Origin of the sequence: Pyxidicoccus sp. MSG2 (assembly GCF_026626705.1) — a bacterium.
In the GTDB taxonomy this organism is placed as follows: Bacteria; Myxococcota; Myxococcia; order Myxococcales; family Myxococcaceae; genus Myxococcus.
In genome coordinates, this window is sequence record NZ_JAPNKC010000001.1 from 4,477,285 (window position 1) to 4,534,081 (window position 56,797).

The 56,797-nt window shown below is 71.0% G+C and carries 50 protein-coding genes (2 of these 50 running past the window's edge); 24 read left to right on the top strand and 26 right to left on the bottom strand.

The genetic code is table 11. The annotated features are described in order from the left end of the window. The 3 genes from OV427_RS17095 to OV427_RS17105 form a co-directional block, all read right to left on the bottom strand. Positions 1–155: the start of an SDR family oxidoreductase gene (locus tag OV427_RS17095; protein WP_267857191.1), read on the bottom strand. Its footprint begins 1,027 nt before the window's first position; 155 of the gene's 1,182 nt are visible here — the first part of the coding sequence; its start codon is at positions 153–155; its stop codon lies beyond the left edge, outside the window. Positions 156–213: 58 nt separating this feature from the next. Beyond that, the gene (locus OV427_RS17100) at positions 214–1,506 is read right to left on the bottom strand and encodes an NTP/NDP exchange transporter (protein WP_267857192.1); all 1,293 of its coding nucleotides are present in this window, start codon (positions 1,504–1,506) and stop codon (positions 214–216) included. 293 nt (positions 1,507–1,799) lie between these two features. Then, positions 1,800–3,101 (bottom strand): pyridoxal phosphate-dependent aminotransferase, encoded by a 1,302-nt coding sequence (locus OV427_RS17105; RefSeq protein WP_267857193.1) that lies wholly within the window; start codon positions 3,099–3,101, stop codon positions 1,800–1,802. Positions 3,102–3,536: 435 nt separating this feature from the next. Here OV427_RS17105 and OV427_RS17110 point away from each other — a divergent pair, with 435 nt between their 5' ends. Together OV427_RS17110 and OV427_RS17115 are read left to right on the top strand one after the other, a co-directional pair. Beyond that, positions 3,537–4,544, top strand: coding sequence for a DUF1028 domain-containing protein (locus tag OV427_RS17110; protein ID WP_267857194.1), 1,008 nt, complete (start codon positions 3,537–3,539; stop codon positions 4,542–4,544). Between the two features lie 87 nt (positions 4,545–4,631). After that, positions 4,632–5,423 carry an AMIN-like domain-containing (lipo)protein gene (locus tag OV427_RS17115; RefSeq protein WP_267857195.1) on the top strand — a complete coding sequence of 264 codons (792 nt, stop codon included), beginning with the start codon at positions 4,632–4,634 and terminating at the stop codon, positions 5,421–5,423. Positions 5,424–5,444: 21 nt separating this feature from the next. On the opposite strand, the gene OV427_RS17120 is transcribed toward OV427_RS17115, so the two are convergent. The 5 genes from OV427_RS17120 to OV427_RS17140 all read right to left on the bottom strand — a co-directional run bounded on the left by OV427_RS17120 (position 5,445) and on the right by OV427_RS17140 (position 17,217). After that, positions 5,445–7,412, bottom strand: a complete 1,968-nt coding sequence (locus OV427_RS17120; RefSeq protein ID WP_267857196.1) for a 4-alpha-glucanotransferase — start codon at positions 7,410–7,412, stop codon at positions 5,445–5,447. 96 nt (positions 7,413–7,508) lie between these two features. After that, on the bottom strand, positions 7,509–10,697 hold the full coding sequence (locus OV427_RS17125; RefSeq protein ID WP_267857197.1) for an efflux RND transporter permease subunit: 3,189 nt from the start codon (positions 10,695–10,697) through the stop codon (positions 7,509–7,511). A 39-nt stretch (positions 10,698–10,736) separates the two neighbouring features. After that, positions 10,737–12,005 carry an efflux RND transporter periplasmic adaptor subunit gene (locus OV427_RS17130; RefSeq protein ID WP_267857198.1) on the bottom strand — a complete coding sequence of 423 codons (1,269 nt, stop codon included), beginning with the start codon at positions 12,003–12,005 and terminating at the stop codon, positions 10,737–10,739. A gap of 208 nt (positions 12,006–12,213) precedes the next feature. Continuing rightward, positions 12,214–13,182, bottom strand: coding sequence for an ADYC domain-containing protein (locus OV427_RS17135; protein ID WP_267857199.1), 969 nt, complete (start codon positions 13,180–13,182; stop codon positions 12,214–12,216). Positions 13,183–13,392: 210 nt separating this feature from the next. Further along, complete coding sequence (locus tag OV427_RS17140) at positions 13,393–17,217, bottom strand: bifunctional serine/threonine-protein kinase/formylglycine-generating enzyme family protein (RefSeq protein WP_267857200.1); 3,825 nt, start codon at positions 17,215–17,217, stop codon at positions 13,393–13,395. 316 nt (positions 17,218–17,533) lie between these two features. Here OV427_RS17140 and OV427_RS17145 point away from each other — a divergent pair, with 316 nt between their 5' ends. Next, positions 17,534–18,916: an Ig-like domain-containing protein gene (locus OV427_RS17145; RefSeq protein ID WP_267857201.1), complete on the top strand. Its 1,383-nt coding sequence runs from the start codon at positions 17,534–17,536 to the stop codon at positions 18,914–18,916. A 17-nt stretch (positions 18,917–18,933) separates the two neighbouring features. Here the strand turns inward: OV427_RS17145 and OV427_RS17150 are convergent, their stop codons facing one another. Together OV427_RS17150 and OV427_RS17155 are read right to left on the bottom strand one after the other, a co-directional pair. Next, positions 18,934–19,392 (bottom strand): response regulator, encoded by a 459-nt coding sequence (locus tag OV427_RS17150; RefSeq protein WP_267857202.1) that lies wholly within the window; start codon positions 19,390–19,392, stop codon positions 18,934–18,936. Between the two features lie 231 nt (positions 19,393–19,623). Continuing rightward, positions 19,624–21,309 (bottom strand): carboxypeptidase-like regulatory domain-containing protein, encoded by a 1,686-nt coding sequence (locus OV427_RS17155; RefSeq protein WP_267857203.1) that lies wholly within the window; start codon positions 21,307–21,309, stop codon positions 19,624–19,626. A 251-nt stretch (positions 21,310–21,560) separates the two neighbouring features. On the opposite strand from OV427_RS17155, the gene OV427_RS17160 reads away from it, so the two are divergent. From OV427_RS17160 to gloA, 8 genes are all read left to right on the top strand, one after another. Further along, entirely contained in the window at positions 21,561–22,004 is a 444-nt protein-coding gene (locus OV427_RS17160) for an HIT family protein (RefSeq protein ID WP_267857204.1), read from the top strand. Positions 22,005–22,099: 95 nt separating this feature from the next. After that, positions 22,100–26,452 (top strand): AAA domain-containing protein, encoded by a 4,353-nt coding sequence (locus tag OV427_RS17165; RefSeq protein WP_267857205.1) that lies wholly within the window; start codon positions 22,100–22,102, stop codon positions 26,450–26,452. 91 nt (positions 26,453–26,543) lie between these two features. Next, entirely contained in the window at positions 26,544–29,378 is a 2,835-nt protein-coding gene (locus OV427_RS17170; RefSeq protein ID WP_267857206.1) for a TonB-dependent receptor domain-containing protein, read from the top strand. Positions 29,379–29,386: 8 nt separating this feature from the next. Further along, positions 29,387–29,836 (top strand): GNAT family N-acetyltransferase, encoded by a 450-nt coding sequence (locus tag OV427_RS17175; RefSeq protein WP_267857207.1) that lies wholly within the window; start codon positions 29,387–29,389, stop codon positions 29,834–29,836. 120 nt (positions 29,837–29,956) lie between these two features. Then, positions 29,957–31,129 (top strand): NAD(P)H-dependent flavin oxidoreductase, encoded by a 1,173-nt coding sequence (locus OV427_RS17180; protein ID WP_267857208.1) that lies wholly within the window; start codon positions 29,957–29,959, stop codon positions 31,127–31,129. Between the two features lie 20 nt (positions 31,130–31,149). After that, positions 31,150–31,542 carry a hypothetical protein gene (locus tag OV427_RS17185; RefSeq protein ID WP_267857209.1) on the top strand — a complete coding sequence of 131 codons (393 nt, stop codon included), beginning with the start codon at positions 31,150–31,152 and terminating at the stop codon, positions 31,540–31,542. A 13-nt stretch (positions 31,543–31,555) separates the two neighbouring features. Beyond that, complete coding sequence (locus tag OV427_RS17190) at positions 31,556–33,868, top strand: hypothetical protein (protein ID WP_267857210.1); 2,313 nt, start codon at positions 31,556–31,558, stop codon at positions 33,866–33,868. 86 nt (positions 33,869–33,954) lie between these two features. Then, complete coding sequence (gene gloA, locus OV427_RS17195) at positions 33,955–34,341, top strand: lactoylglutathione lyase (RefSeq protein WP_240360553.1); 387 nt, start codon at positions 33,955–33,957, stop codon at positions 34,339–34,341. Positions 34,342–34,375: 34 nt separating this feature from the next. Here gloA and OV427_RS17200 read toward each other — a convergent pair whose 3' ends face one another. From OV427_RS17200 to OV427_RS17210, 3 genes are read right to left on the bottom strand one after another with little or no spacing between them, the layout of a single operon-like run. Further along, entirely contained in the window at positions 34,376–34,726 is a 351-nt protein-coding gene (locus OV427_RS17200) for a DUF2019 domain-containing protein (protein ID WP_267857211.1), read from the bottom strand. Continuing rightward, entirely contained in the window at positions 34,723–34,869 is a 147-nt protein-coding gene (locus OV427_RS17205; RefSeq protein ID WP_267857212.1) for a hypothetical protein, read from the bottom strand. The genes OV427_RS17200 and OV427_RS17205 overlap by 4 nt, the downstream gene beginning before the upstream one ends. A 13-nt stretch (positions 34,870–34,882) precedes the next feature. Further along, positions 34,883–35,803 (bottom strand): LysR family transcriptional regulator, encoded by a 921-nt coding sequence (locus OV427_RS17210; RefSeq protein ID WP_267857213.1) that lies wholly within the window; start codon positions 35,801–35,803, stop codon positions 34,883–34,885. Between the two features lie 142 nt (positions 35,804–35,945). On the opposite strand from OV427_RS17210, the gene OV427_RS17215 reads away from it, so the two are divergent. The 4 genes from OV427_RS17215 to OV427_RS17230 all read left to right on the top strand — a co-directional run bounded on the left by OV427_RS17215 (position 35,946) and on the right by OV427_RS17230 (position 39,141). Continuing rightward, positions 35,946–36,401, top strand: coding sequence for a DoxX family membrane protein (locus OV427_RS17215; protein WP_267857214.1), 456 nt, complete (start codon positions 35,946–35,948; stop codon positions 36,399–36,401). A 29-nt stretch (positions 36,402–36,430) separates the two neighbouring features. After that, on the top strand, positions 36,431–37,396 hold the full coding sequence (locus tag OV427_RS17220; protein WP_267857215.1) for a polysaccharide deacetylase family protein: 966 nt from the start codon (positions 36,431–36,433) through the stop codon (positions 37,394–37,396). A 47-nt stretch (positions 37,397–37,443) separates the two neighbouring features. After that, positions 37,444–38,280, top strand: a complete 837-nt coding sequence (nudC, locus tag OV427_RS17225) for an NAD(+) diphosphatase (protein WP_267857216.1) — start codon at positions 37,444–37,446, stop codon at positions 38,278–38,280. Positions 38,281–38,448: 168 nt separating this feature from the next. Continuing rightward, the gene (locus tag OV427_RS17230; RefSeq protein ID WP_267857217.1) at positions 38,449–39,141 is read left to right on the top strand and encodes a radical SAM protein; all 693 of its coding nucleotides are present in this window, start codon (positions 38,449–38,451) and stop codon (positions 39,139–39,141) included. Positions 39,142–39,147: 6 nt separating this feature from the next. On the opposite strand, the gene OV427_RS17235 is transcribed toward OV427_RS17230, so the two are convergent. Next, on the bottom strand, positions 39,148–39,573 hold the full coding sequence (locus OV427_RS17235; protein WP_267863434.1) for a DUF4190 domain-containing protein: 426 nt from the start codon (positions 39,571–39,573) through the stop codon (positions 39,148–39,150). Positions 39,574–39,589: 16 nt separating this feature from the next. Beyond that, positions 39,590–39,871, bottom strand: coding sequence for a hypothetical protein (locus tag OV427_RS17240; protein WP_267857218.1), 282 nt, complete (start codon positions 39,869–39,871; stop codon positions 39,590–39,592). Between the two features lie 91 nt (positions 39,872–39,962). On the opposite strand from OV427_RS17240, the gene OV427_RS17245 reads away from it, so the two are divergent. Further along, positions 39,963–40,277, top strand: coding sequence for a hypothetical protein (locus OV427_RS17245; protein ID WP_267857219.1), 315 nt, complete (start codon positions 39,963–39,965; stop codon positions 40,275–40,277). 3 nt (positions 40,278–40,280) lie between these two features. Here OV427_RS17245 and OV427_RS17250 read toward each other — a convergent pair whose 3' ends face one another. From OV427_RS17250 to OV427_RS17260, 3 genes are all read right to left on the bottom strand, one after another. Beyond that, complete coding sequence (locus OV427_RS17250; RefSeq protein ID WP_267857220.1) at positions 40,281–40,649, bottom strand: hypothetical protein; 369 nt, start codon at positions 40,647–40,649, stop codon at positions 40,281–40,283. A gap of 173 nt (positions 40,650–40,822) precedes the next feature. Continuing rightward, complete coding sequence (locus OV427_RS17255; RefSeq protein ID WP_267863435.1) at positions 40,823–41,077, bottom strand: GIY-YIG nuclease family protein; 255 nt, start codon at positions 41,075–41,077, stop codon at positions 40,823–40,825. A 70-nt stretch (positions 41,078–41,147) separates the two neighbouring features. Then, the gene (locus OV427_RS17260; RefSeq protein WP_324289966.1) at positions 41,148–41,507 is read right to left on the bottom strand and encodes a CBS domain-containing protein; all 360 of its coding nucleotides are present in this window, start codon (positions 41,505–41,507) and stop codon (positions 41,148–41,150) included. A 127-nt stretch (positions 41,508–41,634) separates the two neighbouring features. Between OV427_RS17260 and OV427_RS17265 the strand changes: the two genes are divergently transcribed. The 5 genes from OV427_RS17265 to pdxA all read left to right on the top strand — a co-directional run bounded on the left by OV427_RS17265 (position 41,635) and on the right by pdxA (position 46,888). Further along, positions 41,635–42,654, top strand: coding sequence for an alpha/beta fold hydrolase (locus OV427_RS17265; protein ID WP_267863436.1), 1,020 nt, complete (start codon positions 41,635–41,637; stop codon positions 42,652–42,654). A 71-nt stretch (positions 42,655–42,725) separates the two neighbouring features. Beyond that, positions 42,726–43,724, top strand: a complete 999-nt coding sequence (locus OV427_RS17270) for a peptidylprolyl isomerase (protein WP_267857222.1) — start codon at positions 42,726–42,728, stop codon at positions 43,722–43,724. 74 nt (positions 43,725–43,798) lie between these two features. Further along, positions 43,799–44,791, top strand: coding sequence for a peptidylprolyl isomerase (locus OV427_RS17275; RefSeq protein WP_267857223.1), 993 nt, complete (start codon positions 43,799–43,801; stop codon positions 44,789–44,791). A gap of 61 nt (positions 44,792–44,852) precedes the next feature. After that, positions 44,853–45,821: a peptidylprolyl isomerase gene (locus OV427_RS17280; protein ID WP_267863437.1), complete on the top strand. Its 969-nt coding sequence runs from the start codon at positions 44,853–44,855 to the stop codon at positions 45,819–45,821. 44 nt (positions 45,822–45,865) lie between these two features. Beyond that, positions 45,866–46,888: a 4-hydroxythreonine-4-phosphate dehydrogenase PdxA gene (pdxA, locus tag OV427_RS17285; RefSeq protein ID WP_267857224.1), complete on the top strand. Its 1,023-nt coding sequence runs from the start codon at positions 45,866–45,868 to the stop codon at positions 46,886–46,888. On the opposite strand, the gene OV427_RS17290 is transcribed toward pdxA, so the two are convergent. The 3 genes from OV427_RS17290 to OV427_RS17300 form a co-directional block, all read right to left on the bottom strand. Then, positions 46,812–47,123, bottom strand: coding sequence for a (2Fe-2S) ferredoxin domain-containing protein (locus OV427_RS17290; protein WP_267857225.1), 312 nt, complete (start codon positions 47,121–47,123; stop codon positions 46,812–46,814). The two genes, pdxA and OV427_RS17290, sit on opposite strands and share 77 nt — an antisense overlap. Positions 47,124–47,230: 107 nt before the next feature. Next, entirely contained in the window at positions 47,231–49,228 is a 1,998-nt protein-coding gene (locus OV427_RS17295) for an AgmX/PglI C-terminal domain-containing protein (RefSeq protein ID WP_267857226.1), read from the bottom strand. 601 nt (positions 49,229–49,829) lie between these two features. Continuing rightward, entirely contained in the window at positions 49,830–50,915 is a 1,086-nt protein-coding gene (locus tag OV427_RS17300; RefSeq protein WP_267857227.1) for an aldo/keto reductase, read from the bottom strand. A gap of 241 nt (positions 50,916–51,156) precedes the next feature. Here OV427_RS17300 and OV427_RS17305 point away from each other — a divergent pair, with 241 nt between their 5' ends. The 3 genes from OV427_RS17305 to OV427_RS17315 all read left to right on the top strand — a co-directional run bounded on the left by OV427_RS17305 (position 51,157) and on the right by OV427_RS17315 (position 52,875). Beyond that, the gene (locus OV427_RS17305) at positions 51,157–51,588 is read left to right on the top strand and encodes a nuclear transport factor 2 family protein (RefSeq protein WP_267857228.1); all 432 of its coding nucleotides are present in this window, start codon (positions 51,157–51,159) and stop codon (positions 51,586–51,588) included. A gap of 283 nt (positions 51,589–51,871) precedes the next feature. Then, the gene (locus OV427_RS17310) at positions 51,872–52,450 is read left to right on the top strand and encodes a carboxypeptidase-like regulatory domain-containing protein (protein ID WP_267857229.1); all 579 of its coding nucleotides are present in this window, start codon (positions 51,872–51,874) and stop codon (positions 52,448–52,450) included. Between the two features lie 23 nt (positions 52,451–52,473). After that, positions 52,474–52,875, top strand: coding sequence for a helix-turn-helix transcriptional regulator (locus OV427_RS17315; RefSeq protein ID WP_267857230.1), 402 nt, complete (start codon positions 52,474–52,476; stop codon positions 52,873–52,875). A 95-nt stretch (positions 52,876–52,970) separates the two neighbouring features. Here OV427_RS17315 and OV427_RS17320 read toward each other — a convergent pair whose 3' ends face one another. The 5 genes in view from OV427_RS17320 to OV427_RS17340 are tightly spaced (at most 18 nt apart) and all read right to left on the bottom strand, a layout consistent with a single transcriptional unit that may run on beyond the window. Further along, a complete protein-coding gene (locus tag OV427_RS17320; RefSeq protein WP_267857231.1) occupies positions 52,971–54,350 on the bottom strand; it encodes an aminopeptidase P family protein in 1,380 nt (459 codons plus the stop codon). Between the two features lie 18 nt (positions 54,351–54,368). Then, positions 54,369–54,749: a response regulator gene (locus tag OV427_RS17325; RefSeq protein WP_205519855.1), complete on the bottom strand. Its 381-nt coding sequence runs from the start codon at positions 54,747–54,749 to the stop codon at positions 54,369–54,371. Beyond that, on the bottom strand, positions 54,749–55,492 hold the full coding sequence (locus tag OV427_RS17330) for a sensor histidine kinase (RefSeq protein ID WP_267857232.1): 744 nt from the start codon (positions 55,490–55,492) through the stop codon (positions 54,749–54,751). The genes OV427_RS17325 and OV427_RS17330 overlap by 1 nt, the downstream gene beginning before the upstream one ends. A 4-nt stretch (positions 55,493–55,496) precedes the next feature. Then, the gene (locus tag OV427_RS17335) at positions 55,497–56,261 is read right to left on the bottom strand and encodes a response regulator (RefSeq protein ID WP_420718267.1); all 765 of its coding nucleotides are present in this window, start codon (positions 56,259–56,261) and stop codon (positions 55,497–55,499) included. Further along, a protein-coding gene (locus tag OV427_RS17340; protein WP_267857234.1) for a sensor histidine kinase crosses the window boundary here: on the bottom strand, positions 56,258–56,797 show its end. Its footprint extends 888 nt past the window's final position; 540 of the gene's 1,428 nt are visible here — the last part of the coding sequence; the start codon falls outside the window, past its right edge — the gene reads right to left on this strand; its stop codon occupies positions 56,258–56,260. The genes OV427_RS17335 and OV427_RS17340 overlap by 4 nt, the downstream gene beginning before the upstream one ends.

Here is a 56,797-nt window from a genome sequence, read left to right on the forward strand (position 1 = left end):
TGCGGCTTGCCGGGCGGCGGCACCTTCGCGGCCTGCCCCTGCGTGTCCGCGTCCGTACCGCCCGCGCCGGACTTGCTCGACGAGGCACAGCCCAGCGCCCAGAGCGAGCCCACCGCGGCCGCTCCCTGAATCACTCCTCTACGGGACAGCTTCATGCCGTGTTTCTCCTGTTGCCCTGTTGCTTCGAAGGACTGCGTGCGGAACGGGCCGCTTTCAGCGGGCCGGGACATTATCGGGAACCGCGGGCCCGAGCGTGGCCGGAGTTCCCGTCTGCTTCCGCTGATGTCGCGCGAGGTACAGCGACACCGCGAGCCACAGCCCCGCCAGCGGCACCGCCACCAGGGACAGGCCCGTCATGCTCATGCCCAGGGCCTTGAGCCCCTCCTGGAGCCACCCGCTCACCGTGTCGCTGCCCCGGTACACCACCGTGTCGATGAAGCTCTTGGACTTGTAGCGGGCCTCGCGGTCCACCGTGGTGAAGAGGATTTCCCGCGACGGGCGCTCCAGCGCGTAGTGGCTCGCCCCGCGCACCGACTTGAAGGCGATGAGCACCCCCAGCACCGGCACCGCCGCCAGCCCCAGGAAGCCCAGCGCGGTGAGCACCGGCGCCACCGCCATGGCCGCTCCCAGCCCCAGCCTGGAGATGAAGCGCCCCGTCACCAGCGCCTGCAACAGCAGCGTCGCCAGCTGCACGTAGAAGTCGATGTCGCCGTACAGCGCGGTGCGGTGGGCGGCGTCCTTGCCCACCTCGGAGACGAGCCGCACCTCCTGGAAGTTGATGAACGTGGACGTGGCCGCGTACAGCAGCACCTGGAGCCCGAGCGCCAGCAGGAACGGCGACGTCATGATGAGCCGCAGCCCGGCGAGCACGCCTCCGCCCACGGGGCCCTCCGCGGCCGGGGGCTGATGCTGGACGTCATGGGCCCAGTTCGCCAGCCGGCGCACGCACTGCGTGCTCACCTCCAGCAGCACCACGGTGATGAGGATGAGGTTGACGGGGCCCAGCGGCTTGGCGAGGCGCCCCACCAGGAAGGGCCCCACCAGCATGCCCGTGGTGCCTCCCGCGGCGATGAAGCCGAACAGACGCTTGCCCTGGCCGCTGGCGAACACGTCCGACATGAAGCTCCAGAAGATGGAGACGACGAACAGGTTGTAGACGCTCAGCCACACGAAGAAGACGCGCGACACCAGCACCGGCGCCACTTCCAGCTTCAGCAGCGCGAACAGCACCAGCAGGCACAGCAGGAAGAAGCGGTAGACGAGAGGAATCACGACGCGGCGCGGCCAGCGCGCCACCACCGCCGAGAAGGCCGGCACCACCGCCAGCATCACCAGGAACGTCGCCGTGTAGAGCTCGGGCAGGTCCTTCACGCTGCCCGCCGTGCCCAGCTCCGTGCGGATGGGCTTGAGGATGGCGTAGCCGCACATCAGCGTGAAGAAGTAGAGGAACGAGCCGAGGACCGCGCCCACCTCCTCGTCCCGGACATCCACGAATCGCTTGAGCATGGGGGGTGATGGTCGCGCGCGTTGAGGGAAGCCCGGAAGCCTGAGTCCCGGCCGGGCACGTGCCCGGACTCCTGAGGTCCAGCCGGGCACTGCCCGGCCAACGAAGGCCCGGGCAGTGTATTCCCGGGTTCCCCGTCCGGAGAACGTCCCAGGTCGGACCGAAAATGCCGTGCGACGCGGAGCCCCGGGGTCCGTTCTCCAGACTTCGTTCCCCGGGCCCGCGGCGTCCCGAATCCGGGAAGGGTGGGGACCTCACTTCGTACGGACAGGTCCCCACGGATGGCTGGGACGGACTACTTCCCGGCGGCGAGCGCCTCGCGGAGGGCGGCCTCCACGCGGGGCAGGGCCTCCTCGATTTCCTTCACCGAGGTGGCGCCGACGGACAGGCGGAACCAACCGGTGTCGGCGGGGAGGCCAAAGGCCTGGAAGGGCACCACCGCGAAGCTGGCCTTCTCCAGCAGCAGCTTGCGGATGTCGTCGTTCGTCTTCAGGCCGCCCTTGCCCACCAGGTCGAAGCGCACGGAGAGGTAGATGGCGCCCTGCGGGGCGATGTGCTGCACGGGCAGGCCCGCCTCGCGCATCCGCGTGAAGCCCTTGTGCAGCGCCTCCAGTCGCTCGTCCACGCGCTGGCGCATCACCGTGAGGAAGGACTCGGTGGCCTGCGTGTCGTCGAGGTAGCGCGCCACCGCCACCTGCTCGGCCTTGGGCGCCCAGGCGCCCACGTGGCCCAGCACGTCGCGCATGCGGGCGATGATGGTCGGCGGGCCCACGCCCCAGCCCACGCGCACGCCCGTGGCGGCGAAGGCCTTGGAGATGCCGTCCACGAAGACGGTGTACGGCGCGATTTCGGGCACCAGCTCCACCGGCGTCACGTGCTTCACCGCGCCGAAGCTCAGCACCCAGTAGATGTGGTCGTACATGAGGATGAGCGGCTTGTGGCCGCGCTTCTCACGCTCGCGGTTCTCCGCGACGACGCGCTCGCAGATGGCGGCCAGCGCGTCCGGCGAAATCATGGTGCCGGTGGGGTTGAGCGGGCTGCACAGGCACAGCAGGCGCGCGGAGGGCAGGTGCGGCGCGAGCTGCTCCACGGTGGGCATGAAGCCGTGCGCGGGGTCCGTCTCCACCACCACGCTCTTCGCACCCATGATGTACGCGTAGTGGTTGTTGTTCCACGAGGGCACCGGGTAGACGACCGTCTCTCCCTCGTCCAGCACCGCGCGGTAGGTGCCGTAGATGATGGGGCGGGCGCCGCCGGCGATGACGATGCCCTCCAGCGGATACTTCAGGCCGAGCGCGCGCTCGTAGAAGCGCTGCACCGACTGGCGCAGGTCGAGCACGCCGTCGGACGGCGGGTAGTTCGTCTCCCCGGCCTGGAGCGCGGTGGCGATGTTCTGCCGCAGCCCGTCGGGGATGGGGAACTCCTTCGGCGCGAAATCGCCCACCGTGAGGTTGCACACCTTCTGGCCTTTGGCGACGAGCTCCCGGATTTGCGCGGCGATTTTGAGGATTTCGCTGCCGACGAGGCCCCTCGCCATGGTGCCCACGGTGGAGTCATCCCGTGACGGGCGGGGAAGGGAGGTGAGGTCGATTGCCATGAGGTGTTGCTCTCCGGTTCGTTCGCGTTGAAGGGGGCCACGCGGACTGCGGCCGGGCGCGCACCATAACCGCGGCCCGGCCCCCCGTGTGTCATGCATTTGCATCCGGTGGCCGAAGTGCCGCTGTTTCCATTTTCCGGGGGGGGTGCCCTACCCCGGCCCACCGAGCCAGGGGCAGCCAGGACGCCGGGCCCTCTCCGGAAAGGTCGGAGCGACGCGTACGCCGAGCCTCCGCGCGAGGCCCCCGCGCGTATTCCCCGGACGTCCCGTGTCGCCCGATATGAGCAGGGAGCTGCGTCGTTTTCCGCTCCGACAGTGACCGGGGGCGAGCGGCATCGCGCCCCTGACTTCCACTCCACACCCCATCCGCGAGGGCTCCACCGCCGTGCCGTCTGGCGCGCGCGGAGCGGGCACCCTCGTCCCGAGGTTCCGACGATGAAGCTGTTCGAGCGCAGCCTGCTGGTCCTCTCGTCCCTGCTGCTGGCGTCCTCCACCGCTGCCGCGGCGGACCGTCCCGCGGTCAACCCCCGCCTGTTCGGCACGCGCGCCATCGTCGCGTGCGACCCGGTGGAGAAGTCGTGCGGCATGGCCGTCATCTCCTTCCCCAGCGGCGTCAGCGGGCTGGTGCCTTATGGGCGCTCGGACGTGGCGGTGGCCTCCATGTACATACCGTCGGTGGATGATGCGAACGCCATCATCGCCCGCATCGACTCGGGCGACGCGCCACAGGCCGCCGTCGACACCGTGATGGCGGCGGACCCGTATGGCGCGTACCGCCAGCTCGCCGCGGTGAAGCTGAACCCCGACGGCAGCGTGACGGTGGGCCAGCGCACGGGGGAGGAGAGCAGCGACTTCCGGTGCGCCGTGAAGGGCGCCACCTACGTGGTGCAGGCCAACAACCAGACCACCGCCGACATGTGCACCGTCATGGCCCAGGCCTTCGACCGGGCCCGGGGCAGCCTGCCGCAGCGTCTGTTCGCCTCGCTCAAGGCAGGCTCGCGCGTGGGCAGAGACCGCAATGGCGACCGCTCCGGCGTCGTGCGGGTGTGGAACAGCACGGACGACTCCGCCTTCTACACGCACATGATTGCCGAGGCCGTCACCCACGGCAGCACCACGGCGATGCGCGATTTGGAGGTGCAGCTGAACCGCTACCAGGCCGGCCTCGCCGTGACGTACGCGGCCGACCTGGTGCCGCTGGACCGGGAGAACGCCAAGGTGGTGAAGCGCGCGCTGCACAAGCTCGGGTACTACCGCGGACCCATGGATGCCAGCTGGCCCCAGAGCGCCGAGCAGGCCCTGGCCGACTTCGTGTGGAACAACCTCTTCTTCGAGAAGCCCACCGTGGTAGTGGGTGGCGTGCGGAAGATTGACGGTGTGCTGGTCAACTTCCTGCGCGACGCGGACCTGGGCGCGCTCCTCGGCCCGACGCCGGGGCAATGAGGCGCGCGGTAGGGCTGGCACCCGGGCGCCGCTCGTGAGAGAGGGAGGCCGCCGGCCCTCACCGAGCGGGCCGCCAGGAGAGGGACGATGCGCAGGCTGACGTCGCTGTGGCTCGCGGGGTGTATCGGAATCGCCGGGTGCTCGAAGAAGGAGGAGGGGCCTCCGCATCCCGCCGCGGAGCTGCCCGCTCCGGATGACTCGCCCGCCCAGCCCTCGGGCCCGCCGCCGGGCACCCTGCCCCGTGAAGGCGAGGCCGCCGCGAAGCCGCCCGTGCATGTCGTGCTCCCCGGTGACGGGGGCACCGTGCCGGTGGCCCAGGCGGGACAGCCGGACGATGTTCCCGAGGCGGAGCCCACGCCTCCCCAGGGCCAGGCCCCGGTGCCTCCGACTCCGGCGCCTGCTCCGGGAGCCGCGGCGGGTCAGCCTCCCGAAGACCTGAAGAACCGCGAGTGGACGGCGGGCAACGTGACGCTGAAGCGCGCCGCGGGCATGCCGGTGACGCTGCGCTCGGTGCGCGCGGGGCAGCACCCGGACTTCGACCGCGTGGTGTTCGAGTTCGACGGCGCCAGCCTCCCGGGCTACCGCCTGGAGTACGTGGACAAGCCCATCATCAAGTGCGGCTCGGGAGACCCGACGTCCGTGGCCGGCCAGGGCTGGCTCCAGGTGACGCTCACTCCCGCGCGAGGACACGACGACAAGGGCCAGGCCACCGTCGCGGAGCGGGAGCTGAAGCCCGGCCTGCCCGTCATCCTCGAGCTGGAGCGCACGTGTGATTTCGAAGGCGAGGTGACGTGGGTGCTCGGCAACAAGGGCCCCAACAAGTACCGCGTCATGGAGCTGCACGAGCCCACCCGCCTCGTGGTGGACGTGCAGCACTGACGTCACGACGTGGGGCGCGGCTCACGGCCCACGCCGCAGCCTGCTCGCGAGCCGGTCCAGGCCCGCGAGCAGTGCGTGGTGCCGCTTGTGGGTCTCCGCGCCTCTCGCTCGCAGGGCCATGGCCAGCGCCGCGGGCACATTCAGCGCCGCGTCGCACTGGAGCCGCTCGCGGTACTCGCGGGCCCAGTCCGGCGGCACGCGCAGGGACCAGTTCCGCGCGTCCACGGTGCCGGGCGTGTTGTACGTCTCCGTCATCCCCAGCAAGTCCGTGAAGAACACCATGACGTTGCGCGCACGGCTGGCGAACAGGTCCGCCAGCTTCGCCTGCGCCAGCAGCCCGGGGTCCGCCGCCAGCTTCCGCGCGAAGGCCTCTCGCTCCGCCTCCTCCGGACACAGTCGCCACGCGAGGTAGTCCGCCTGCGCCTTCAGACTGCCGCTCCACTGCCACTCGCCCACCAGTTGCCACAGGGACTTCGTGTCGTGGTTGCCCACCATCACCCAGTCCTCGGGCGCCACGTTCTCACTGCGGTACACGTCCGTCGGGTTGTTCAGGTCCGCCTTCTGCGTCACACGGAAGCGCCCCAGCCCGTACTGCGCCAGCACCCGTTCCAGCGGATACGGCAGCGTGCTGAGTACCTCGCCGAGCAAATCGCCGAGGTCCCGCCCGTTGCGCCGCGCCGCGCTCACGATGGTGTCGAAGAGGACGCTGTAGCGGCGCACCTGCTCCGGCGTGAGGGACTTCACCTCCCGGTCCGCGTACCGGGGCACCGTGCGGTCCAGTTGCTCCGGGTGCACCAGCGCGTAGCGCGCGAGCTCCGGGTGGTCCGGCAGGTCCGGTGACGAGAAGAGGCGCGCCCCGTGCTGCACGGCCCACAGCGCATCCATCGCGTCCGCGCGGTACACCCACGGGCACACGAGTCCGTGGGGATGGTCCAGCCGCAGCCCGTCGTACTCGCCGAGCATCTTGTCCATGCGCGCGTTCATGAAGCGCAGCACCGGCCCGGCCCGCTGCCCGGCGGCCACTCCCGCGTCGTCGTCCTCGAAGTACTGCTCCGGGTCCAGCACGGGGTAGTTCCACGGCTGGCCATCCGGGTTGGTGCGGCTGGGCGGCGCGCCCATGAGGTAGCTGCGCAGGAAGAGGCCCTGCCACGCCCACGTGTCGCGCGGCGAGAGGCCAATCTGCAAATCGCCATACAGCTTCAGACGCAACCCCGCCGTGCGCTCCCGCAGGGACTGGTGCTGCGCGTGCACGAGGAACTGGAAGAAGGCGTAGCGTTCCAGCGCGTCCGCGTACCGGGCCTCCAGCTCCACGAGGCGCGCGGCGGCCGCGCCTTCCTCCCCATGGCGCGGGCTCCACAACCGTCCGTCGAGCGAGTCGCCCCAGCGCCTCCAGTCCGGCTCGTGCTTCTCCTCGCACAGCACGTCGAAGAGGCCGTCGCGGAGGAGCCACGCGTGGTGCTGCTGGCGGAAGGTGGCGAAGCGCCCGGCCAGCGCGCGCAGGGCGGGAGACGCGTCCGGGGCCTCGCGCTGGTGGCGGAAGGACTCCCACGCCTCGTTCAGCGCGGCGAGCTGCGTGCGGAAGGCGTGGCGGTAGCGCGCTCCCGGGCTGGCGTCGCGGGGACGGCTCGCGGCGAGGGCGGCCACGCGCCCGCGCGGCAGCAGCGCGCCCCAGGGCTCGGGCTCCTCCAGCGGCGCGAGCGCCACGTTGAGGAGGTTGCGTGAGAAGAGCGTGCCGTCATACGGCGACGCGTTGTACTCGGTGGTCTGTCCCTGCGGCCCGAGCTGGATGCCGTTGAAGCCCAGCTCCCGCGCGAAGGCGAGGAAGCGCGCCGCCCCTTCCGAGTACGGCGAGCCCCAGCCCGTGTCCTCCTCGGGGAGGCTGGGAAAGCTCGGGTCGTGGATGCTCAACACGCAGTTGCGGACATCGAGCGCGGCGAGCGCCTCGGTGACGAGTCGGCGGTGGTCTTCGGGCAGCGGCGCTGGAGCCATATCGGGCAGCGAGCGACCCTAGGAGCCTCCGCGCGAGTCGCCAACCGTCCTGGTGGGCCAGACGTTCAACATCAACGCCCGGCGGTGCCAGGCCCCTCAGTCCTGACGGGCCTGGGGCACCGGACGGGGCTCGCCGCCGCCACCGTGAGGCCCGTGTTCCTGGGGAGGACGCATGTGGAAGACCTTGCGCAGCCTGCGGCTCATCCAGTTCCGGCCGTCCACCAGGATTTCGTACACCGTCGGAATCACCAGCAGCGTCAGCAGCGTGGACGTAATCGTGCCGCCAATCACCGCGCGGCCCAGCGGCGCGCGGAAGTCGCCGCCCTCGCCCGCGCCAATCGCCACCGGAATCATGCCGGCCACCAGCGCCAGCGTCGTCATGATGATGGGCCGCAGGCGGATGCGCCCCGCCTCGATGAGCGCCTCACGCAGCGGCATGCCCTTCGCGTGTGACCACTTCGCGAAGTCGATGAGCAGGATGGCGTTCTTCGCGACGATGCCCATCAGCAGGATGACGCCGATGAGGCTCATGATGTTGAGCGTGTCACGCGTGACAATCAGCGCCAGCACCACGCCGATGAGCGACAGCGGCAGCGACAGGAGGATGGCCAGCGGGTCCAGGAACGAGCCGAACTGGATGACCAGGATGAGGTACATCAGCAGCACCGCCACCCCGAGCGCGATGAACACGCGCGTGAAGACTTCCGCCTGGTCCGCGGACTCGCCGCCCGTCGTCAGCGTATAGCCCGACGGCAGCTGCACACTCTTCACCCGCTCCTGGATGTCCGTCATCACCTCCGTCAGCGAGCGCCCCTGCGTGTTCGCCTGGATGTTGATGACGCGCTCGCGGTCCAGGTGCGTAATCTGCGCCGGCCCCAGCGTCTGCCGGATGTCCGCCACCTGTCCCAGCGGCACCAGCTGAATCGGGCCGCCCTGCACTCCAGCCACGCGGATGGGAAGCTGCGCGAGGTCGTTCGGGTTGTCGCGGGCCTCGGGCGCCAGCCGAATCATCACATCGCGCGTCTCGCCAATGGGGTCCACCCAGTCCCCCACGTCCAGGCCCGCGAAGGCCGGGCGCAGCACCTGGGCCACCTGCCCCACCGTCACCCCGAGCTGCCCCGCCAGCCCGCGGTTCAATTCCACTTCGAGCTCCGGCTTCTGCCCTCGCGTGGACAGCCCCACGTCCACCGCGCCCGGCACCGCCTCCATCTCCTTCTGTACCTGCTGCGCGAGCTGCGCCAGCACCTTCTGGTCCGGCCCCCGCAGCTCCAATTGAATCTGCTTGAAGGCACCGCCGAAGCCCGAGGTGAACACCGAGACCTTCGCGCCACCCAGGGTCTTCAATTCGTCACGGAAGATGCGGCCGAGCGCGTCCTGACTCACGTCGCGGTCCGCCTTCGGCTTGAGGCGCACGTACACCAGCGCCTGGTCCACGCCCGGCGCGCTGAGCGGCAGCGGCACGCCGATGGTGCTGTACGTGTACGCCACCTCCGGGTGCGCGCGGGTGAGGCGCACCACCTCTTCCACCTTGCGCCGCGTGTAGTCCAGGCTGGAGCCCGGCGGCGTCTCCACCAGCACCTCCACCTCCGCGCGGTCACTCACCGGCACGAAGCCCGCGCCGCCCACGGTCCCCTGCAATACGAGCGCGCCCACCAGCGAGCCCACCGCCACCAGCACCATGGCCAGCCGGTGGTCCAGCGCCCAGGCGATGACGCTCTTGTAGCGGTCCGCCTGCCGGTCGAACCAGCCGTTGAAGCGCGTCAACTGCCGGGAGATGAAGCCACGCCGTGCGCCCTTCTCCACCTGCGGGTCCGGCCAGTACGCGCTCAGCATCGGGTCCAGCGAGAAGGAGACGAACAGCGACACCAGCACCGCGCACGCAATCGTCAGGGCGAACGGCTTGAACCACTGCCCCGCGACGCCGTACATGAAGGCCACCGGGACGAAGACGGCGACGATGGAGAAGGTGGTCGCCGACACCGCGAGCCCGATTTCGGAGGTACCCTCGCGCGACGCCGTGTAGTGGTCCTTCCCCATCTCCACGTGGCGGACGATGTTCTCTCGCACGACAATCGCATCGTCGATGAGGATGCCGATGGCCAGCGTCAGGCCGAGCAGCGACATGGTGTTGAGCGTGAAGCCGAACACCCAGACGCTGATGAAGGCCGCGAGCACGCTCACCGGAAGCGCCAGGCCGGTGATGACGGTGGAGCGCCACGAGTTGAGGAAGATGAACACCACCAGCACGGTGAGGAGCGCGCCCTCCAGCAGCGCGGACTGCACGTTCTCCACCGCGTTCTCCACGCGCACGCCCGCGTCGCGGACGATGGCCAGCTTCACTCCCGCGGGCAGCCGCGTCTGCAGGGCCTCCACACGCGCGCGCACCGCATCGGCGACCTCGGTGGTGCTGAAGCCCTTGGACTTCAGCACGTCGATGCCCACCGCCTCCGCGCCGTCGTAGAGCGCCAGCGTGCGCGGCTCCTCGGAGCCCACGAAGACGTCAGCCACCTGCGACAGGCGGATGGCCTGTCCGTTGCGCGTGGCCACCACCATGTCGCGGAAGTCCTCCACGCGCTCCAGACGGCCCCGGAGGCGGATGGACTGCTCGGACAGCTTGGAGTTGATGCGGCCCACCGGCGCCGCCAGGTTCTGCGCCTCCAGCGCGCCCACCACATCCGCCACCGACACGGCCGCCGCCTGCATCGCCCGCGGCTTGAGCTGCACCGTCATCTCCCGCTCGACGTCGCCCACCACGTTCGCCTGCGCGACGCCGGGCACCGAGCGCAATTCGCCCACCACCAACGGGTCCGCCACGCGCGACAGCGCCGCCACGTCGAGCTGGTCCGAGGTGAGCGTCAGCGAGACGATGGGTTGGTCCGCCGGGTCGAACCGCGTGAGGATGGGCTCCTCCATCTCCTGCGGCAGGTCCGCGCGCTTGCTGGAGATGGCGTCGCGGATGTCCTGGGACGCTTCCTGGATGTCCTTCTCGAAGTTGAAGAACACCGTGAAGGTGGCCAGGCCGTCGGTGGCCGTGGACGTCGTCTCCTTCGGGTCCACCCCGTTGATGGCGAAGATGGCGTCTTCAATCGGCTCGACGACTTCGCGCTCCACCGTGTCCGGCGAGGCTCCCGGGTAGGCGATGGTGACGTTGATGACGGGCTGCTGGACGTCGGGGAACTCGTCCGTCTCCAACTGCCAGAGGGCCACGAGGCCGAAGACGACCAGGGCCACCATCGCGGTGATGGTGACGATGGGACGCTTGATGGCGAAGTCCGAAATGAACACGGAGTGACTCCCGACGAGTGCGATGGGACGAGGGCGGCCTCAGCGCGCGGGCGACGTCGCGCCCTCGGCGGTGCCTTGCGTGCTCGGCTGCGTGGAAGGGGCCTGTCCCTGCTGCTTCGGAGCCGGGGGCGGGGCCTCCGAGCCGCCCACGCCAGGGCCGTCATCCGCCACCGGCTTCGACTCCGGACGCGGCGCCTCCACCTTCACGCGCGAGCCCTCTCGCACCTCGTCGCGAGCCGAGCCCAGCAGCACCAGGTCTCCCGCATGGAGCCCGGAGCGAACCTCCACCTGCTGCGCGACGTCGTCCCGCAACCCCAGCGTCACGGGGACGCGCTGCACGCGCGCGTCCTGGATGCGCATCACCGCGGGGCCGCCGTTGGACGCGTCGATGACATCCACCGGCACCGCCAGCGCGCGCCGCTCCTGAGAGACGACGCGGCCTTCCGCGAAGAGGCCCGCAAGCAACTCGAGGTCCGTGTTGGGAATGGCCACGTAGATGCGCACCTGACCGGTGGCCGGGTCCACCACGGGGTTGATGCGCTCCACCTTGCCGCTGAAGGAGCGCTCACCGTAGCCGGTGACCTGGAACTCCACCGACGTGCCTGGCTTCACCTGCTCCAGCCGCGCGGCGGGTACGGAGGCCTCCAGTCTCAGCGTGCGCGGGTCCACCACCGTGAAGAGCGGCGAACCGGGCTGCACCACGTCGCCCGCGCTCGCCTGACGCTCGCTCACCACGCCGTCGAAGGGCGCGATGATGCGCGAGCGGCCCACCTGCTCCTGTGCCAACGCCAGCCGGGAGCGCGCCTCCGCGAGCTGCCCCTCCGCCTGTGACACACCGAGCTGGGCGCGCTCGTAGTCCCGCTGGGTGATGACGCCGGCCTTGGCGAGTCCCGCGCTGCGCTCCTCCTCCGCGCGGGCCACCTGCAGCGCGCTGCTGGCGCTCCGCACGGTGGTGCGCATGGCGAGCAGTTGGTCCCTCAGGGTGGCCGCTTCGATGCGCGCCAGCTCTTCGCCCTTCTTCACCCGCTGGCCCTGCTCGGCCTTGATGTCGAGGATGGTGCCGCCGACCTCGGCGCGGACCGCGGCCGCCGTGCGCGCCTGCAGGGTGCCGGAGATGCCGGGGCCCGATTGCAGCGCTCGCGCCTCGGCGCGGGCCACGTTCTCCTGCCCGAGCGTCACCACCGGCTCCACGGGCTTCGCGTCCGCTCCGTCCGGGTCCTTCTTGCAACCGGCCACGACACAGACCACGCCCAGCAGCAGCCCGAGCCCCCAGCTTCGCGTCCTCCCGCTCACGTGCGCGCGTTTCACGGCGAGTCTCCCGTCCTCCGCCGGGCCGGCCTCCGGGCCCCGGCGAGCCGGCTAACCATGGTGCCGCCCCCCCGCCTCCGGTAGCCGCACCCGGTGTCGTTCCGCACCCGGAAGCCCCCGCGTGTCTACTGCCTGAAAGCGGGGCAGGCAGGCGGGCGAGCCGCTCAGGACGCGCTCCGTGGCGCCGCGTCGTCCGGGAGACGCCGCTTCACGGCGTCGCGGGCGGCACCTCGCTCATGATGAGGGTGCCGGTGCGGAAGTGGCCCGGCTGCCCGCAGCCCGACAGTTGCGGCTTGTTGGGGCAGCTCACCGGCTGGGTGGAGCGCGTGGACGACGTGGAGCACAGGGCGCCATCGGTGTTCCACTCGGCCTCCAGCTGCCACGACTCGGTGTCCTGCTGCACGCCGCGCGCGTCGTAGAGGTTCACCCAGTTGCCATCCTGCGTGTGCGAGGTGCCGTCGCCGCAGAAGTCCGCGCGCACCATGCGCGTGCAGGCCTGGTGGTGGTCCGCGAGGCTGCGGCCGTCCGCCGTCGTCGCCCACGGCCGGTAGCCGAAGTGGACGCACTTGGCGATGGCCGCGCCCTCGCAGGCGAAGGTGAAGAGGGTGGGGTCGTCCAGGTGCGCACCGCCACCGGGCACGCCCTCCCGGTGGTTCCAGGTGCCGGACACGGGAATGGCCTCCAGCGCGGAGCCATCCGCCGCGGGGCACGCGGGCTTCCAGGTGCCGTCCGTGTTGTCGAGGAAGGAGACGCGGTAGGACCAGATGTCGCCGCTCGCACCGGTGGCCGGATTGATTGCGTCCACACGCAGGTCCACGCGCTGGCCGCCGTCGAGGTTGCCGACGAAGCGCGCGCCGAGGAAGTCCAGGCCGGACACCTCGCGGCCCCCGTTGAAGCCGTGGAAGACGCTGCCCTGCAGCCACGCCGAGCTCATCGGGTCATCCACGCTGTCCGAGGCCATGACCCCGGACAGATTCACGGAGACGAGCGGCCCCATCGCGGTGCCGTTGAGATTGCGCCCATTGAGGTTGCGCCCGTTGAGGTTGCGCCCGTTGGGAGAAGCCAGCTCCGCCACGCTCGACTGCAGCGTGGACTCAGGCTCCGTCACCGAGCCGCCCGCACACCCCACCAACCCGCAGGCCAGAAACACCGCCCGCACCACCCGCCGCTCGCCCATGACCCGACCTCCCCGACCCGACCACCCGTCCTACGGCTTGCAAGATTTGCAGTCCCGCCGTGCGCCGCAAGACTCCCGCATGCGGACGTGCACTTGCAGCGTCCGCTCGCGAGCAGTGCATTGGCACGGCAGGGAGGACCAGGGGTTCCAGCGTCGGGTAACGCGGGGTGTACGGAGGTTGGCAGGATGCCCGGCGTGCAGGCAGGCGGCTCAGGGCCCCGCGCCCAGCGGGTCCGCGCACACGCGCAGGCCCATCGTCACGTCGCGCAGCTCGGGCTCCGGCAGCTCGCGGTTGGTGGCCCGCGCCGAGGTGGCCGCGAAGGCGAAGCTGCCGCCGCGCGCCACCGCCTTGCCCGGCTCCAGCCAGGAGCGCGTCCACTCCCAGACGTTGCCGGCCAGGTCGTCCACGCCGAAGGGGCTGCGCGAGCCGGGGTGGCTGCCCACCTCGTCCGGGCCGAATCCCCCGGGCTGCTTGCCATAGGTGGTGTCGATGTTGGCGTCGTCCGGGCCCAGCGTGTCGCCGTGCGGGTACTCGCGCCCGTCCACGCCGCGCGCGGCGCGCTCCCACTCCAGCTCCGAGCACAGCCGCGCACCGGGCACGCGGCCACTGGAGGCCAGCCAGGCCGCGTACGCCTCCGCGTCCGCGAAGGTGACGCCGCTGACGGGAAAGCGCAGCCAGTCCTGCTCCACGCGTCGCGTGCGGTTGGCGTAGCGCAGCTTCTCGCCGGCCCGCGCGACGTAGGGCTCGCTGCCGGGCTGGAAGCGCAGCCGCCAGGTGCCGTCCACGCGGTCCAGCGCGAGCAGTCCCGCGTAGCCACCGGTGCCCACACGGGGCAGGCGCTTCGCGCGCTCGTCGGGCGGCAGGGACTCGAGGAAGCGCAGCCAGTCCGCGTACGTCACCTCGTGACGGGCGATGAAGAAGGCCGGCACGTCCACCGGGTGCAGCGGCACCGCGTTGAAGAACTCGCGCACGCTGGCCTCGGCCGCGCTGCCGAAGCGCACCTCCCCTGGCGGGACGAAGACGAAGTCCTCGGGCACCGCGCCCGCGCGAGGCAGGGGCACGCCGAGCTTCCGCGCCTCCCCGCGCCGCAGCAGCACGGGCTGCACCACCGGCTCGTGGCCCAGCGCGCGCAGGGAGAGCTGGTAGCGCCCCGGCGGCACCGGCACGTCCAACCACGGGCCCGCGACGAGCGGCAACGGCTCACCGGGCTGCTCGTGTCCCTGCGCGTCCCGGCCCAGCGGCCGCAGCTCCACCTGGACGCCGGAAACGGGCGTCTCCAGCGTGAGGCGCGCGGGCGCGTTCCACTGCTGCCAGCGCGTGCCCGAGATGTCATAGAGCTTCAGCCGCTGGAGCAGCGTGGGCAGCGTCGCGGTGTCGCCGTCCTGCTCGGCCCACAGGGCGCGCTCGTAGAGGAAGTCCGCCAGCGCCTCGCGCACGTCGGGGCGGCCGGGCGCCAGGGCGAGCGCGCGCTCCAGCCGGCCGGCGACGGCGTCATAGCGGTGGCGCACCGCCACGGCCTGGGCGCCCGCCCTGCCCCAGAGCTTGTCGGCGTCCGCGCGGTGGCCGCTGCCATAGAGGCGGAAGGCCTCGGCGCGCTCGGAGCCCAGCGCCGCGCGCTCGTGAGCCACCGCGCGCAGGGCGAGCGCGGCCTCCTGGAGCTCGGCGCGCACCTGCGTGTCGAGGCCCCAGCGCTCGCGCAGCTTGAGGCCGCCGTAGACGAGCCCCAGCGACAGGATGAAGCCCGCCGCCAGCCCCTGCCGCATGCGCCGGCTGCGCACCATGGTGCGGCGCGAGGCCTTGAGGAAGTCCTGCTCGCGGCGCGTGAGCTCGCCAACGTCGAGCAGCTTCGTCTCGGCGAGCTGACGCGGGCCCCACAGCGCCTCGCGCGCGTGGCCCAGCTTCTCCCAGTGCGCGGCGGCGGCCTCCAGCCGGGCCTGCACCTCGCGGCGCTCGGCGGCCTCCGCCAGCCAGCGCGCCAGCGTGCTCCAGCCGGCCAGCAGCGCCTCATGGGCCAGCTCGTACGAGGTGCCATCCTGCGCCTCGCGCGCCACCAGCAGGCGCGCGTGGACGAGGGCCTCCAGCGCGGCCCGGTAGCGCACGTCGTCGCCCACCAGCTCGCGGTCCGTCTTGCGCGCGCGGGTGCCGTCCGCGGTGACGAGGCGCAGGAGCACGCCCCTGGCGGCGCTGCGCTGGTCCGGCAGCAGCCGTGCCACCGCGGCGTCCGCATGCCGGGCCAGCGCGCCGGCCACACCGCCCAGCGAGTCCAGTGCCGCCTGGGTAATCACGCGGCCTTCCGCGTCGCGGGCCTCCCAGAGCTCCGCGAGCGCGAACTGGAGCAGCGGCAGCCCGCCGTCGGCGGAGGTGGTGGAGGCGACGAGCGCGTCCACCAGCGCCTCGGACTCGAAGCGCACGCCCTTCACGCGGGCGGGGCCGGTGACGGCCTCTCGCGTCTCCTCGGGCGTCAGGGCGCACAGCAGGTACAGCGCGCGCGGCACCTCCGTGCCCAGGCCGGGGACGGAGGTGAGGCGGGTGAGGAAGTCGCTCCGGCCGGTGGCCAGGAGCCGCACCCCGCTGGCCCCTTCCGCGAGGGCGCCCAGCGCCTGGCCCGCGAGCGCCGCCTCCACGGGAGAGGCCAGCGTCACGAGCTCCTCGAGCTGGTCCATGTAGAGCAGGAGGCCGTCGCGCGCGCCCAGCCTCGCGCGCAGCCGGCGGACGAGGGACGCGGGCTCGCTGCGCAGCGCCTCGGCGAGCGGCTCCTCTTCGATTTCCAGCAACGGGGCGAGCGCGGCCGCCAGCGCCGCCATGGGCCTGCGGCCCGGCACCAGCCGCGCGGTGTGCCAGCGGCGACCGTCCTCCAGCCCGCCCTCCACCACCGCGGGGAGGATGCCGGCGAGGCACAGCGAGGACTTGCCCACGCCGGAGTCGCCGGTGATGAGGAGGAAGGACTCGGCGCGCAGCCGGTCCAGCACCGCGCGCTGCTCGCGCCGGCGGCCGAAGAAGACGGCCCGGTGCTCGGCTTCGAAGGCCTGGAGGCCGCGATAGGGATTGCCCTCGGGGACCTCGGTGGTCGCCTCGTCTCGGGACAGGGCCTCCAGCGCGTCGAGGAGGTGCGCGGCGGAGGTGTAGCGCTCGGCCGGCTCGCGGCGCAGGCACCGGTCGATGACGGCCGCGAAGGCGGCGTCCACGTCGGGCGCGGCCTGGACCAGGGGACGGGCGTCCTTCGTCTGCACCCGCTTGGGCAGATCCCGCCAGGGCACGTCGCGGAAGGGGCCGCGGCCCGCGCACAACTCGTAGAGGACCACGCCCAGCGAGTACACGTCGCTGCGGGCCGTGAGGTCCTCGCCCGCCCAGGCCTCCGGGGACATGTAGTAGGGCGTGCCCACCAGCGCGCCGCTCGGCAGCGAGGGGAGGAAGACGCCGTCCAGCGAGCGCGCGGAGAAGTTGGGGCTGGCCTCCGGGTCCAGGTCCTCCGGCAGCTTCGGCGTCACGGCAGAGCCCGCGCGGGAGGGGGCCTCGCCCGGCTCGGCGGCCTCGTCCAGCAGCTTGGCGAGGCCGAAGTCGAGCAGCTTCACCTCGCCGGCCTCGGTGAGCACCGCGTTGCCGGGCTTGATGTCCCGGTGGAGCACCCCGCGCCGGTGGGCGGCGCTCAGGCCGCGCGCCAGGTCCCTGCCGATGGACAGCACCCGCTCCCAGCGCTGGGGCTTGGAGAGCCGGTCCAGGCTGACGCCCCGGATGAACTCGGAGACGAGGTAGGGCTGCTCCTCCAGCTGCCCCACCCGGTAGAGGGTGACGACGTTGGGGTGCTGGATTCGGGCGGCGGCGCGGGCCTCCACGAGGAAGCGGGCCAGGGCGTTGGAGCCGAGCGCGGGGATGAACTTCACCGCCACCGGGCGCTCGAGGAGCGTGTCGTGGGCCAGGTACACCCGGCCCGTCCGTCCGCGGCCGATGGGGCGCACGAGCCTGTACTCGTCGAACTCCTGCGGGGGAGTCCACGCGTCGGGCGGCGACGGGGAGGCGGCGGGGGAAGAGCCCACAGGGGGTGCCTATGCATCCTCCCGCCAGGGGTCAACCGGACGGGGGCAGGGAACGATGCGCAGCGGAACAGCAGTGCCCCGAGTGTCCGATGCCGGGCAGTGGGGATGTCGTGTGGCTCAGCTCCCCTGCCCGCCCTTGCCCTTCGCCTTGCTGGGCTTGAGCACCTGAAGCCCGGGGCTCCGGTTCCAAAATCTGGATGGTGCATCCACCGCCTAGACGCTACGCCCGGCCTACGTCATTCGCCGCTGTGCTCCTGCTCTAGATGCGCGACACTCGGGCATCCCCCATGGAACGTTGCATGCAGAGCGTTCATTCATGCTTACACGCGCTTGGTTCACGTTCATCATCCTAGGCCTTGGAACTTTCGGCTGCATTGAGCTCCCCGAGGTCGTTACCGTCCCTCCAGTTGATGACGCGGATGCGGGCTCAGACGCAGGCACGGGCTCAGACGCGGGCACGACCTCGGACGCAGGCACGGGCTCAGACGCGGGCACGAACTCGGACGCAGGCACGAGCTCAGCACCCGACACGACGCCTCCTACCCTGACATCGACCCATCCTCACGACGGAGCCATCGATGTCTCGGACTCTTCGATTCTGGAGCTCGATTTCAGCGAGGAGATGCGGAGCGACTCGATTCGTGTTTCGGTCGATCCACCCATGGCTGTCACCCTGACGGGTTGGAACGCTGCTGGGACGCAGGCGTCCTTCGCGCCATCCAATGCATGGTCCAGAGAAACGAACTACACCGTCACCGTGGAAGGGCGAGACCTCGCAGGCAACCTGTTGATCGGCTCTCGTGCTTTCAGCTTCACGACGCGATCTCCGACTGCGCCCACGGATACAACCGCACCGTCCGTTACATCCATGTCTCCCAGCCATGACAGCAACGGGCATCCGCGAGACGCGTCCCTGCGACTGACGTTCTCCGAGCCCATGGACAGGGTGTCTGTAGAGGAGGCTTTCACGTTCACCAGCCCGGAGGAGCACGTTCCTGGCTCCATTGGCTTCACATGGAACGCTGAAGGCTCAGACGTAACCATCAACCCAGGCGACGACTTTCCCTATGCAGCCAATGTCGCCTGGACTCTTCGTGCCGGAGCGAAGGACCTCTCGGGCAACACGCTCTCCAGTGCCATTTCAGGGCAGTTCTCCGTCGTACAGCTCGTCTCCAAGACACTCATCAAGTCCGGGCATGGATCCATCATTGGACCCGCTCCATTCGAGACAAGCGGAAACTTCCGAATCGGAGAGATCAACAATCAGTCATTCAGTCGGGCTTTTGTCGCCTTCAGCCTTGCGGAAGTCCCCATGGAAGCCACCCGCATCATCTCAGCTGACCTCAGCTGGATGGGAGGATCGGCAGGGAATGCCTTCTACAGTCTAGGCGATCTCATCGTTGAGTCCGTCGACTACGGACAGTCCCTGGAGCCCGCCGCACGCGATTTCGACGCTCCAGCGAGAGGCGAGCCTATCGTTATCTTCAGGGAGAACTATCCTGGAGATGGCACCTTCATCCACCTCTCCGTGACGTCGCTGGTCTCCGCGGACCTCGCCAATCGCGGCTCACAGGCGAACCGTTCTCAGTTCCGCCTTCGGTTCACCGTGGATACCAATCACGACCAGCAAACGGACTCCTTCAACATCAATGCGGAGGCGTTCCCGCCCAAACTGGAACTGATGTACGAGCAGCCCTGACGGGCTCAGCCCACATCTCACCGGCTGCGCTTGCTCTTGCTGGGCTTGAGCATGTTGCGGATCTTGTTCTCCAGATCCTGCGGCAGGCACGGCTTGGCGACGAACTCGTCTGCGCCGGCTTCCCGGGCATGCTCCGCGTTGCCGGCGAGCACATGGCCGGTGAGCGCCATGACGGGGATGTCCCGCGTCCGGGCATCCTGCTTGATGAGACGCGTGGCCTCCCAGCCGTCCATGATGGGCAGGGACAGGTCCATCAGGATGATGTCCGGGTCTCCATCCTGCGCCTTCTCCACCGCCTCCTTGCCATTGGAGGCGGTGTCCACCTCGAAGCCGACGAACTCCAGGTACTCCGCGTACATCTCCCGAGCGTCATCGAAGTCGTCGACGACGAGGACCCGCTTCTTGTTGCCCGCGGGGGTGGGGAGGGCGTTGGCGAGCGCCTCGTCATCCGGGGCTGTCATGGCCGTTCGCTTCATGGAACCGACGCCTCACGTGTAGGGAAAGGGCGGTAGGCAATCTATACACGACTCTTCCAACGCGCCCGTCCCTGGAGCACCTACATGGGTGAGACCCAAGCCCCATGAAGCTGTCAGCAAGGGAACAATGACCGGTGGTGCAGGAACGACAACGCCCCCGTGGAGGTCTCCTCCACGGGGGCGCCGCGAACCATTCAGTACTGAAAACTCAAACCCGGTGCGGGTGAAGCATCAGGGCGTCGGGACGTTCTGGGTGGCGACCACGCCCACCGTCATGTCGTTGGTGACGGGCTGACCCCAGATGCTCTCGTAGGTGCCGTTGGTGCTTCCCGAGGCGCGATTCGGCAGCTTGGAGAAGGCCACCTGCACCGTCAGGTTGTTCGGGTTCAGGGGGAACGCGCCGCCGTAGAAGAAGGAGTAGCGGCTGCTGTACCTGGACAGCGTCAGTCCGAAGGCGGAGGTCTCCGCGGGGGTGCGGGTCTGGATGGGAGCGGTGGGCTCATCAATGATGAGGTCGAAGCCGTTCGCATTGCCCAACTCACCCTGGACATCGCCGATGATGTTCAGGGAGCTGGCGCTCGCGTCCGCGATGTTCGCGTTGAAGAACACCTGGACGAACGGGCCGACGGACGGGCTGTTGACGTTATAGGCCCGGGCGATAGGCGCGCTGAAGTTCACGTACACCTTCTCGCCGGGGTTGAGCTGCGAAGCCGTGGGAGCCGACGTCGAGGTCTCCTGATAGCGGACCTCGGCAATCGAGACAGTCCGCGGGCTCGTCTGATCACCCACGAAGAAGAAACCCGTGATGCTGTAGACGCTGCCGCCCTCGGCGGACACCGCGCGCATGTCCAGGTTGTACTCCTTGCCTTCCTGCAGGGAAACGGCCGGGGTGATGGTGGCGCTATAGCCGCTGTTATTGACGGCGGTGCTCACGTTCAGCAGCTCGCGCCCATACTCATCGGTCAGGCGCGCCAGCATCGAACCCGCCTGGACCGGCTGGTTGAAGAACAGATGGATGGGCTCGCCCGCGCGGACCATGTTCCGCAGCGGATCAAAGTCGGTGGCCCCCGTCAGGCTGGCCACGTTGCTGCTCTCGACATTCAGCGCGCCCGCCTGCGGCCGCGTGAAGGGCAGGTTGATGATGCGCAGGGTGCTGTTCGCGACGATGTCCGAACCCGCGTAGCTGTTCACATAGCCGCCGGTCTCCGGGACGCCGTTGTTGTCGGTGTCCATCGGGGAGACCCACAGCTTGTACTGCCCCGAGCCACTGCGCAGCCGCGCCATCTCCGGCGCGCTGGGGACGCCCGTGAACACCAGGGAGCCCTGCTCGTTGGAGGTCGCCTCGACCACCACCGTGCTCACCACCAGCGAGGTGTTCTCGTTGTTGGACAGGATGATGGAGCCCGCCGGCGTGGCCTCGAGCGTCGCCTTCACGTTGGCCGCGGGACGGCCACTCGGCGTCACCAGCAGGAAGTTCAGCGTGCCGTCCAGCTTCGCCAGGGTGATGGGGCCGAAGCTCGCGTTGCCGTTGTTGATGGGCACGTTGCCCGCCGACGACGGAACCGTCGCGGTGGCGCGCAGCGTGGCGTAGCCCTGCTTGGTGAAGGTCAGCAGCACCTGCGAGCCGGCGGGCACATCCGTGTACTCGAAGTTGCCCTCGGCATCCGTGGTGGTCGCCACCGGATCCGCGGAGCTGCCGATGGTCATCTTCACCGAAGCGTCGCCCAGCGGCTTCAGGTCCGTGCCCAGCACCTGGCCCGAAACGGTGCCCTTCGGATTGGCGGGCGTCACCACCGTCACACTGTCCGGCTCACGCACGCCGTCCGCGATACCGTCGCCGTTCTCATCCTTGAGATCTTCGCCACAACCCAGGACCAGGAACGGAACCACGGCAAAAACCAGATGCTTCTTCATCATCCCCACCTTTAAAGGAAATTCCCCAATATCGGCGCCCCAACACTTGGAAGGGCGTGGAGCGGACACTCTCCGACCCGAGCCCATCCCGTCAAGACGTGGGTCCCCGTACTTCCAGCCCGCACCTACATCCGTGACCCCACCCCGAGCCGGATCAGCACCTGCCCTTCCCTCCCAAGAATCCGAGAGAGCAGTCGAGGGCGACCCACCCCCTCCCGGGCCCTGTCCCCGTCCGCGCCTGCTAGGGTGGGGCCATGTCGGACGTGAATGATCCATGCCTCGGCTGCGCCATCGTGCGCGGGGAGACCCGGCCGGTGGGGGGCGTACTCGCTCGGGCTCCCGGGCTGGTGCTGCATGGCGTGGCGTCTCCCAGTCCCGTCCCCGGCTGGGTGGTCATCTCCAGCGAGCGGCACGTGCGCGCCTGGTACGACCTGGACGAGGACTCCGCGCGCGAGCTCGGGCCCTTCGCCGCCCGGGTGATGCGCGCCCAGCGGGAGGTGCTCGGCGCCGAGCATGCCTACGCCTTCGCCATCGGCGACGTGCTCCGCCACTTCCACCTGCACCTCATCCCCCGCTTCGCCCAGACGCCCCAGCGCCTGTGGGGCCGCGCCGCCTTCGACGCCGCCCCCGCCGACCACCGTCCGGCGGAGGAACTGGAGGCCGCCGCACGCTCGCTCGCCGCCGCGCTGTCGCGCTGAGCCTCGCGCCCGATCCGCGTGGTAGACAGCCGGCCTTCCTCCCGTCGAGAGGTGCCGTCCTGCCGACCGAGCCCCGCAACCGAGTCCTGGAGAAGATGCTCGAGCGGCTCTACGCCGCGCTCGCGTCCGGGCCAGGCCTCAACTGTCGCCCCCACAACAGTCGCCAGCGCGTGGACCTCGCCGCGCTGGGCCGGCTCGATGGCACCACGCCCCACACCGTGCTGGCCGCCCTCCTCGGGGACAAGGCCGGGGTCCGGCTCGCGGTGAAGCCTCCCGTCGCAGCGGATCCGCGCAGTGCCACTGCCTCGCTCGCGAGCAACGCCACCGCGCCAGACACGGACGCGTTGGGCACGGACGGCGAGCACGACGAAGACGCCGCCTCCCCCACCCGCGCCGAAGAGGAACAGCAGGCCCTGCTGCGCAAGCTGGCCACCATCGTCGAGGACGCTCGCACCTTCGAGCAGGACACCGGCGCCCACGTGCTGCACGTGGGCTTCCCCCTGCTGCACCTGCCCCCGGGCGCGAAGGACAAGCGCGGCTTCGGCACCCGGCGCATCCTCGCCCCCATCGCCTTCGTTCCGGTGCGTCTCACCCTCAAGAAGGGCCGCGCGCCCTCGGTGGAGCTCGAAGGCGCCGAGGAGGGCGTGGACCGCGTCGCGCCCAACACCGCACTGCTCGCCTGGGTGGAGCAGCAGACCGGCCAGCGCTTCGGTGACCTCTTCGCGGACGAAGAAGGCGCCGACCCCTGGCGTGAGCTGAACGAGCTCGTCGCCGCCGTGGCGAAGGCCCTGGACCTGCCCGCCCCCCCGCCCTTCTCCGCCACCACGCCCCTGTCGCCCGTGCCCCGCTCGGACGATGACGCTCGCCCCGCCATCCTCTCCAGCGCCGTGCTCGGCCTGTACCCGCTGTCCAACCAGAGCCTCGTGGACGACATGCGCGCCCTCGTGGAGGGCGAGCCCATCTCCGGCCCGCTGGAGAGCTTCCTCCGCGTGGACGTGTCGCTCGGCGCGCCCTCGGACCATGGCGGCGGCGAGCCCAACCTGGAGGGCTTCAAGCGCGCGGACGAAGAGCGGCTCGTCACCGTGGCCGACCCATGCCAGGCCCGCGCGGTGCGGCTGGCGCGCAGCAGCCGGGGACTCGTCGTGCACGGGCCTCCGGGCACCGGCAAGTCGCAGACCATCGCCAATGCCATCGGCGACCACCTGTCTCGCGGCGAGCGCGTGCTGCTCGTCTGCGACAAGCGCACCGCGCTCGACGTGGTGAAGCACCGCCTGGACCACCTCGGCCTCGGCAACCTGTGTGCCGTCGTCCATGACGCCCAGAGAGACCAGCGCGACCTCTACATGGGCATCCGCGAGCAGCTCGACTCGCTGCCGGAAATTCGCACCGACGCGGCCGTGTCCACCGAGCTGTCCCGGGTGAATGCGGAGCTGCAGTCGCTCCATGACGAGCTGGCCACCTCCGACCGCGCCTTGTCCGAGCGCCCCGCCGGCGGCACCGCTCCCTCCTTCCACGAGCTGGTGGGCCAGTGGTTCACCCTGGAGCCCTCCGAAGCGCTGGCCCCCACCGTGGCAGGCCTTGCCTCCGCGCGGCTCGCCGACGTGTCGCCTCGCGAGCGCGAGGTTCGCGAGGTGCTCGAGCGCGGCGTGCGCGAGGGCTACCCGGACAACCCCTGGCGCGAGGCCCTCGGCACCGACCTGGCCACGTACCTCGCCCGGCCGCTGGCCACGTACCGCGAGCGTCTCGACACCGTGGCCCTCACCGCTCGCGACGCGGACGCGCTGGCCACTCCCGACGTGCCTTCCTTCGGCGCGGACCCTCGGGCGGAAGGCACGGCGCGCGCCGCGTTCGCGGAGAAGCTGGCCCCGCTGCTGGAGACGGCCAGCCCGGACATGCTCGCCCGCTGGGGCACGGCGTCACCGGACTCCGTGCGGGCCGCGAAGGCCCAGCTCGACGGGCTGGCGCCGCAGACACAGGTGCTCGCCGAGGGGCCGCTGGACACGGAGCTGGCCCTGGTCCACCGCGAGCAACCCCAGGCACTGGGCGCGCTGTCCACGGCGCTCGCCTCGCTGGGCACGTACCTGGACATCGCTCGCAGGTGGTACGCCTTCTTCTACTTCGCCCGGAAGGCCGGCGCGCGCAGGGTGCTCCAGCAGTTCGGCCTCACCCTGGGCATCGCCGCCGCCGAGCGCGTCAACCGCTTCCTCACCGGCGCTCGCGCCCGGGCGCTGCTCACCGAGTACCACCGCACCACGCTCGCTCCCGGCGCCGCCGGGCCGCTCACCGACGAAGCCCTCTCGCGCGGCCTGCGCACGCATGCCGCCCTGTTCGAATTGCTGGGCGAGCTGGACAGCACACCGCTCCTCGCCTCGTGCCGCGAGGCCGTGCGCCGGGCCCTCGAGGGCGACGCGGACGCGCGCGCCGCACTGCTCTCCGGCCTGCGCCAGTCCGCGGCCCGGGGCGAGGCCGTGGCCCGGCTGGAGGCGCGGCTCTCGGAGACAGGGCTGCTCACCACCGCGTGGCTCCAGGCCCGCACCCGTGAGCTGCGCTCGGGCGGGAAGCTCTCTCCCGCCGTCTCCGCCCTCCAGGCCCGGCTGTCCACGGTGGAGGGACTGCTGCGCCTGCGCACGCTGCTGTCCGGCATGCCTCCCGCGCTGGAGGCCGCGGTGGAGGGACTGGCCCGTCAGGGCGCGGACGTGGAGGGCGGCTGGCGCGCGGTGCTGAAGGCGACGCTGGCCGCCGAGGTGTCCTCCCGGCTGCGCGAGGACCCGGCGCTCCAGCACATCGACGCGGACCGCGTGCAGGCCACCCATGCCCACTACCGGGCGCTGGAGGAGAAGAAGCGCGTCCTCGTGCGCGACGCGCTCGTCCACCGGTGGACGCAGCGCCAGCGCGAGCGGCTGCTCGCGGCCACCGGCGGCCGGCTCAACGGCCAGGGCGCGGAATTGCGCCGCCGGCTCATGCTGCGCGGCGAGCGCGCCATGCGCGTGCGCCAGGTCATCGCCACCGGTCAGGGCATCGACGGCGGAGACCCGCTCTTCGACGTGCGCCCCGTGTGGATGGCCAGCCCGCAGACGGTGGCTCAAATCTTCCCCCGCCGCCCCATCTTCGACGTCGTCATCTTCGACGAGTCCTCGCAGTGCCGACTCGAGGAAGCGCTCCCCGTGCTCACCCGTGCGAAGCGGGTGGTCATCGCCGGAGACCCGAAGCAGCTCCCGCCCACGCGCTTCTTCGAGTCCGCGGTGGTGCAGAGCCAGGAGTTGGAGGCCGAGTCGGAGCAGGGCCTCTTCGAGGAACAACAGGCCGAGGTGGAGGACCTCTTGTCCGCCGCGCTCAACCTGGACATCGACCAGTGCTACCTCGACGTGCACTACCGCTCGCAGAACGCGGACCTCATCGCCTTCAGCAACGACCACTTCTACGACAAGCGGCTCCAGGCCATTCCCGCGCACCCGTCCCACCGCGCGCCGCACGCCCCGCTGCGGCTGCTGCCCGTGGCCGGCACCTACGAGAAGCGCGTCAACCCCATCGAGGCCCGCGCCGTGGGCACGCTGGTGAAGGAATTGCTCGCGCGGCCCGAGCCTCCATCCATCGGCATCGCCTGCTTCAACCTCGCGCAGCGCGACGCCATCACCGACGTGCTCGATGAGATGGCCGCCGAGGACTCCACCTTCGCGGCCCGGCTGACGGCGGCACGCTCGCGGCGGGGGGCAGGGTCGTTCGAGGGCCTCTTCGTCAAGAACCTGGAGAACGTCCAGGGTGACGAGAGAGACCACCTCATCATCAGCACCACCTACGGCCCGGACCGGCAGGGCCGCTTCTACCGGCGCTTCGGCCCGCTGGGCAGCGCGGGCGGTGGCCGCCGCCTCAACGTGCTCGTCACCCGCGCGCGGCAGCAGGTGCACCTCGTCACGTCCATTCCCCGTGAGAGCTACCTGTCCCTGCCCCCGGTGGAGAAGGGCCGGCAGCCCAACGGCGGCTGGCTGCTCTTCGCCTACCTCCAGTTCGCGGAGGCCCTCACGGACGCCTACGCCCGCGATGACGCCGAGACGCAGGCCGGCACGGCCGTACCGGTGGCTCGCGAGACGGTGGTGCGCGAGCGCGAGACGCAAGCCGGGTCCACGTTCGCCCGCGCGCTGGCAGGGCACCTGGCGAACCAGCACCGCGTCTCGTCCGACGTGCACTGGGGCAACGACGGCTTCTGCGTGGACCTGGCGCTGCACCACCCCACCAACCCCGGCGACGTCACCGTGGGCGTGCTGTGCGACGGCACCCGCTACCCCAAGGCCGCGGACCGCGTGGAGTGGGACCTGTTCCGCACCGCCGTGCTGGAGGGCCAGGGCTGGACGCTGGTGCGCCTGTGGACGCCCCACTTCTTCCGGGACCCCGAGGGCGCCACCACGCGCGTCCTCCAGGCCACGGGCACCGCACGGCCCGTGGTTCACTGAGAGGAAGACTCCGAGTCCCGGCATCCGGGCTGCCAACCGGCAGCCCCCCATGGACCTGTCCTCCCAGAGAGGGAAGAATGGCCGCCGCGCCATGCTTCCCTCCCGTTCCGGCCTGCTCCTCCTGTCGCTCCTGCTCCTGTCCAGCCCCGTGCTCGCGGACAACAACGCGGACGAGGCCGACATCGCCTTCGAGTTGGGCAACGACGCCTACGCCAGGGGCCAGTACGCCGAGGCGCTGCGCTCCTACTTCACCAGCTACCGCCTGGTCCCCAACCGCAACGTCCTCTTCAACATCGCCCGCTGCTTCGAGGCGCTGAACAAGTTCAACGAGGCGTACCGCTACTACAACGACCTGCTCACCGAGGACCTGCCCTCCGACGACGCCGCCGAGGTGTCCCGCTCGGTGGAGCGGCTCCGCCCCAAGGTCGCCCTCGTCAAGGTGACGACCAATCCCAAGGGCGCCGAGGTCTTCGTGGACCGCATGGACCTGGGCAGCCGCGGCCGCTCGCCCCAGACGCTCGCGCTGACACCCGGCCGTCACAAAGTCATGGTGAAGAAGGACGGCTACCGCCCCGCCGAGGCCACCCTCGCCCTGGTGCGCGGCCGGGAGACGGAGCAGACCTTCGAGCTGGCCCTCATCACCGGCGGTGTGGAGCTGACCGGCACCCCCGAGGGCGCCGAGGTGCGCGACTCCCCCAACGGCCCCATCATCGCCCGCCTGCCCGGGCGCGCGCGCCTGTCCCCCGGCCAGCGCGTCCTCTATGTGCGCGCCCCCGGCTACGCCCCCGGCCAGTACGTGGTGGACGTGCCCCCCGACGGCAACGTGCCCCTCGCCGTGTCCCTGCGCGTGCAGGACCGCCCCACCGGCCGGCTCGTCGTCACCGCCAACCGCGACGGCGCCGCCGTGCGCGTGGACGGCAAGCCCACCGGCTTCACCCCCACCGTCGTCACCCTCCCCGAGGGCGAGCACACCCTCGAAGTCGAGAGCCGCGAGGTCCGTCCGCTGCGCCAGACGGTGACGGTGGTGGCCGACCAGGAGGTCAAGATCCACGCCGAGCTGCGCTACGCGCCGCCCCCCGTGCGCGCGGCGTCCAAGAGCCTCGTGTCCGTGGACGACGCCCCCGCCTCCACCACCGTGCTCACCCAGGAGGAGCTGCGCGCCTTCGGCTGGCGCACCCTGGCCGAGGCCCTCTCCGGCGTGCGCGGCATCTTCATCACCGACGACCGGACGTACACCTACCTGGGCGTGCGCGGCTTCTCGCCCCCGGGCGACCTCAACACCCGCGTCCTCATCCTCTGGGACGGCCACTCCATGAACGACGTCTGGGCCGGTCAGGGCTACGCCGCCCATGACCTCAGCGTGGACCTCCAGGAGGTGGAGCGCATCGAAGTCGTGCGCGGCCCCGGCTCCGCCCTGTACGGCACCGGCGCCTTCTTCGCCGTCATCAACGTGGTGCCGCGCGAGTCGCTCGGCCCGGACCAGCACCTGGAAGTCACCGGCGCGGTGGGTGCGCTGGGCACCACGCGCGGGCACGCCACCGCCGCATGGGAGAGTGGAGACCGCTCCGTGCTGGTGAGCGCCTCGGCCCTGAGCGCGTCGGGCGCGGACACCACCCGGCTGGGGAGCAACGACCTCATCGTCACCGGCCTGGACGCGGAGAAGTCGGCCGGCGGCTCGCTGAAGGCCCGCCTGGGAAGCTTCTCCGCGCAGGCCCAGTTCAACATCCGCTCCAAGCAGCTGCCCACCGCCCCGTACGGCACCGTGCCCGGCGTCGAGGGCAACATCGTGCAGGACCTGCGCGCCTTCGCCGAGGCCCGCTATGAGCGCGACTTCTCCGAGCGCATCAGCCTGTCCGTGCGCGGCGCGTTCGACCTCAGCCGCTACGAAGGCACCTACGTCTACCCGGAGGCAGAGGGCGGGCCCACCCGGGAGGAAGGCGACGCGGACTGGCTCACCGCCGAGGCTCGCGCGCGGCTGGGCCTCTTCGAGAACAACCGCCTCACCCTGGGCATCGAGGGCCAGGCGCAGCTGCGCGTGCGGCAGACGGCCAAAGGCGAGGAACTGAAAACGCAGAATCGCAAGCTGCTGTCCGCCTACCTGCTCGACGAGTGGAAGGTGCACCCGCGGCTGAGCGTCTCCGCCGGCCTGCGCCTGGACAAGTACCTGGACCTGGACACCACGCCGATTACGCCGCGTCTGGCCTTCATCGCCCGGCCCTACGACGCGGGCCTCACCAAGCTGGTGGCCGGACGCGCCTTCCGCGCGCCCAACGTCTACGAGCTCTACTACGAGGACGGTATCTCCCAGGGCGCCGCCGAGTCGCTGGAGCCGGAGACCATCACCACCTTCGAGCTGGAGCACTCGCACGACCTGACGGACGAGCTGCGCGTCACCGTGGCCGGCTACCACAACCGCATCTCCAGCCTCGTGCAGCTGCGCGCGGAGGAAGTCCCTTCCAGCGACTGCGGCACCACCGCGTGCCTGCGCTTCGTCAACGCCGACGACACCACGCTGGCCTGGGGCGCGGAGGCCGGCGTGCACTGGCAGCCGGGCCGCTGGCTGCTGGTGGACGTCAGCTACTCGTACGTGACGCTGAAGAACGCCACCGACGACGTCGCCGCCTCGGCCCCCGCGCACCTCGTCTCCGGGCGGCTGCTGATGCCGCTGGGCGGCGGTGACATGCGGCTGGCCACGCAGGCCACCTACCAGAGCGCGCGCGCCTCCGGCTCGGGCGGCGCCGACAACGGCGAGGCGCTGCTCGTCGGCTTCGGCCTCTCCGGCGACTACGGCCCGCTGCGCTACTTCGCCGGCGTGCACAACCTGCTGGACACGCGCTACACGCTGCCGGTGTCGGACGAGAACTCCATCGCCCCCGTGCCGCAGTACGGCCGCACCTTCACCCTCCAGCTCACCGGCACCTTCTGACCGCTTCCATGTCCGACGCCGCGCTGTCCTTCAGCTTCATCCGCCCCGGCCACGCCCTCTACGCGGGCGAGCTGGAGCTGCGCTTCCGCGTGCTGCGCGAGCCGCTCGGCTTCACCCGCGCCCAGGTGGCCTTCCCCTTCGAGGCGGACAGTGTCCACCTCGTGGCGCACCAGGGCGACGCCGTGCTGGGATGTGTCCTCTTCAACCCCGAGGACGCGCACGGCGGCCGCCTCTTCCAGATGGCCGTGGCGCCCCACCTCCAGGGCCAGGGACTGGGCGCCCGGCTGGTGCGCTCCCTGGAAGAGGAGCTTCGCCGCCGGGGCTTCACCCACGTCCACCTCCACGCGCGCGCGCCCGTCGTCCCCTTCTACGAGCGGCTCGGCTATGCCGTTTACGGAGAGCCTTTCACCGAGGTCGGAATTCCGCATCGGCACATGCGCAAGGCGCTCGACACCTAGGGTGGGACAGCTGTCACCCGCCCACCAGCCCGGGTGGCGTCTTCCCCACCCATGCGCATGATCCACGGGGGTGCTGGTAACCTCTGAATTCCCGATTCGCCGCCACCGCCAGGAGACACGATGAACGGCTCGAACGATGGACGTTCCCCGGAAGACAGCGCGTCCGAGGCAGACGACGCCGCCGACGGGCCCCGGCGGCCCATCTACGTGCTGGAGGGCAACACGCTGCACACGCGGCTGACGCGCGAGCTCGGCGTTCACTATCCGTTCGTCAGCGCCGGCATGGGCTTCGTCGCGCTGCCGCCGTTGGTCATCGCCGTATCGGAAGCAGGCGGCATCGGCATGCTCGGCGCCGCGCCCGAGCCGGCCCCCTTCCTGCGCGCCCGCCTCCAGGCCATCCAGGCAGGCACGAAGCGTCCGTATGGCGTGAACTTCATCGTCGCGAGCGCGGGCGGCCAGGACTTCACCACGCGCGAGCACATCGACACCTGCATCGCCGAGCGCGTGCCCGTCGTCTCCTTCCACTGGGACGCGCCGCCCGCGGAGTGGGTGAAGGCGCTCAAGGCCGCGGGCACGAAGGTGTGGATGCAGGTGCCCTCGGTGGAGGCGGCGAAGAAGGCGCTGGACTGGGGAGCGGACGGCCTCATCGCCCAGGGCCGGCAGGCCGGCGGCCACAACCGGGGCACCGTGTCCACGCTGAAGCTGGTGCGTGAAGTGCGCGCGCTGGCCCGCGACGTGACGCTGCTGGCCGCCGGTGGCATCGCCGACGGCCCGAGCGCGGCGCGCGCCCTCTTCCACGGCGCCGACGGCGTCTGGGTGGGCACGCGCATGGTGGCGTCCGTGGAAGCGTACGCGCACGCCGGCTTCAAGCAGCGACTGGTGGACGGAGACGCGGGCGACTCGGACTTCACCACCCTCTTCGGCCCGGAGTGGCCGGGCCAGCGCATGCGCGTGCTGCGCAACCGCGTGGTGCGCGAGTGGGCCGGCCGCGAGGGCCTTGTCCCAACGCCGCCGCCTCCGCCGGAGCGCATCGGCACCACGAAGCTGTTCCCCGGAGCACCGGGCGGCGACGCGCCCTTCCCGATGCCCAAGTTCTGCTCCTTCATCCCCACCCCCGGCACCGAGGGCGACCTGGAGGAGATGTGCATGCCCGCCAGCGGCGCCAGCATGGCGCGCATCGAAGGCGTGCAGCCCGCGGGTCAAATCGTCGTGGAGATGATGGAGCACGCGCACCGGGTGCTCTCCGGGCCGCACGGCCTGGACGGCGACACCGAAGAGGACGAGCGGGGCTGAGTTGGAGTAGGAGCGCCTCCATGGGTTCCCTCTGGAGGCGCGCGTCGCTCGCGGGTTGGCTGGCCTTCGCGCTGTGCGGCGCGACCGCGGTGGTGCGGGCCTCCACCTCACGCGTGCCCGGACCCGAGCAGCGCCTGTCCCCCGCCGAGCGCGCCGAGGTGGGCCGCGCCGCCGCCGCCGAGGAGCCCGGCTGGCGGCTGCGCTCCCGCCATTCCTTCCCGGGAGACCACTGGTCCCAGGACGACGACTTCGGCGCCTCCGAGCGGAGCTGGGCCGTGGGCGAGGCCCGCAGGCGCGGGGTGCCGGTGACGGACGTGTTCGACGCCATCGACGCGGAGTTGCACTCGGCGCCCGTGCAACCTCCGCGCAAGGCCACCGCCAGCCCGTGCAAGCCCCGGCCCTTCTACGACTGACGCGCGCACCCCCATGACGCCCTCGTCCCGCCGGCTGCTTCGCACCGCCCACCACGCCGCCTCGCTCACCGGCCCTCGCCTGGCCCTCTTCGGCGTGCTGGCCCTCGTGGCCTGCTGGTACCCGCTGTCGCGGGCCGGAGCGCTGAACGACTTCCGCGACTCACACCTGCTGCACTCGTACGAGGACGCCGGCACGCGCACGCTGACGCGCTACGGACAGCTCCCGCTGTGGAACCCGTGGTCCTGCGGCGGGCAGTACGCGCTGGGCAGCCCGCAGACGCGCGTGGCGTCGCCGACGCTGTGGGTGTCCGCGGCGCTGGGCGCTCGGCGCGCGGAGCCGGTGGTGCTGTGGACATTCCTCGTGCTCGGCATGGAGGGCTTCTTCCGCTACGCGCGGCGGCGCGTGGGCTCCGCGCTGGGGGCGCTCGGCGCGGCGCCGCTGTTCGGCCTCACCGGCTTCACCGCGCTGTCGTGGTCCATCGGCTGGCTCAACTTCGCGGGCTTCCTGCTGCTGCCATGGCTGCTCGTGGGCACGTACCACGCCGCGCGAGGGAGGGTGTCCGGCGCGGCGCTGGTGGCAGGCGTCTTCGCCTTCCTGCTGGGCTTCGGCGGCACGTACCCGGTGCCCATGGGCGCCCTCTTCGTCGCGCTGGAAGCGGGGCGCACGCTGTACGGGATGCGCGGCACCGCGCGGTGGCGCACGGCGCTGTGGGGCCTGGGGGCCACCGCCCTGTTCACCCTGGCCGCGTGCGCGTACCGACTGTGGCCCCTGCTGGAGACGATGCGCTCCTCGCCGCGCGTGATGGCGGGCACGCCGGGACATTCGATTGAAACGCTGGGGCGCATGCTGCTCGAGCTTCCGGCGTCCTCGGGGCACAGCAACCCGGGCAACTTCTTCCTCGTGGCCGTGGCCCTCGCGCTCGTCCCCGTCGCCGTGGCGCTGGGCCGACACCGTGCGCGGTACCCCCTGGTGCTGGCCGCGCTGTGCGTGTGGATGGCGGCGGGCTACTCGGCGCAACCTTCGCTCTTCGCCGGGCTGCGGCTGCTGCCCATCTTCGGGACGCTGCGCTACCCGGAGCGGTTCCTCGTCCCCGCGGGCCTCTTCATCGCCGAATTGGCCGCGCTGGGAATCGCCGTGCTCCTGGTACGGGCGCGACGCTCGCCTTCGCCTCGTTGGAGCTGGGGTGCGGCGCTCGCGTGCGGACTCGTGGTGGCGGGCTGGGGCGTGCAGGTCCACGCGTTCTCCCGGCTCACCCACTGGGCGACACTGCTCGCCGAGCCTCCGCCCACGCCCTCCGAGGCGGAGCGGCCCTTCGCGCAGGCGCGTGGCAACCGGTGGGCGCAGGGGTACTTCCTGGCCATCAACCGGGGCTCCATCGCCTGTGGTGAAGCGTGGCCGGTGCCCATGTCCGAGCGCCTGCGCGGTGACCTGCCCCAGGAGGAGTACCTGGAGGACACGGCCTCCGGCACCGCGCGCCGCGTGGAGTGGACGCCCAACCGCGTGGAGGTGGACGTGGCGGCGACGCGGCCGACGGTGCTGCTGGTGAATCAGAACTGGCACCCGGGCTGGAAGGCGTCGGTGGGCGAGGTGGTGTCGCGGGACGGACTGCTCGGGGTGCAATTGCCGGAGGGAGAGCACCGCGTGGTGCTGCGCTTCCTGCCGCGCTCGGGCATCGGTGGGGCGGTGGTGTCGGCGCTCGCGTGGGTGGGGTTGGTTTTCCTCGCGTGGAGGCAGCGCTCGCGGGGTGGGCGGCTGGGGCCTGAAGCCCTGATGGTGGCGTCCGTGCCGCTGTTCATCTGGGCCGCGCTGCTGACGGCGTGGCGCGAGCCGGTGGCGCGGGCGGTGCCTCGCAACCCGGATGGCTCGTCGATGCAGGTGGCCTCGCTGCCTCCAAACGCGCGGCGCCTGGACGTGCGATTCGACGTGCCGGTGGAGCTGGTCGCGGCGGAGGTGCCTCCGGCGCCGGACGCGGAGGGCCTCCTCCACATGGTGCTCTACTGGCGGGTGACGGGGACGGTGCCGCGCTCGGCCGGCGTCTTCGTGCACCTGCCGGGCCCCGAGGGCAGCAAGCGCAAGAACGCGGACCACGCGGTGCTGGGCGGCACCTTCTTCTTTCGCGAGGCGCCAAGGAACACGCTCCTGCGCGACGCCTTCGCCGTGTCCACGAAGGACTGGGAGTCCGGCGAGTGGAAGGTGCTGGTGGGCCTGTGGCACGCCAGTGGCGACGGCTCGCGCATTGGCGCCCGTGGAGCCGACGGGAAGCCCCTCACCGAGTCACGCGTGGAGGCGGGCGCCTTCACGGTGCCGGCGAAGACGGCTCAATAGACGCGGCGTGCGGGACAGCGGACAGCGCGGGACGGACGGCCCCGGAGTGCCGAGACGCGACGCGTCCGGGACGCTATGAAGCGCGCATGAGAATCCTGCACACCATGCTGCGCGTTGGAAATCTGGAGAAGTCGCTCGACTTCTACACCCGCGTCATCGGGATGAAGCTGCTGCGCCGCCATGACTACCCTGATGGGAAGTTCACGCTGGCGTTCGTGGGCTTCGGTCCCGAGGACGCGCACCCGGCGCTGGAGCTGACCTACAACTGGGGCGTCGAGAAGTATGAGCTCGGCACGGCGTACGGCCACGTGGCCCTGGGCGTGAATGACATCCACGGTACGTGTGACGCCATCCGGAAGGCCGGGGGCAAGGTGGTGCGCGAGCCGGGACCGATGAAGCACGGCACCACGGTGATTGCCTTCGTCGAGGACCCGGACGGGTACCGCGTGGAGCTGATTCAGCAGGGGACGTGAGGGCACGGGTGAGCGCTCCGGCAGCCCCGGAGCGCTACGCGGGGTCCAGGCCCCACGTGCCGTTCTCCCAGTTCTTCAACACCTGCGCGGCCTCGAACGCAGCGAGGCCCTCGCCTCTGGCGGCGGCCATCAGCACCGCCTTCGCCTCCTCGGTGCGGTAGCGAAGCAGGCATGCAGCGGCGCCGACCCGCACATCCATCCGAGGATGTGTCAGCAATACAGCCAGGGCATCCCTGCCAGCGTCTCCCGCGGCACGTAGCTGCTTGAATGCGGCGATGTAGCGGCCCGCATGCTTGTTGCCGGTCCTGGCATCCCCCTGAAGGATGGCGTCGGACTGCGCGGCCACGTGCCGTGCGAACTCCTCGACGAGTTCCTCGAGAGTCACCGCCAGATTCCCTTCTGGATGTTCTGGATGGCCATCAGCCCGAAGTCGCGCTGAGCAGCGAAGGACTGCGTGCTCAACCACTCCCGTACCGTCAACGTTTCGGAGTTGGTGATGAAGAAGCGCTTCGAGGAAAAGTAATCCATGAAGGGACGGCCCTCACGTCTCCTCCGTCGCCGGGAACCGCTCCGACGCCTTCGCTGCGATGAAGTCCAGGAACGCACGCACGTGCGCGGGCATCGCGGTGCGGCGCAGGTACACCGCGGAGACGAAGCGCGGTGCGGGACGGAACGGGGCCAACACCCGCACCAGCGCTCCGGACGCCAGCTCCTTCGCGACGAGGTACTCGGGCAGCACCGCGATGCCCATGCCCTCGAGCGCCGCCCGGTGCAGCGCCGGCAGGCTGTTGCACCGGAAGCGGCTCTTCGGCGGGCGCACCTCCTGCGTCCGCCCTCCGTGCCGCAGCTCCAGCGGCCGTGCCGCCGGGCCTCGCTGGGGCAGCAGCACCTCGTGTCCCGACAGCTCTCTCGGCCGTCTCGGCGTCCCCTGCTCGCGCAGGTAGCCCGGGCTCGCGCACAGCACGTACGGCTGCATGCCCAGCCGCCGCATCACCAGCGCGCTCGGCTCCAGCTTCGGCGCGATGCGCAGCGCCACATCCACGCCGCCCTCCACCAGGTCCACCATCGCGTCCTCCAGCACCAACTCCAGGCTCACCGCCGGATGTGCTCGGAGAAACTCATTCATCATCGGCACCAGCACGTGCTGCCCGAAGAGCACCGGTGCGGACACCCGGAGCGTGCCTCTCGGCACTCCCTGCTCCGCCAGGTCCCGCTCCGCCTCGTCGAGCGCTTCGAGGATGCCTCGCGCGTGCCCCAGGTAGCGCTCCCCCGCCGCCGTGAGCTGCAGCCGCCGCGTCGTGCGCTGCACCAGCTCCGTACCCAGGCGCTCCTCCAGCGCCGCCAGCTCGCGGCTCACCGCCGAGGGCACCCGCCGCAGCGCCCGCGCCGCCCCGGCGATGCTGCCCGCCCTCGCCACCTCCACGAATGTCCGCAGTGCCTCGAAGCGGTCCCGGCTCGCCATGATTCGTGCTCCTCGCGCACGAATGTCGTGCATCCCTGACGCCTGTTCAAGCCGGACGTCCAGGCGCATTCAAGGCGTGTGTCGACGGACTCCATTGCATCCGTCGACTGCGCCCGCCTGTCGGTGGGCATGGAGGAATCTCATGAAGGCAGAGATGCATCTGAGTGACAGCCAGCTCGCGCACGGCGTGCTCCGCCTGGTGTTCGGCACCAACATCACCGTGCACGGCCTGGTGCGCGTGGGCGCGCCCGGCAGCTTCGCCGATGCGCTGGTGCCGGCCTTCGCCAACACCCCGCTGCCCGAGTGGAGCGTGCGCGCCTTCGCCGTGGGCCTTCCCTTCGTGGAGCTCGCCGTGGGCCTGTGCATCCTCCTGGGCCTGCGCCTGCGCCTCGCGCTCGTCGCCGGAGGCGTCGTCCTCGCGTCCCTCACCTTCGGCGAGTGCCTGCGCCAGGAGTGGAGCGCCGTGGGCCTGCACCTCAGCTACGCGCTCGCCTACTACGTCCTCCTCGCCCGCGCGGCCGATGCCCGCTTCACCGTCGATGGCCTGCTGCGCTCCCGCCACGCGGTGCCTCCCATCAGCGCCCCGTCCCGGGCCTGAAACCCCATCCGAATCGGAGTCCCACCACCATGTCCCTGTCCCGCCGTGAGTTCGTCACCCAGACCGCCGTGGCCGGCGCGGCCATCGCCGCGACCTCCGTTGCTTCCCCCCGTCCCACCCCCAGGGCCCGCAAGGCGGAGGCGTGGCCCAACGGCGCCCGGCTCGCCATCTCCATCTCCCTGCAGTTCGAGGCCGGCGCCCAGCCCGAGCGCGGCGCGAGCGGGCCCTTCCCGCCCATCGACTCGCGCTACCCCGACCTGCCCACCTCCACGTGGTACGCGTATGGCTACAAGGAGGGCCTGCCCCGGCTGCTCGACGTGTTCGACCGCCAGGGCGTCAAGGTGACGTCCCACATGGTCGGCGCCGCCGTGGACCTGAATCCCGCGCTCGCCCGCGAAGTCGTCCAGCGGGGCCACGAGGCCGCCGCGCATGGCCAGACGTGGACGCCGCAGTTCTCCATGACTCGCGAGGAGGAGCGCGCGTCCTACGAGGCCAACATCCAGAGCATCCTCCGCGCCACCGGCACCCGCCCCGTGGGCTTCAACGCCTTCTGGCTGCGCGGCACGCCGAACACGCTCCCGCTGCTCCAGGAATTGGGCTTCCTCTACCACATCGACGACGTGAGCCGGGACGAGCCCTTCCTCGTGCCCGTCAACGGCAGGCCCTTCGCCGTCATCCCCTACACGCTCGGCCTCAACGACATCGTCCTCTTCGAGGAGCGCCACTTCAGCGCGGACCAGTTCGCCAGCGAGCTGCGCCACGAGTTCGACGCCCTCCTCGCCGAGTCCGCCACCCGCCGCCGCATGATGTCCATCAGCATGCACGACCGCATCGGCGGCCGCCCCGCCCGCGCCCGGGTGCTGGAGGAGTTCATCGCCTACGCGAAGCGCCAGCCCGGCGTCTGGTTCGCGCGCAAGGACGAGCTGGCCCGCATCGCCCTGGAGAGCCCCCTCACCCCGCGCGAGGGCGCACTGTCCGCCGCTTCCCAGCCTTGAAGCACGGGACACCTGCACACCGGCCTCGCGCCCGTTAAGGTGCCCCCGTGAGCACCGTCCCGCACTTCGTCCCCGGCCACGAGCCGCCAGCCCGTCCCCGCGACGGCGCCCTCCTCTTCCTCGCCCGAGGCATGGATGTGGTCGTCCAGGAGCAGGAGGGCTCCGTCTCCATCCCCACCGGCGCCGCCTTCCCGGAGCTCATCGCCGACGGGCACTACCTCGGCGCCCTCGACGGGCAGGACTGCTACGCCGCCGTCCTCCCCGAGGACTTCACCCCGCCCGACGGCTTCAAGAAGGTCCCCGGCCGCTCGCTCTACCGACGCCTGGACGACGTCCGCTTCGCCGTGGTGGGCCGCTCCATCTCCATCGCCGAGTGGGACCTCACCCACCGCTTCTGCGGCCGCTGTGGCACGCCCACCCAGCTCGTCCCCGGCGAGCGCGCCCGCCGCTGCCCGGTGGACCACACGCCCTTCTACCCGCGCATCGCCCCCGCCATCATCGTCCTCGTCACCCGCGGTGACACGATGCTGCTCGGCCGCAACGCCACCTTCCCCGAGCCCATGTTCAGCACGCTCGCCGGCTTCGTGGACCCCGGCGAGACGCTGGAGCAATGCGTCGCCCGCGAGGTGAAGGAGGAGGTCGGCATCGAGGTGAAGAACATCCGCTACTTCGGCTCGCAGCCGTGGCCCTACGGGCGCTCGCTCATGGTGGGCTTCACCGCCGAGTACGCCGGGGGCGACATCCAGGTGGACCCGAAGGAAATCGCCGAGGCCCACTGGTTCACCCCCGACAACCTCCCCCGCATCCCCCCGCGCATCAGCATCGCCCGCCAGCTCATCGACTCCTTCGTGGAGCGGGTGAAGGGCCCACCCGCGTCGTCCTGACGGCGAGCCGCCTCCAGAGGGCCCGCCCGCTCCCCTGCCCCGGGAATGAATGCCGGGCGTCAGCGCGGACGTTACCGTGCGTCTTCAGGGTTCCACACTTGACGGCGAGCACCCGGTGGGGTTGAAGCGCCGCTCCCCCGACGCCCCCGAAGACGAATCGAAGAAGCCATGCCCGCCGCGCGCCCGCACATCGAGCCCCGCCTCGTCCCCACCGCCGACTCGGTGGTGGTGAAGGAGGTCTACCTCTCCGTCCAGGGCGAGTCCTCCCACGCCGGCCTGCTCTGCGCCTTCGTCCGTCTCACCGGCTGCCACCTGCGCTGCACGTACTGCGACAGCGAGTTCGCCTTCCACGGCGGCCAGCGCCGGAAGAACGCGGACATCGTCGCCGAGGTGAAGGCCCTCAACACCCCCAGCGTGGAAGTCACCGGCGGTGAGCCCCTCCTCCAGCCCGGCGTCTACCCGCTCATGCAGGGCCTGCTCGACGCCGGTCTCAAGGTGCTGCTGGAGACGAGCGGCGCCATCGACGTGCGGCTCGTGCCCCCGGCCGTCCACAAAATCGTGGACATGAAGACGCCCTCCTCGGGCGAGCACTCGCGCAACGACTACCGCAACTTCACGTCGATGAACGCCAACGACGAATTGAAGTTCGTCATCGGCTCGCGCGAGGACTACGACTGGTCCAAGGCGCTCATCGCCGAGCACCGCCTGCTGCAGAAGCCCTACGGCATCCTCTTCTCCACCGTCTTCGACAAGCTCCACCCGCGCCAGCTCGCCGAGTGGGTCATCGAGGACAGGCTCGCCGTCCGCTTCCAGCTCCAGATGCACAAGTACCTCTGGGACCCGAACGCGCGCGGCGTGTGACGCGGTTCAGCCGCCGCGCGGCAGGAACAGCCACAAGAGCCACAGGCCGGACAGCGCCACGTTCAGCGCCCCCAGCCCCAGCACCACCTGCGCCTGCGTGCGGCCGCGCTCGGCGCCTTCACCCCGGCGGATGCGCCGCAGCTCGCGCGAGCCCAGCACCAGCCCGGCCACCCCCGCCACCAGCGTGGGCAGGGGCATCGCCAGCGAACACGGCAGACACGCCAGGCCCAGGATGTTGAGCGCCAGCGCTCCCTGCACCACGCGAGACGGCCGCGCCTCGCGGCGCAGCAGCACCACGCAGGGCTCGCAGTAGGGGGACTCGCCCACCACCTCCGTGCAGTCGCCGCACAGGAAGTTGCCGCAGCGTGCGCACGTGGCCACCGCCGCGACGTCCGGGTGGGTGGCGCAGCGAGCCCCGCCAGGCGTGGACATCACGGCGAGGACGCCTTCAGAAGCCCGGGGGCGGGACGTGGGAGGACAGCTCGCTCAGCCCGTGCGCGCCCAGCCCCAGGAACACCGCCGCCAGCACCGTGCTGGCCATGAAGCCGGCGACGATGAGCCCCTTGCGCGGGTGCTCGAACTGGCTGAAGGCGTAGAACAGCACGTAGCAGGGGATGAGCAGCACCATGACGCCCGTGCCCACGCTCCGGCGGAACGCGTGAATCAGCAGGGTGACGGCGCAGACCAGCGCGAGGAGGCCGAAGAGGATGGCGAGCGGAAGCAGCGGCACGCTCTCCCCTTAGCACGTTCCATTCCTGGCCACCGCACCGTGCGCATATTAAGCACGGCCCCAAGTCAACCCGCCGAGGGAGGTGCCTGCCATGAACACCGCCAAGACACTGTTCAACTTCGTCCTCGCGGGCGCCCTGCTGGGCATCGTCGTCGCCTCGTGGGTCGGCCCCGTCTTCCTCGGCTGGTACAACGAGACGCCCTTCGCCACCCAGACGGTGTGCAACCTGCCGCAGGTGATTCGGGGCACCACGTCCTCGCTGCTCACCTACCAGGCCATCGGAGCGGGCATCGGCGCCTTCGTCATGCTCATCCTCGGCGTGCTCTTCGTGCGCCGCGCCGGCCGCCGCGCCCGGGAGCAGGCGGAGATGCCGCCGCCCCCCACGGCCCCCAGCGCCACCGCCTGACGACTACTGCACCCGCACCAGCACCGGGGGCGAGGTGCCCAGCACGCCACCGCCCTCGTTGTCCGTCACCGTGACGGTGATGTTGAACGTCGACGTCTCCGACACCTGCGGCGCAATCCAGGTGGGGTTGCGCGCGTGCGCGTCGCTGAAGTGGCCCGCGGGCTCGGCCGGAATCTGCACCCAGTCGTACTGCATCTCGTCCCCGTCCGGGTCCATCACCTCCAGCTCCAGCAACACCTCGCCCCCCGGCACCACACTGAGGGGATTCGGGCGCGGCCCCACCGTGACTTCCGGCGGCTGGTTGACCAGGCACCCGAAGCTCATGGCCCCCAACGCCAGCGCCACGATGACTCCCGAAGACGACCGAAACATGGACTTCCCCCTGCGAAGATTGCTCCTACCCTAACGCGTCCCCACCGTCGGGTGTATCGGAGCTGCTTCCGGAAAAGTCCTGGAATCCATGATGGAAGTCACACGCGCGGCTGAAAGGTCCACCACCGGTAGTCCGCCCCGCTCGCCAGTCCGAGAGGAAACGTCGGATGGGCTCACTTCCGGCGGCGCGCGGGCGGCTTCCGGCGGGTGGCGACCAGCAGCAGCTTGTCCCCCCGGGACAGGCGCTTGATGGCGGCCTCGCGGCGCAGGGCCGAGCCCCGGTCCCCGACGGACTCGCTCCACACCAGGGTGACGGGGAGGCGGGCTCGCGTATAGGCGGCGCCTCGGCCCCGCCCGTGGGTGGCCAGCCGGCGCTCCAGATTGTTGGTGGCGCCGGTGTACAGCGTGCCGTCGCAACAGCGCAGCATGTAGACAGACCAGATGGGTGTTTCGTCCGACACGGCGGGCGCACTGTACCGCCCCCGCCGGCCGGACGCGCTACCCCTTCCCGGGTGCCGGAGCCACGGGGCCGCGCGACTTCCGGCGCAGCCGTGGCAGGTGCAACTGGAACCTCAACAGCCGCAGGCGCGGCCGCTCCCGGGGCGGCGGCTTCACCCTCGCCATGACCCGGGAGACTGGCGAGAGTGGATCCTCCCCCCACGCCGCGAGGATGTGCGCCTCGCTCACCAGTCCCAACAACCCCCCCCCCTCACCCACCACCCCCAACATCCGCACCTGGTGCCGCTCCATCTCGCGAAGGGCACGCAGGAGGGTATCTGTGGGAAAAACGGTGGCGATGAAGGAGGACAACGCTTCCTTGAAAGCCCGGTTTTGCCTCATACAGCGTCCTCCCGCCATCACGCGCACATCTCCCTGCAACAGCCCTGCCGGGAGTAGGTGAGGGTGACCATTCAACACAGCATGGCGCCACGGACGCGCTTAGACTGGTTGGGTGACACGCAGACAGGTAGCGCGGCTGGGACGGATGGCGGACCTCTTCTCGCGGACGGTGGCCCGCGGCAAGGAGGGGCTGCTGACGCTGAGCTTCCGGCCGGACGAGCTGTACCGGGTGCCCACGGACGACGGCGCCGCCATCGCCATGGGGCGCTACCACCCGAGAGGAGAACGGCGCTTCGCGGAGCCCGTCATCCTCTGCCACGGGCTGGGCGCCAACCGCTTCCACCTGGACTTCGACGAGCAGTACAGCATGGCGCGCTACCTGGCCCGCGCGGGCTTCGAGGCGTGGGTGCTGGAGCTGCGCGGCCGGGGGCTGGCGGGCGACTGCACGGACTTCAATTTTGATGACCAGGCGGAACACGACGTTCGCACCGCGGTGCGAACCGTCCTGTCCACAGGGGCGAAGGAAGTGCTCTGGGTCGGTCATTCCAAGGGAGGACTGACCCTCTACGCGCACCTGGCGAAGAACCCGGAGGCCCCGGTGCGCGCGGCGGCCGTGCTGGGCAGCCCGTTCACCTTCGCGGTGCAGCCGGGGCTGCGCACCTTCATCCAGAAGGTGGAGCCGCTGTTGCAACTGAAGGTCATCCCCACCGGACGGGTGACGAGCCTCGCCCTCTTCGGGGCACCGCCGGGGCCGCTCAGCCGGTACATGATGCTGGCGGAGAACATGGAGCCGGACGTGGTGCGCAAGGCGCTGGCCAACGTGCCCGCCAACGTGTCCGGCGGCGTGGGGCGCCAGTTCGCCCGCTGGATTTCCACCAACCGCTTCACCTCGTATGACGGCGGCTTCGACTACCGCGAGTCCCTGTCCCGGGTGCGCATCCCCTTCCTGCTGCTGGCCGGGAGCAAGGATTTGCTCGCCCCGCCCATGGCGGTGGCGCGCGCGAAGGAGGCGCTGGGTGGGCCGGTGAAGTTCCTCGTCGCGGGCCGGGCGCATGGCTTCGGGGCGGACTACGGGCACGCGGACCTCATCCTCGGCCGCAAGGCCCCGGACGAAATCTTCCCCCTGGTGGAGGCGTTCCTCTCCGCGCACGCGACCCGGTCGTGAGCCGGCGCACAGGGCCCTTCCCCCCGGGTTGTCCGGCCCTCCTCGCCGTGCTACCGGGAAGCTCCTTGCGCATGTCCGTGTCCGCCCGCCTCATCCCCCTCGCTCTGCTGGTGTCCGCCGCGTGCGGCCGCGCTCCCGGCGAGGGCCGCGCGGAGCTCGACCTGCGGCACACGCGGCAGGCGGGTGGGCAGGCGGTGGCCCGCTGGAGTGGCGACTCGGTGACGGCGGAGGAGCTGGCCCGGCGCTTCGAGGAGCAGAGCCCCGCCCTGCGCGAGCGCTACCTCGCCCCCCAGGCCCGGCGCGAGTACGTGGAGTCCATGGCCCGCTTCGAGTTGCTGGTGCGCGATGCGCTCGCCCGCGGGCTCCAGGATGATCCGGAGGTGGTGGAGGCCACCAAGCGCGCGCTGGTGAATCGGCTGATGCGCACGCAACTGGAAGAGGCCCCCGTCCACGTCACCGACGCGGAACTGGAGGCCGCCTACGCCGCGCGCCGCGAGGACTTCGTCCGGCCCGAGGCCGTGCGCGTCTCCCACGTCTTCCTCGCCGCGCCGCGCTCGGATGCGGTGCGTGTAACGGACGCGAAGCGGCGGGCCGAGGACCTGCTGGCACGCGCGAAGGCGCTGCCTGAAAGCGACTTCGCCGGCTTCGGCGCCCTCGCGCGAGAGCACAGCGAGGAGCCCCGCACGGCGCCGCTGGATGGTGATTTGCGCTTCCTCTCCGACGATGCCCTGGCCCACGCGTACGGGCCGGAGGTCGCCGCGGCGGCGCGGGCGCTCTCCACCGAGGGCGGCCTGAGCGGCGTGGTGCAGACGGACGCGGGCCTGCACCTCCTCAAGCTGCGCGCGCGCCGGCCCGCGCTGAACCTCGCCCTGGACGACGTGCGCGAGGAATTGCGCGTGCGACTGGAGGGCGAGAAGCGCTCCCGCGCCTGGGCGGAGTACCTGGCGCGCGTGGAGCAGGGGCTGTCCCTGTCGGTGGACCCGGACGCGCTCGCGCGGGTGCCGCTGGACGTGGCGGCCCCCATGCGCAAGCCCTCCGGCCCCCTGCCCGGCACGGTGCCCGCGCCATGACTGCCCGCTTGCCCTTCCGGCCCGCCGGCCCCACCTACGGGAGTCGCCCCCTCCCTTCCCCGAGGCACCCGAGCATGCGCCTTCATCCCACCCGTGCGCTCTTCGTCCCACTCGCCCTGCTGTTCGCCCTGGGGCCGGGACTGGCCTGCAACAAGCCGCCGAAGGAGGACCCCGACGCCTCGGTGGTCGCCAGCGTCAATGGCGAGGTGCTCAGCCGCGCCGACTTCGAGCAGGAGCTGTGGCGCGAGCTGGCCTCCACGGAAGCACCGCAGCGCACGCCCGAGGAGGTGGAGCCCTTCAAGCGGACGCTGCTCGACACCTGCATCCACCGGATGCTGCTGCTCCAGGCGGCGCGGGGCAACAACCTCACCGTCACCCCCGAGGAGGTGGACCGGGGCGTGCTGCGGCTGTCCGGCGACTACCCCGCGGGCAACTTCAACGAGGTGCTCGCCCAGGGGCGGCTGTCCATGGCGGAGCTGCGCGAGCGGGAGACGAGCCGGCTGACGATTGAGAAGCTGTTCGCCAACCACGTCTACTCGCGCGTGGCGGTGACGGAGGAGGAATTGCGCGCGTACTACGCCGCCAACGAGGCGGAGTTCAACGAGGCGGAGCAGGTCCACGCCGCGCAGATGGTGGTGAAGGGCCTGGACGACGCGCGCAAGCTCCAGGTGCAGCTCAAGTCGGGCAAGAAGTTCGCCGACCTGGCCCGCCGGTATTCCCTCAGCGCGGACGGCAAGGTGGGGGGGGACCTCGGCTTCTTCCCCCGCGGGCAGATGCCCCCGGCCTTCGACGAGGTGGTATTCAAGCTCCCCGTGGGGCAGGTTTCGGATGTGGTCTCCACCGAATACGGCTACCACCTGTTCCGCGTGCTGGAGCGCAAGCCGGCACGCAAGCGGGAGTTCGCCGAGGTGCGGCAGTTGGTGGAAGCGAAGCTGCTGGAGAGGAAGCGCACGGAGGCACAGGAGGCGTTCGAGAAGGAGCTGCGCGAGAAGGCGCAGGTCCAGGTGAACGAAGCCACCCTGCAGGCCATCCGCGGGAAGCCGGCGCCGCAAGCGGCGGCGAAGTGACGGAATGCACGGCCGGGACGGTGGTTGGACGGACCCGGTGGAGCTCGGAAGGATGCTCGAGATGAAGAAGCTGGTGGCGGTCATCGCGGCGGCGGCGCTCTTCGGGGGCGGCACGGCGGCACGCGCGGAGATGGTGGACAGGGTGGCCGCGGTGGTGAACCGCGACATCATCGCGCTGTCCGAGGTGCAGCAACGCGTGGCCCCGGAGCTGTCGCGCATCAACAACCCGGACCCCAAGAAGCGCGCCGAGCAGCGGGCCTTTCTGATGAAGACGGCCCTGGACACCCTCATCGGCGAGAAGCTGATGGAGGGGGAGATTACCCAGCTCGGCATCACCGCCACCGAGGCCGAGGTGGACGAGCTCGTCGCCGACGTGCGCCAGCAGAACAACATCACCGAGCCGGCGCAGTTCGAGCAGCTCCTGGCGGGCGAGGGCCTCACCATGGCCGCCTACCGGGACATGCTGCGCAAGCGCATCCTGAGAGACCGGCTGCTGCGCGTGAAGATTGGCCCCAAGGTGAAGGTCACCGAGGAGGACTTGAAGGCCGCCTACGCGCAGTTCGCGCGCATGGAGAGCGAGGACTCCGAGGTGCACGCGCGCCACATCCTGGTGCAGGTGGACCCCAAGGCCACGCCGGAGCAGGTGGAGGCCGCGCGCAAGAAGGCGGAGGCCATCGCCGTGGAGGCGCGGCGGCCGGGCATGGACTTCTCCGCCCTGGCGCGCGCGCGCAGCGAGGGCCCCAGCGCGTCCGACGGTGGAGACCTGGGCTGGTTCAAGCGCGGCGTCATGGTGCCCGCCTTCGAGAAGGTGGCCTTCACCCTCAAGGAGGGCGAGGTCAGCGAGCCGGTGCGCACCAACTTCGGCTGGCACGTGCTGAAGGTGGAGGAGAAGCGCGCGGTGGCGGCCACCTCCTACGAGGAGATGCGCCCGAAGCTGGAGGCGAAGCTGTACCAGGAGAAGACGGACAAGTTCCTGGAGCAGTACGTCGCCGAGCTTCGCTCGAAGGCCAGCGTCGAAGTGAAGATGTAGTCCCTGCTTCCGCACTGGCGTCCTTGGGGAGATGCTGCGAGGCCGTGAGCCTTCCTCTCGTCGGCATCTCCCTGGGTGACGTGTCGGGCATCGGGCCGGAGGTGACGGCCTCGGCCCTGGCGCTCGCCTCCGTGCGCAAGGTCCTCGTCCCCGTCGTCTTCGGGGACGGGCCCACCCTGGAGCACTTCCCCGTCTTCCGCCGCTATGCGCGCGTGACGCCGGAAGGCCTGGGCCGCGTGGATGGCCCCACCGTGGTGGAGGTGACGCGGCTGGCCCAGAAGGACCGCACGCCGGGGCGCCCCTCCAAGGCGGGAGGCCGCGCTCAGTACGACTACGTGACGGCGGCGATTGAAGCGATGCGCGCGGGACACGTGGACGCGCTGTGCACGGCGCCGGTGTCGAAGGAGCAGATTTCGCGCGCGGGCATTCCCTTCATGGGCCACACGGAGGTGCTGGCCGATGCCTTCGGCGTGGACGTGCTGATGATGATGGACGGGCCGCGCGTGCGGATTGCGCTCGCCACCAACCACGTGCCCGTGGCGAAGCTGCCGAAGCTGCTCACCGTGGAGGGACTCACCGCGCAGCTCAAGCTGCTGTCACGCAGCCTGGAGCCGGTGGTGGGCCGGCGCCCGCGCATCGCCGTGCTGGGGCTCAACCCGCACGCGGGCGAGGGCGGACTCCTGGGACGCGAGGAGGTGGAGGTGATTGGCCCCGCCATCCGCAAGGCCCGCGCGGCGAAGGTGGACGCGCACGGGCCGGTGCCCGCGGATGGACTGTTCGCGCGGCCGGATGAGATTGCTGGGAAGTACGACGCGGTGCTGGCCATGTACCACGACCAGGGCCTCATCCCCGCCAAGGCGCTGGACTTCGAGCGCACCGTGAATGTGACGCTGGGACTGCCGGTGCCGCGCACGTCGCCGGACCACGGCACCGCGTATGCGATTGCCGGGAAGGGTGAGGCGAGCTGCGTACCCATGATGGAAGCGCTGCTCAAGGCAGCGCAGTTGGCGAAGGCAGGCGCGCGAGGTGCTCGGCGAGGTCCTCCCCGTCCTTCTCGGGGTCGATGAGCTGCACGTGCGCACCGGTGCCGCTGCCCGGGAGCACCAGCACGCTGACGCGCCCCATCGGGCAGTAGCCCAGACAGCCGGAGGGAATCACCACCGTGCTTCCGGCGAGGCCGTGCGCGGAGAGGGTTTCCTTGAGCCGGCGCGGCAGGTCCACGCCCCCGGCGCTCGCGTCCAGGCGCACCAGGCAGCGGTGGCAGACGTGCAGCTCCGTGGGCTCGGGCTCCTGCGGCGGCATGGCGGGGGAAGCATAGGGTCCGAGATGTCCCGTTGCTCGTCCGTCAGGACCCGTTCTTCGGGCTGGGGGGCCGCGTGCTCCCACGGCCCCCGGCCCGTCAGCCCGGCTCAGAAGACGAACGGGAAGAGGATGGGCTCCTGCATGCGGACCTGGTGGGCCGGGAACTTCCAGCGGCGCACCACGTCCTCGATGCAGTGGCCGAGCTCGGTGGCCTTCAACGTGTCCGTGTCCATGGAGACGCTGGACGTGTCGCCACTCGGGAGCACCGACCAACGCACCAGGAAGCGGCCGCCCTTCTCCACCGGCGTCCCCTGGGCGTGCTGACGGATGCAGGCGGTGATGGCCGGCTGGTTCGCCACCACCACGGCCTTCACGTCGTCCGGCGTGAGGTGCTCCTTCGCATCCGGAGCGGGCGGAATGTAGACGGTGCGCTCGGGGGCCTTGGGCGTCGCGGCCTTCTGCTCCGCGTCCTCCGTGAAGCCGAGCTCCCGCGCGAAGTCCTCGTCCAGCTCGGACTCCGGCTCCTCGGCCTCGGTGGCCTCGGCGGGAGTGGACTCTTCGTCGGCGCTGGCGGACTCGGTCTCGTTGAAGGCGAGCTCGCGGGTGTCCGCGACCTCGGCTTCGTCGGTGGTGCTCGACGGCAGGGCCGTCTTCGTGGCCGCCTTGCGCGCGGAAGGAGCGCGCGTCGCCACAGCGGGGGGCTGGCCACTGGTGAGGGTGAGGCCTCCCACGGGGGGCCCGCTCACCCGCCCTGTCGTGGGCGGCTGCGCGCGCAGGCCGTTCGCGGCGCCCTGCACATCACCCTGCGCCGTGGAGAGCACGGTGCCCGCGACCGAGGCCGCGGCCTGCTGAGCTCCCGAAGGCTCGGACGTACCGGACTGCGCGGCGGAGGTGCCTGGGAGGGGCTGGCCCTGCGCTCCCGTCGCCGTGCCGGGCAGGCCCTCGATGCCGGCCTGTGCCGTGCCGGGGATACCAGGCAGGAACGCGCTGCTGGCTTGCGCCTCTCCACTCACGCCTGGCCCCGTGCCACTCGACTGCGCCGCGCCGGCCACACCCGAGAGCGACACGGTGCCAGCCTGCACCTCACCGCTCAGACCTGACGGCACCCGCGCGCCAGGGTTGCCAACCTGGGCCTCCCCATTCACGCCAGGACCGCCCTGAGCCGCGCCGGCGATTCCGAGCACGCCGGAAGGCAGCACGCCAGGACCGCCCTGAGCCGTGCCGGCGATTCCGACGCCTCCGGCCTGCGCTCCCGTCGGATTCGGCGCACCCTGGAGGCGTCCCACGTCCTGCCCATTCGCCACGGTGGCCTCGTGCGTTCCCGACAGGTGCTCGCGGAAGTGCAGGCCCGCGACCACCAGCAGCCCCGCCGCGAGCGCGCCCACGGCCGCCGCCCCCAGGAAGGCGCCGGTCTTCATGCCCGCGATGCGCTGCGGCTCGGCCTGCGGCGGCATGCCCCACTGCTGGGGATACTGCGCCATGGGAGCGGCGTGCTGGGACGCCCACGCGGGAAGCGGCACGCCGTGCGGCGGCGGTGCAATGCCCGGGAGCAGGTTGCCGTGATACGCCGGAGCGCTCGCCAGCGGCGCGGAGGCCGGCACGCTCCACGGCGTCGCCGGCAGGCCCTCGGCGTCCGTCCCCACACTCCCGTGCGACTCGGGGTGCGCCTGCACCGTGGCCGGGTCCGCGGGGGAGAGCATCGCCGCGAAGGGCGTCGTCACGTTCGCACCGGGCGACATGCGCATCCACTCGGGAATCTCCACCGCGGGCGCTTCGGGCTCGGGGAGTGCTTCCACGGAGGGCGACGGCGCGGGCAGCGTCTTCAACCACCGCGACTCTTCCTCGGCCAGGTCGAGCAGCGCGCGCATGCTCCCGGAAGCCGTCGCGGCGGCCGTGACGGCAGCCTGCTCCGAGTCCGAGTCCGGCCGCTGACACACGAACAGCTCGCGGTCCAGGTATGCATCGAGATCACCGTCGAGCGCGTCCTCCACGCTCAGCGGCGCGCCCGGCACCGGCCCGTGCTCGCCTCCCGCCGGCCCCGTGCCCGGCGTCCCCATCCCCTGCCCCCGGAACTGCCCCTCGGCCCCTGACAGAAGCTCGCCCACACGCCCTCCCGCGCCCGCGCTGACATCCCGGCCTTGTCGCGCCAGGGCCAGCAACGTAGGGACGGGTCTCCGGCGCGCCACCCACGAGTGTCCTCCCACGAACGCTCTGCCCCGTGGACGGACCTCGCCTGTCCAATGCCCCACCGAGCCCGCACACGTCGGGGCCGAGCCGCGCACGCATGCCGACATCACGCTTCGGGCCTCAGCGGTTTTTCACGCTCGCGGCGCAAGAAGGAACTTCACGTACAGGTACAGGGCGGCGGTCGGCGGCAACACGGTTGCGATAGCGCGGAACGGAACGTCCATTCCGCAGGCGTCGCGGCGCGGGGCTACCCGCGCACCTTGCCAACCCGCGCTGGCCCGGGTGGACCCGCGCGGCGCGGAATGGAACGTCCATTCCGCGAGCGTCGCGCCACCGGGCTCGCCGCGCTCCTTGCCAACCCGCGCTGGCCCGGGTGGACCCGCGCGGCGCGGAATGGAACGTCCATTCCGCGAGCGTCGCTGCGCCTGACTCCCGGCACTCCTTCTCGCTCACGCCGGCCCCTGTGGACCGGCGCGGCGCGGAATGGAACGTCCGTTCCGGGGACATCGAAGCGCGGGGCTACCAGCGCTCCTTGTCGGACTTCGGCGCCATGGGCCACTCGGGAGCGGTGACGCCATTCACGGTGAGGCCGCCGTGCATGAACGTGGGCGCGCCCTGGAGGAAGCCAGCGGGGAAGTTCAGCGTCGGAGTGGAGGCGTCGTCGAGCGCCTTCACGTGCTCGGGCTTGAGCCGCACGTCCAGCGCGCCCAGGTTGTTGTCCAGCTGCTCCAGCGTGCGCGCCCCGATGATGGTGGACGTCACCCCCGGCCGGCCCTGCACCCACGCCAGCGCCACGCGCGCCACCGTGGTGCCCAGCTCCTTCGCCACGCGCTGGAGCACGTCGATGATGCCGTAGGTCTTCTCGTGCAGCGCGCTCTCCGCCCACGCGCCGCGGTCCGCCTTCACCTTGCCCGCGTTCTCCCGCGTGTACTTGCCGCTGAGCACACCGCTCTTCAGCGGAGACCACGGCGTCACGCCGAGCCCCAGCTCGCGAGCCATGGGCAACAGCTCGCCCTCCACGGTGCGCTCCAGCAGCGAGTACTCAATCTGCAGCGCGGCCAGTGGCGCCCATCCGCGGAAGTGCGCCGTCACCTGCGCCTGCGCCACCTTCCACGCCGGCGTGTCCGAGACACCCACGTAGCGGACCTTCCCCGAGCGCACCAGGTCGTCCATCGCCCGCAGCGTCTCCTCGATGGGCGTGTGCATGTCCCAGCAGTGCATCCAATACAGGTCGATGTGGTCCGTCTGCAGGCGGCGCAGCGACTCCTCACACTGGGAAATCATCGCCTTGCGGCCCGCTCCGCCGCCGTTCGGGTCACCGGGGAACAGGCCGCTGAAGAACTTCGTGGCGAGGACCACGCGCTCGCGCCTGCTGGAGTGCCGGCCCAAATGGTCACCGATGATCTTCTCCGAGTGCCCCCGTGTGTACGCGTTGGCTGTGTCGATGAAGTTGCCGCCCCGTTCGAGGAAGCGGTCCATGATGGCGTTGGACGCCTCGACGCTGCTGCCCCAGCCCAGGTCCTCGCCGAACGTCATGGCACCGAGGCAGAAGGGACTGACGCGCAGGCCGGAACGGCCCAGGGTGACGTAGTGATTCAACGGCATGAGTGCTCCCATGAGGGGATGGGTTCAAAGCGCGGAGGACGGGCCCGAAGAGAGGCCGTGCACTAGCGCGCCGCCGCATGCCCCGCTACCGCGGCGCGGAACGACTGACGCGCACGTGACGCCTTGCTGGCGCTCGCACCGCGAAACGTGCTGAAAACGCCGCATGCCCCGCCTGCTCCTGCTCCTCTCCCTGCTGGCAGCCTGCGCATGCAGCCACCCGCCCCTCCGGAGCCCTTCGCCCATGAGCCCCGAGCCCGCCCATGCCCACCGTGAGCTGCTGGAGCTGGAGCGCTCCGTCACCCAGGCCATCCGCGAGCGCAACGGCGCCCGGCTGCGCGAGCTGCTGAGCGAGGACTTCGTCTTCCGTGGCACCGGCGACGTGGAGACGGACCGCGAGGCGTTCATCTCCAGCGTCGCCGCCATTCCAGGAGACATCCTGGACCTCGAGATGACCTCCCTGCGCGCCCACGCCTTCGAAGACACGGGCGTACTCACGGGCGAGCAACGGGCCCGCGTGCGCCTGGCCGACGGCACCGAGGTGACGGACACGCAGACCTTCACGGACGTGTGCAGATGGCGCGAGGGGCGGTGGCGAATGGTCCTCGCCCACAGCGTCCCGGCCGCGCCTGAAACTCCAGCGGACGGCACCGCTCCCGCACCCGAGTCGCGCTGAGCCTCCAGGCACGGCGCCCCGTGTCCCGGACGCGCGTTCGCGTGCCGCGCCGCGCAGACACTTCAGTGCTGGCGAGACGTCTCTTCGAGCACGGCCCTCGTGGCCGGGGCCGCCGTCCCACCGTGCACATCCTGGCGAAGGCCCGTCGTCTCGTCGGTCAGGCTTGACGTCCGGCGACGCACACGCGAGCGCGGAGTCGCAACCTGCCGGACAGGGCCGTTGCGCCCCAGCGGAGCCGTGGCGGAGCCCGCGAGTACCTTCCTGCGGAGGGGAGGTCGCTGTCATGCCGCAATCAGGGGGGGAGCGCCGGTGGCTGTTGCCAGGCCGGGGCGCGGATTGGCTCGTCGTCCCATCCATGGGCCACGAGGCGCGAGAGTCGAAGCAGCACCGTGTACCCGAGGTATTCGTCACCTCGTCGCTCGACCATCTGCTGACCACGTTCGCCGCGCGTACGCTGCATGGGATGTACGAGGCACTCGGGGGCGGTTCTTCACTCGGGCTGTCCAGGCTGGAGCGCGGCCGGTACGAGCAGCGGCTCAAGCAGCGCCTCGCCGAGGCCTTCACCCATGGCGAGCTGGTGGCGCTGGAGGTGGAGCGTCCCGTGCTCGTGCCGCCGCCGTGGGTGGAGCCACCGATTCCGACGCCCGTGGAGGTGCCGGTGGCGGAGCCGACGTGGCTGGCCGTCGAGCTGCGGGACGAGGAGGGCCACCCCGTGCCGCACGCGCGCTACGTGGTGACGTTGCCGGACGGCTCCACGCGCGAAGGCACGCTCAACAAGAATGGCTACGCTCGCGTGGACGGTGTGAATCCCGGACAATGTCAGGTCAGCTTCCCCGAGCTGGATGAACAAAGCTGGAGCTGACGCGGCCAGGAGGCTGGGATAGCGTGCGCGCCGCCATGGCGACCTCGGACAGCGAGCGGACGGACTCTCCCTCCTGGACGTTCCTCACCAACCACGCGCACGTGCTGCTGTGCATCGCCGCGGACCCCGAGGTCCGCCTGCGCGACGTGGCCATCCGCGTGGGCATCACCGAGCGCGCCGTGCAGCGCATCGTGAGTGACCTCGAAGACGCGGGCTACCTCCAGCGCGAGCGAGAAGGCCGCCGCAACCGCTACACCGTCGCGAGGGAGCAGCCCCTGCGTCACCCCATCGAGCGGCACCGCAACGTGTCCGCCCTCATCGCGCTGGTGGAGGACGCGGCCGCGCCCGCTCGACGTCACGGCAAGGCGGAAGAGGAAGCGGCCCCACCGCCGGCCCCCTCCGCGCGAGGCCGCGGCAAGCGCTGAAGGCGGCGGCGCGGCAAGAGCGCCGGGCGCACGCCGCGCCATCACCGCCTCGACGTCCGAGGCCGCCCCCGCATCACGGCTCGCCGCCGTGCTGACTACCGCCGTGCCATCACCGCCTCGACGTCCGAGGCCTCCTTCGGGATGGCGGCCGTCAGCACCTCGCAGCCCTCCGCCGTGACGAGCACGTCGTCCTCGATGCGGATGCCTCGCACGTCCGCGTAGCGCGCCAGCACGTCGCGATTCAGCCGGTCTCCGGCGCGCGCGGTGAGGCGCGCGTCCTCCAGGATGCCGGGCACGCGGTAGAGGCCCGGCTCAATCGTCACCGCCATGCCGGGCTCCAAATCGCGGTCCAGCCGCAGGTACCGGTGACCGAACTCCTTGGAGCGCGTGCGCCCCGGCGCATACCCGGCCCGGTCTCCCAGGTCCTCCATGTCGTGCACGTCCAGCCCCATCAGGTGGCCGATGCCATGGGGGAACAGCAGCGCGGTGAGCCCGTCCGCCACCAGCTCCTCCACGTCGCCCCGGAGGATGCCCAGCGCCACCAGTCCACGCGCCATCTCCCGGTGCGCGGCGAGGTGCACGTCGCGGTAGCCCACCCCCGGACGCACCAGGGCGATGCTCGCCTTCTGCGCGCGCAGCACCACCTCGTACAGCTCGCGCTGCGTCGTGCTGAAGCGCCCCGTCACCGGCCACGTGCGCGTCACGTCGCACGCGAAGCCGCCCGGGCTCTCTCCACCCACGTCCGCCAGCAGCAGGTCTCCCTCGCAAAGCACGTGGTGATACTTCAGGTTGTGCAGCACCTCGCCGTGCACCGTGACGATGGGCTGGTACGCCGGGCGCACGTCGCGCACCACGAACTCCGCCTCCATCGCCGCGCGCACCGCCGCCTCGAGCACCCCCGGCCGCGTCGCGCGCATGCCGGCCAGGTGGGCCGGCGTCGTCGCCTCGGCGGCGCGACGCAACTGCGCTACAGCCGCATCATCGTGGCGAAGGCGCAGGGCCACCATCGCCTCCGCGAGCGGCTCGTCCACCGGGAGCAGCTTCCCGGGCCGCACCTGCCGGCCGAGCAGCACCTCCACATCCAGGCACGTCTCCACGTCCGGCGTGGGAAGCGTGGCCACCGCCCTGCCCTTCAGCACCGGGGGCAGCTCCGCGCGCGAGCGCACCGGGCAGCCCGTCCGCTCCGCCACTTCCGCGAAGCCCGGCACCGCGCCGTCCCACAGCGCGTCGTCCGCGCCGGGCTCGGGCAGGTACAGCGTCCACGTCTGGCCGTCGTAGAAGCCCAGCCCGTCCTGCGCCGCCAGCCCGAAGAGGTAGAGGAAGTGGCTGGACGCGCGGAAGGGGAACTGGTCCGCGGCGTAGTTGCGCGGGCGCGGGCGGCCCGACGCAATCAGGGCGGGAGCGCTACCCAGCGCATGGGCCAGCAACTCGCGCCGCCGCACGAGGGCGGCGCGTTCGGAAGACTCGGGAAGCATGAGGCAGGAACTCCGGCGCTACGCACCCAGCGGACGCTGGGGCAGCAACTTGAAGAGGAAGGCCAGCAGGTCGTCGAAGTGGCCGCCCTTGCGGAACACCGCGTCCACCGGCATGTCGATCTTCCCGTCGTGCCCGGTGACGAAGACCACCTTCGTCTTCGGCATGTGGTGGCGCACCAGCGGAATCAGCCCGGTGCCGAAGCCGTCACCCAGGCTCTGGTCCAGCAACACGGCGTCGTAGGCGCGCGGACGGGTGAGCAGATTCGCGGCCTCCGCGTAGGAGCCGGCGGTGACCACGGCGAAGCCCGCGTCCTCCAGCAGCGCCGCGAGCGTCATCCGGTTGGAAGGGTCATCCTCCACCAGCAGCAGGCAGCGCCCGAAGGTCCAGCTCGTCTCCATCACTTGCTCCCCTGATTCTCATCGCGGCCCACGGGCCTCGAGCGGGGCCCCACGTCCGGGCCCGTGAAGACGACTTCAACGAAGGTGCCTCCCGAGGGGCCCGCCCCCACGTCCACCTGCCACCCATGCCGCTGCGCCACCCGGTGGACGATGCTCAACCCCAACCCCGCGTGGCCGGGCTTCGTCGTGTAGAACGGCTCGAAGGCCCGCGAGTACGCTTCCGGCGCCAGCCCCTCGCCCGTGTCCTCCACCCGAAGGGACACCCCGTCATCCTCCAGGTCGCGCGTGCGCACGGTGAGGGTGCCGCCGCGCGGCATGGCCTCCACCGCGTTGTCCACGAGGCAGCCCACCAGCACCGCCAGGTCCTCCCGCTCCAGCGCGACCTCGGCCTTCTCCGTCAGCTCCTTCTGCACCCGCACGCCCCCGGGCACGTTCGCCTCGGACAGCGCGCGCTCCACCGCCTCGCTCGGGCGGCAGTGGGGCTTGGGGCCTGCGACCGCGGGCGGGCTGCGCTTGGAGAGCATCTCCTCGGCGGACGTCAGCTCCTTCTCGATGAGCTGGAAGAAGGTCTCCACGCGGGGGTCCGTGGTCCAGACCTCCGTCTTCTTCATCTGCCGCATCAGGTAGAAGGAAGCGTTGCGGATGCTGGCGAGCTTGTTGCGTAGGTCATGGCGCAGCGTGGACGCGACCACATCCGCCACCGCTGCCCGCTCCCGTGCCTGCAGGTCTCCACGCCCGGACATTCCGTCAGTTCCTCGCGCCGAAGGGGCCCTGCGGCCGGCCTCGCACCCGGGCGATGGCCTGCACCAGCTCGCGCAGGGGCACTGGCTTCGTCATGCACACCACCGCGCCCTGGGCCGCCACCACCCGCAGCATCTCCGGCACCACGTGCCCGGACACGGCGATGATGGCGACGGACAGGTCCGCCTCACGCACCTTCTTCACCAGCTCCGGCCCGCTCATCTCCGGCATCACCAGGTCCAGCACGCACACGTCGTAGGCGCCCGAGCGCAGCGAGGTGAGCGCCTCCTCGCCGCTGTAGACGGACCGGGCGCGCAGCCCCACCGTGCTCAGCGCCCGCACCATGGCCTGGGCCACCTTCTCGGTGTCGTCCACCACCAGCACCTGGGGGGCCCGCATCGCGCGCAGCACCGTGTCCAGCGCGTGCGCCACGTCGAAGGGCTTGGGGAGCACGGTGAAGGCGCCCTCGGCGAGCGCGTCGTCCACCAGCTCCTCCGCGGTGAAGGCCGTCATCAGCACCACCGGCATGTCGGGGCGCTCCTGCTTGATGCGGCGCAGGAGCTCCACCCCGTGCAGCCCGGGCATGCGGATGTCGGTGAGGACGACATCCACCTGCTGCTCACTGAGCAGACGCAGGGCGTCCTCGCCGGAGGAGGCCTCCAGCACGGTGTGGCCCTCCAGCTCCAGGTTCGCCGCGAGGGTGATGCGGAGCGACTCCTCGTCGTCGACCAGCAGGATGCGAGCGGGGCCCACTGCCACTTCCTCCATCACGCGGCCTGTGCCGCCGCGGACGCGGGGAGCTGAATGGTGAATTCGCTCCCCCGACCCGCTTCACTGCGCACAGAGATTGTGCCCCCGTGACGTTGCACCATGTTGGCGACAATGGCCAGTCCCAAGCCCGTCCCGCGCGTCTTGGTGGTGAAGAGGGGTTCGAATATCTTCGGGAGTACGTCCGGAGGGATGCCCGAACCGTCGTCCACCACGCGAACGGACCAGGGCCCCGCCTCCCCGCCTTCCGCCAGCACTGAAACCTCCCCCGTCCGTCCCGAGGGCATGGCCTCCACGGCGTTCTGTACCAGGTTGACCAGGACCTGGCGGAACTGCTCCTTGTCCAGGTTGGGGACGGGGAGCGACTCGGGCACGCCGTTGACGATGCGGACCCCCTCGCGCGGGGGCACCACGCTCAGGGCCTCGTCCACCAGCGGCCGCAGCGGGCAGGGCTGGAGCGCGGGGGGGCGCTCGCGGGCGAAGTCGAGCAGGTCGGAGATGATTTTCGCGCAGGCGTTCAGCTCCCGCTCCATGACGCC

Excerpts from the sequence above, each read along its gene's own strand:
- OV427_RS17100 (WP_267857192.1), bottom strand. The coding sequence starts at position 1,506 with ATGCTCAAGCGATTCGTGGATGTCCGGGACGAGGAGGTGGGCGCGGTC.
- OV427_RS17105 (WP_267857193.1), bottom strand. The coding sequence starts at position 3,101 with ATGGCAATCGACCTCACCTCCCTTCCCCGCCCGTCACGGGATGACTCC.
- OV427_RS17110 (WP_267857194.1), top strand. The coding sequence starts at position 3,537 with ATGAAGCTGTTCGAGCGCAGCCTGCTGGTCCTCTCGTCCCTGCTGCTG.
- OV427_RS17115 (WP_267857195.1), top strand. The coding sequence starts at position 4,632 with ATGCGCAGGCTGACGTCGCTGTGGCTCGCGGGGTGTATCGGAATCGCC.
- OV427_RS17120 (WP_267857196.1), bottom strand. The coding sequence starts at position 7,412 with ATGGCTCCAGCGCCGCTGCCCGAAGACCACCGCCGACTCGTCACCGAG.
- OV427_RS17135 (WP_267857199.1), bottom strand. The coding sequence starts at position 13,182 with ATGGGCGAGCGGCGGGTGGTGCGGGCGGTGTTTCTGGCCTGCGGGTTG.
- OV427_RS17145 (WP_267857201.1), top strand. The coding sequence starts at position 17,534 with ATGCTTACACGCGCTTGGTTCACGTTCATCATCCTAGGCCTTGGAACT.
- OV427_RS17150 (WP_267857202.1), bottom strand. The coding sequence starts at position 19,392 with ATGAAGCGAACGGCCATGACAGCCCCGGATGACGAGGCGCTCGCCAAC.
- OV427_RS17155 (WP_267857203.1), bottom strand. The coding sequence starts at position 21,309 with ATGATGAAGAAGCATCTGGTTTTTGCCGTGGTTCCGTTCCTGGTCCTG.
- OV427_RS17160 (WP_267857204.1), top strand. The coding sequence starts at position 21,561 with ATGTCGGACGTGAATGATCCATGCCTCGGCTGCGCCATCGTGCGCGGG.
- OV427_RS17165 (WP_267857205.1), top strand. The coding sequence starts at position 22,100 with ATGCTCGAGCGGCTCTACGCCGCGCTCGCGTCCGGGCCAGGCCTCAAC.
- OV427_RS17170 (WP_267857206.1), top strand. The coding sequence starts at position 26,544 with ATGCTTCCCTCCCGTTCCGGCCTGCTCCTCCTGTCGCTCCTGCTCCTG.
- OV427_RS17175 (WP_267857207.1), top strand. The coding sequence starts at position 29,387 with ATGTCCGACGCCGCGCTGTCCTTCAGCTTCATCCGCCCCGGCCACGCC.
- OV427_RS17180 (WP_267857208.1), top strand. The coding sequence starts at position 29,957 with ATGAACGGCTCGAACGATGGACGTTCCCCGGAAGACAGCGCGTCCGAG.
- OV427_RS17185 (WP_267857209.1), top strand. The coding sequence starts at position 31,150 with ATGGGTTCCCTCTGGAGGCGCGCGTCGCTCGCGGGTTGGCTGGCCTTC.
- OV427_RS17190 (WP_267857210.1), top strand. The coding sequence starts at position 31,556 with ATGACGCCCTCGTCCCGCCGGCTGCTTCGCACCGCCCACCACGCCGCC.
- gloA (WP_240360553.1), top strand. The coding sequence starts at position 33,955 with ATGAGAATCCTGCACACCATGCTGCGCGTTGGAAATCTGGAGAAGTCG.
- OV427_RS17205 (WP_267857212.1), bottom strand. The coding sequence starts at position 34,869 with ATGGATTACTTTTCCTCGAAGCGCTTCTTCATCACCAACTCCGAAACG.
- OV427_RS17210 (WP_267857213.1), bottom strand. The coding sequence starts at position 35,803 with ATGGCGAGCCGGGACCGCTTCGAGGCACTGCGGACATTCGTGGAGGTG.
- OV427_RS17215 (WP_267857214.1), top strand. The coding sequence starts at position 35,946 with ATGAAGGCAGAGATGCATCTGAGTGACAGCCAGCTCGCGCACGGCGTG.
- OV427_RS17220 (WP_267857215.1), top strand. The coding sequence starts at position 36,431 with ATGTCCCTGTCCCGCCGTGAGTTCGTCACCCAGACCGCCGTGGCCGGC.
- OV427_RS17230 (WP_267857217.1), top strand. The coding sequence starts at position 38,449 with ATGCCCGCCGCGCGCCCGCACATCGAGCCCCGCCTCGTCCCCACCGCC.
- OV427_RS17235 (WP_267863434.1), bottom strand. The coding sequence starts at position 39,573 with ATGTCCACGCCTGGCGGGGCTCGCTGCGCCACCCACCCGGACGTCGCG.
- OV427_RS17245 (WP_267857219.1), top strand. The coding sequence starts at position 39,963 with ATGAACACCGCCAAGACACTGTTCAACTTCGTCCTCGCGGGCGCCCTG.
- OV427_RS17250 (WP_267857220.1), bottom strand. The coding sequence starts at position 40,649 with ATGTTTCGGTCGTCTTCGGGAGTCATCGTGGCGCTGGCGTTGGGGGCC.
- OV427_RS17255 (WP_267863435.1), bottom strand. The coding sequence starts at position 41,077 with ATGCTGCGCTGTTGCGACGGCACGCTGTACACCGGCGCCACCAACAAT.
- OV427_RS17260 (WP_324289966.1), bottom strand. The coding sequence starts at position 41,507 with ATGGCGGGAGGACGCTGTATGAGGCAAAACCGGGCTTTCAAGGAAGCG.
- OV427_RS17265 (WP_267863436.1), top strand. The coding sequence starts at position 41,635 with ATGGCGGACCTCTTCTCGCGGACGGTGGCCCGCGGCAAGGAGGGGCTG.
- OV427_RS17270 (WP_267857222.1), top strand. The coding sequence starts at position 42,726 with ATGTCCGTGTCCGCCCGCCTCATCCCCCTCGCTCTGCTGGTGTCCGCC.
- OV427_RS17275 (WP_267857223.1), top strand. The coding sequence starts at position 43,799 with ATGCGCCTTCATCCCACCCGTGCGCTCTTCGTCCCACTCGCCCTGCTG.
- OV427_RS17280 (WP_267863437.1), top strand. The coding sequence starts at position 44,853 with ATGAAGAAGCTGGTGGCGGTCATCGCGGCGGCGGCGCTCTTCGGGGGC.
- OV427_RS17290 (WP_267857225.1), bottom strand. The coding sequence starts at position 47,123 with ATGCCGCCGCAGGAGCCCGAGCCCACGGAGCTGCACGTCTGCCACCGC.
- OV427_RS17300 (WP_267857227.1), bottom strand. The coding sequence starts at position 50,915 with ATGCCGTTGAATCACTACGTCACCCTGGGCCGTTCCGGCCTGCGCGTC.
- OV427_RS17305 (WP_267857228.1), top strand. The coding sequence starts at position 51,157 with ATGAGCCCCGAGCCCGCCCATGCCCACCGTGAGCTGCTGGAGCTGGAG.
- OV427_RS17310 (WP_267857229.1), top strand. The coding sequence starts at position 51,872 with ATGCCGCAATCAGGGGGGGAGCGCCGGTGGCTGTTGCCAGGCCGGGGC.
- OV427_RS17320 (WP_267857231.1), bottom strand. The coding sequence starts at position 54,350 with ATGCTTCCCGAGTCTTCCGAACGCGCCGCCCTCGTGCGGCGGCGCGAG.
- OV427_RS17325 (WP_205519855.1), bottom strand. The coding sequence starts at position 54,749 with ATGGAGACGAGCTGGACCTTCGGGCGCTGCCTGCTGCTGGTGGAGGAT.
- OV427_RS17330 (WP_267857232.1), bottom strand. The coding sequence starts at position 55,492 with ATGTCCGGGCGTGGAGACCTGCAGGCACGGGAGCGGGCAGCGGTGGCG.